We start from the raw sequence: 56,656 nt of genomic DNA, 5'->3' as shown, positions 1-56,656 counted from the left end.
GCCCAGCCAGACCTGCCGGTTCGATGCCGAGGCCTTCGGGTCCCGAGGCACCGAGACCGGCCACCTCGCCGGTTTCGGTTACGACGGGTTGGGTCCCGTTCACGCTGTCGAACTCACCCTCGGTGTGATCTTCGGCGAGCGCGCGTTCTTCCTGTTCCCACGGGTCGCGCGCACTGTCGGCGACTTCACGCGCGACAGGGGCCGGCTGGTGGCCGTTGTGCCCGGGTGAGGGCGGGAGGTCCTCGTCGAAAGTGGCCCAGCTGGGCGTTTCCTCGGTGGGCCGCAGCGCGGACAGTGCCCCGTCGCCTTTGATCGCCAGTTCGGTGACGTGTTGTTGCACGCGCATGGAGAACTGCAGCACGTGCGAGACGACGGTGACGGGCAGGCCCACCAGGTTTTTCGGGAGCTCGCGGGCACGCTCGGCGGCTGTCACAGCCAGGCCCGCGGCGACGCGGAGGGGGAGCGGGAGCGGCTTCATGCGTACAGCGTGCCGTACCGGTGCCGTCCTGCCCAACTGATCAAGCCGGATGGCGCGTCCGACGTGATGGTCCGCACAGGAGGCTTGGCCGTACCCTGGGGGTATGAGTGCAGCGAGCCCTGCCACCGAGCCCGCCAAACGACTATTGCTCGCCAAACCGCGCGGCTACTGCGCTGGGGTCGATCGCGCGGTGATCGCGGTCGAGAAGGCCCTGGAGTTGCATGGGCCGCCGGTCTACGTCCGCAAGGAGATCGTGCACAACCGGCATGTCGTGGAGACGCTGCGTGAACGCGGCGTGATCTTCGTCGACGAGACGTCCGAGGTGCCCGAAGGCGAGTTGGTGGTGTTCTCGGCGCACGGGGTTTCGCCTGCCGTGCATGCCGAAGCCGCGGAACGGAACCTGCGCACCATCGACGCCACCTGCCCGTTGGTGACCAAGGTGCACAAGGAAGTCAACCGCTTCGCCAAGGACGACTACGACATCCTGCTGATCGGGCACCACGGGCACGAAGAGGTCGAGGGCACTTCGGGCGAGGCGCCGGACCACGTGCAGCTCGTCGACACACCTGACGACGCCGCGAGTGTTCAGGTGCGTGACCCGTCGAAGGTCGTGTGGTTGTCGCAGACGACGCTGAGCGTGGACGAGACGATGGAGCGCGTCGACCAGCTGCGCGAACGTTTCCCCGGTCTGGCGGATCCGCCCAGCGACGATATTTGTTACGCCACGTCGAATCGTCAGATCGCGGTCAAGGCCATGGCCGCCGAGTGCGATCTGGTGCTGGTCGTGGGCTCGCGTAACTCGTCGAACTCGAAGCGGCTTGTCGAGGTCGCTTTGCAGGCGGGCGCGCGCGATGCACATCTGATCGACTTCGCCCGCGAGGTCGACGAATCCTGGCTCGACGGCGTCACCACGGTCGGCGTCACGAGCGGCGCCTCTGTGCCGGACGTGCTCGTCATGGACCTGCTCGCCTGGCTGGCCGAGCGCGGTTGGGGCCAGGTCGAGGAAGTCACTACCGCGAACGAAAAGATCGCGTTCGCCCTGCCGCGGGAACTGCGCCAAGCCACAAAGTAGCCAGGCTCGCCCCCGCGCACCGAGCAGTGCGCACGCGCGCCCAGGCCGGGCCTCACATGCAGTGCGCGGCTCCGGTGCGCAAATCGGTGCCTCGCCGGGCGTCCGGCAAGCTGTGTGCACCGTGTGGCTGTAGGGCTGCTGCTCCTACTGGCCACGCTGGAGGAACGCGGGGTTGTCCTTCCCGCCGCAAGCCCAGGGCGAGACACGTCGTACCTGGACAGCGTCAACCGCCAGTTCTGATGGTGTGGCGTCGGCCGCCAGTCCGCCCCTGACGCGGCGTCAGCGCAAGCCGTACCGCAGCGGCGCGGCGCGAGCCCGACCGCAGCGCAAGCCCCACCGCGGCGCGGCGCCGGCCGTCAGTCCTGCCGCAGCGCGGCGCAAGCTTTACCGCTGGGTGGCGCGGGGCAAGCCGTACTGAGGCGTGGCCTGGCGCTGGCCCTACGCCATCGCGCCGTCGGCCATCAGTCCTCGTCGTCCCACGGACGGCGAGTGCGCGGCGGCGGCCCAAGGCGTCGACCGGGAGCGCGGCGAGGCGGCTCGCCCGTGCCGCGCGGTTCGCCGCTGCCACGTGGATTCGACCGCCGTGGGCGTTCTCCGGGCGCGTCACGGTTCTCACCGCCGCGGCGCCGATCGTCGTCCGGCGCCGCGCCGCGTGGCTGGCGTCCACGCCGCGCCGCGCCCGGCGGTGGCGTGCGCCCACTACGCGCACCCGGCTCACCGTCACGACGATCACCGCGCGCCCCTGGCTCGCGGTCGCGGCGATCACCGCGCGGCTCACCCGAGCCACCACGTCCGGCCGGTTCGCCGCGCCGAGGCGAGTCTTGCACGCGTCGCCGAGGCGTCAGCGGCAACGACGGATGCTGCTCACCCTCGCCAGCCCGCGGCGACCCGCTCCTCTCGATGGGACGGCGCGCGCGAGTGGCGCTGCTCTCGCGCCCCGCACTCTCACGTGCCGGCCTGCTGGCTCGGCCAGACGCGCCGTCACGATTGCGTGAACCGGACGGTCGCTTGGCATCCCCGTCGTCCGCGGCGGCCTTTGCCGGCGCGTCCGGGTTGCGCTCGCGGTACAGCCGGGCGATGCCGATGGCCAACGTGCACACGGTGGCCACCGCCATGACCGGAAAACCGTTGATCAGCGGCGTGCCCACGGCGAGCGCCTTGGCGAGCGTGTCGCTGTTCGCCGGTACCCCGGAAATCAGCAGCACAACCAAAGGCACCGTGATCGCCAGCGCGAGGGGTGGTTGCACCATCGGTCCGAATAGGCTTCGCCTTTTCACCGCGCAGATGGCGCCCACCGCACCGATGAAGTAGCAGATCCGGAAGACCCAGCCGAGGCCGTTCTGCGACTGCATGTCGATGATCGCACCCACCAGCGAAAGGCCGAACGCCAGCAGCACGGCCCCCCACCAAGGCAGACCGCGTCTCGCGCCGACGATGGGAAGCTCGTCCCAGGGCACGGCTACCTCGTCGGCATCGGGTTCGCGCTGCCGATCGCGAATGGCGGTCACAGGGCAACACGGTAACCCGTACGAGACCCGAACCGCCCGCCGCTCCGGAGGGTTGACCCTTCGGCTAGCTCACAATGGACCATTCAGCCCACGCTGACCAGCGGATTTACAGGTACCAACCTTGTTGGCAATCTGCTTGTTACGCACTCGCAAGGTCATTGGTCTGGACCCGGCGCCTGCGCTCAGCTCGCGGCCAGTTCGTCCCCCTTTCGTATGGTCGGCATGGTGGTGGGGCTTCCGGACGCTTCGGTCAGTGGTGTGACCGAAGTCCGGAATCCCTCCAGCGCGTCCAACTCGCGCCGGCGGGCGGACAGGAAACGCTGTAGGTGCGTGCTGGACAGGTTGAGCGCCTCCACAGCGTTTCCCGCCGCCCGGTGTGCGGCGGTGGCTCCAGCCCGGATCCGTTCGATGTCCTCGACGACCGCCCGGTCGCTCGCCGCGAACAATGCCGCCGAAGCCACCACCGCAAAACCCGTCGGGCCACACATGAAGACCCGCCGGTCCAGCATCCACCGCAGCAGCTCGGGATCGGTGTCGAGTGCGGCGACGACCGCCGCGTCGGAGGGAACGAACATGACCGTGCCGTAGATACCGTCCGCCCAGCGCTGGTAACCCTTGCCCGCCAGTTCCGCGGCCCGCGAGCGCAGATTGCGGACGTGTACCCGGAGCGCGTCGAGCCGCTCGTCGGCATCGTCGGTATCGACCGCCTCGGCCCAGCACGCCATGCTCGCCTTGGCGTCCACCGGGATGGTGCGATCGCCACCGACCCGGAGCACCATGTCCGGTTTCGCCGCGCCGCCGCCCGCCAGGTCGGTCTGCAGGGTGAAGTGCAGCCCCTCCCGCAGACCCAGCGCCCGCGCGGTTTCCACCAGAACCTGTTCCCCCAGCTCGCCCCTGCCGCTGATCGAGGCGAACGCCACCTCGTACCGGCGCAGGGCCGCCTGCTGCTGATCCACCCGCGCGCGCTCGGCCTGGACCTGCCGTGCGGCGGCGTCGGCACGGCGCATGCTGTCCGTGTAGAGCCGCCAGAGCAGGACGATCGCCCCCAGTAGTGCCAAGGCGATGACGACGGCCGCCGTGCTGATCACGGTGGATGCCACGTTCGCCCTCCTTTCTCCGATCTCGGTCTTGCCCTCGCATCATGGCGGAGCCCACCGACAAAAACGGGAGCCGCCGAAAGTCGAACACACGTTCGGGTGAACCGCTGCGGCATGTCTCCGGGTTTTTGTCGGAGGTCGGCTCTAGCTTGGCCCACGTGAGATTCCTGCACACCTCTGACTGGCATGTCGGACGGACCTTCCACGGCGTGGATCTGATCGCCGAGCAGGCCGCCGTGCTCGGCCACCTCGCGGAGCTCGTCGCCGCCGAGGCGATCGATGTCGTGCTCGTCTCCGGGGACATCTATGACCGTGCGGTGCCCTCGGCGGAAGCCGTACAGGTCGCAAACCGCGCCATGGCAAGGATTCGAGCGGCGGGTGCGCAGCTCGTGCTCACTTCGGGCAACCACGATTCGGCGCCACGGCTCGGTGTGTTCAGTGAGTTCGCCGCCGCGGGCGGGCTGCACCTGCGCACCACAGTCGACCGGATCGATCACCCCGTGCTGCTCGACGACGAGCACGGGCCGGTCGCCATCTACGGCATCCCATACCTCGAGCCGGAGCCGGCCCGCCACGCGCTCGGAGTGCCGGATGCCAGGGGACACAACGGAGTTCTGACCGAGGCGATGCGCCGCGTCCGGGAGGATTTGGCCGCGCGCGAGCCTGGTATCCGCTCGGTCGTACTCGCGCACGCGTTCGTGACAGGCGGGCAGGGCACCGATTCCGAACGCACGATCGCGGTCGGCGGCGTTGAACAGGTGGGCAGTGATGTCTTCGACGGCGTCGACTACGTCGCGCTGGGCCATCTGCACGGAGCCCAGGCGCTCGCGGATCACCTACGGTATTCGGGAAGTCCGCTGGCCTACTCGTTTTCCGAGTCGCGACAACGGAAATCCGTATGGCTGGTGGACCTCGACGAGGGTGGTCTGGCCGAGGTTCGCCGGCATGAGCTGCCGGTGCCGCGCCGGCTGGCGAAACTTGTCGGACGCATCGACTGGTTGCTGAGCGCGGAAGAGCACGCTGACGTCGCCGACTGCTATCTTTCGGTGACACTCACTGATTCTGTGCGCCCGGATGACGCGATGCGCCGGCTGCGCGACCGGTTCCCCTATGCCGTGCATCTGGAATGGCAGCCGGAGAACGGAAGGACGGCGGCCACGCTGCGCTACGCGGAGGCAGTTCGTGGCCGGCCGGACACCGAGATCGTTCGCAGCTTTCTCGACGACTGTCGTGGCGCGCCGCCGAACGACCGTGAGGAGAAATTGTTGCGCCGGGCTTTGGAAACCGCGGGCAGGGGTGAGGAATGAGGCTCCATCGACTGGAAGTTGCCGCGTTCGGCCCGTACCGGAAACGCGAGATCGTCGACTTCGATGCGCTCGGCGCCGATGGTCTGTTCCTTTTGCATGGCGACACGGGTGCGGGTAAGACGACGCTCCTTGATGCCGTTGCGTTCGCCTTGTTCGGCCTCGTTCCCGGTGCTCGAGGTGAGGTCAGACGGCTGCGATGTGCCTTCGCCGAGCCGGACGAAGTGACCGAAGTCGTACTCGAACTGTCCGTGCAGGGACAACGGATGCGGCTCGTGCGCCGCCCCGAGTATCAACGGCCGAAACGTCGTGGCGACGGCACCACCAAGCAAAACGCGAAGGCGTCACTCACCTGGATCGGTGGTGTCCCGGAAGGGTATCCGGCCGAAGGGTTGATCCGGATCGATGAGGTCAGCCGGACGGTGGAAGGTCTGCTCGGGATGAGCGCACCGCAGTTCTTCCAGGTTGTTCTGTTGCCGCAAGGAGAGTTCGCCAGGTTTCTTCGTGCGGAGACGGATGAGCGGGAGAAGCTGCTGGAGAAGTTGTTCGGTACCAAGCGGTTCGCGGATGTCGAAGCGTGGTTCCGGGATCAACGTGCCGACAAGCGCCGCGGGTTGGACCAGCGTCGGCAGGAGGTGCGCGAGTGGGTAGCGCGGTTCGGTCAAGTCGCTGGAGAGGATGCGCCTGAACAGGACCTCGCCGGCTGGACGGCCGCAGTGCGCGAGAAGGCCGAGCAGGCTGTGGCGGAGGCAAAGTCGGACGAGGAGCGAGCACGGTCTGATTCGGATGGTGCCGAGAAGCTGCTTGCCGAGCGGCGGACGGCGGCGGAGAGGGTGCATCGTCTACGTTCGGCGCATCGTCGTCTGTCCCTTGTGGAGGATCAGCGGGACGAGCGGCGCGCGTGGGCAGCGGAGATCGCGGGAGCTCGGCGCGCCACAACCGTGCTGGGAGCGGTGACGCAAGCCGAGCGATGGGCCGTTCGATTCGAGGAAGCTGTTGCTACGGAACGGCTCCGCGTACGTGAACTGGTCGCCACAGGTCAGGCCGACGCCGACGCGGAAGTCGCCGAGCTTCGCCGTCACGCGGCGAAGTTGCGCGAAGAAGGTGGGGCGCTCGCCGGCCTGGTCGCCGAAGCCGAGCAGCAAACCCGTGACCGGAGGGAAATCGAGGCACTTGTCGATAAGGCCGAGGAGGCAAGGGCAGACGTCCTTGTATTGACGGAGAAGCTGGACGGAATTCCGCAGCGGCTGGAGGAGCTCCGCCGGGAACTGGACGCCGCCAATGCCGCGGCCGTGCAGCTCGATGCTGCGCGCGTGCGGCATGCGGAGTTGGAAGTCGCGGTCGACGACGCGGCCGGACTACCCGGTGCGATGCGGACGGTGGCCGAGACGCAGGAACGCGTCCGGATCGCGACGGACGAGCACCAGGACGCGCGGGAACATCGATTACGACTGCGTGAGCTGCGGCTCGAGGGGATGGCAGCCGAGCTCGCAGCAGGCCTCACCGACGGTCAAGCCTGCCCGGTGTGTGGTGCGGCCGAACATCCAGCGCCTGCCCGTCCCGCCGACGGGTCGGTGGACCGCGAGCAAGAGGCGGAGGCTGAGCGGGCTGAGCGGCGCGCCGAACATGCCCGCAGCACGGCCGAGGCGGCGAGGCACGCGGCCGAAACCACACTTGCGGCGTTGCGTGAGCGTTTGCGCGGCCGTACCGGCGAAGACCTTGACGAAGAGCTGCGACTGGCCCAGCGGCAACTGGAGGATCTCGAACGCCGCGCCAGACAACGAGCGAAGTTGTCGAGCGAAGCCCGCGCCGCCGAGGCGGAGGCCAAGTCGTTGACGGACAAGCTGCGCGCTGTCGAGCAAATCGCGACGGCGGCCGATGCGCGTCGGCGGACGCTGCTGGATCGGGTCGACGAACGGGCACGCCGGCTCGACGAAGCGCGCGGCGAATATCCGGACGTCGCCGCGCGCCGCGCACAACTGAGCCGAGTTGTGCGGGCGCTCGACGCGCTCGTCGAAGCAAGAACGGAGCGGGTGACCGCCCACCAACAACTCGCGCAGCGTCGCGAAGAACTCCAGGAAAGCTTGGCGAATGCGGAGTTCGGCACGGCCGACGAGGTGCGCGCGGCCGCTCGCCCTGACGAAACGGTGGCGCGGCTGGAAAAGCGGCTCTCGCAAGCCGCGGCCGAGGAGGCCGCCGCGCGGGCCGTACTGGCGGAACCCGAGCTAGCAGGCGTGTCGCCCGATGACGATGTCGACGTCGAGTCGGCGACGACGGCCGTGCGCGCCGCCCGCGAGGCTGCCGAGACCGCGGTTGCGCGGTTGCGTGCGGCTGACCAGCGTGCGACGGATTTGGAGACCCTGGCTGTCCAGCTGTCTGCGGCGATCGACGCGATCAGGCCACTGGAAGAAGAGTTCGCCGAACTCGACGCGCTGACCGACGTGATCAACGGACGGGGCCAGAACGCGCGCCGGATGTCCTTGCGGTCATACGTCCTGGCGGCCCGGTTGGAGGAGCTCGCGCTCGCGGCGACCACGCGATTGCAGGCGATGAGCCAGGGCCGGTATTCCTTCGTGCATTCGGACCGGGCGGGTGCACGCGGCACCAAGGGCGGTTTGGCATTGGACGTGCTGGACGACTACTCAGGCACCGTCCGGCCAGCGAAGACCTTGTCCGGCGGTGAGTCGTTTCTTGCTTCCCTTGCGCTGGCGCTGGGTTTGGCTGACGTGGTCGCCGCGGAGACGGGCGGCGCACTGTTGGACACCCTGTTCGTCGACGAGGGTTTCGGCACGCTGGACGCCGAAACCCTCGACGTCGTCATGGACATCCTCGACGGGCTCCGTGCCGGGGGACGAGTCGTCGGCCTCGTTTCCCATGTCGAGGAGTTGCGCCAGCGCATCCCCACCCGGTTGCGGGTTCGCAAGGCGCGCACCGGATCGACCCTGGAGGTGCAGATGTGAGCTGACCGTTTTGAAGTGGCGCGAGGGGTGATGGCTGACCCCGCTCGGTTCCGCGCTTCGAAACACCCCTAACTCAGATTCGGCGATTCGTGGTCGAGCAGCCACCGTTTGGTCTCGAGACCCCACCTGAACCCGCCAAGCGTGCCACCGATGCGCAGCACTCGGTGACAGGGCACGAAAAGTGCTGTCGCATTGCGAGCGCAGGCGGATGCGGCCGCCCGGATGGCCGTCGGCCTGCCCGCGAGCTCGGCGTATTCGGTGTAGGTCACGGGCTTGCCCGCGGGAACGGTCCGCAGCACGTCCCATGCATGCTGCAGGAACTCGCCCGAGCGCTGACGGACCGGGATGTCGTCGATGACGTCCAGCTCGCCTTGGTGGTATCGGCGGACTGCGGTGCTGACCGCGCCCAGGTCGCGTTTCTCGCGTAGCTCACCCGGAACGAGCGCGCGCGAGATCTGCGGCGTGAGTGTGTCCAGATCGGCGGTCCAGCCGGACGCCAGGACGGCGCCGTCCGACGCGACGACCGCGGTGAAGGGGCCGATGGGTGTGTCCATTGTGGACCAGTAGGCGATGCTCATGGTTCCTCTTTCGACTGGGCTGACGGTTCGGATGGGTTTCGGGTGGATTCAGGCGCTGCGCCACAGGTACATCCCGGCGTAGCTCCGCCAGGGGCGCCAGGCCTCGGAACGTTCGCTGAGGTCGGCGATGCCCAGGGCCGCCGCTCCTTTGCGGACCACCAGGTCGTCCGACAGGAGCAAGTCGGGGGCACCGAGGACGCGCATCAGCACGTAGTCGGCGGTCCACGGGCCGACGCCAGGCAGGGCGAGCAGTTCCGCGCGAAGCTCGTCGGCGTCACGGCCGATGTGCACCTCGACGGCGCTGGTCGCCATGGCCTCGGCGGCAATGCAGATCGCCTCGATCCGGCGTTTCGGGCCGCGCAGGACCTCGCGCCCCTGTTCAGCGACGGCCTGGGGCGTGGGAAAGAGCGTGCCCCACGGGAGTTGCTCGCCGAGCGCTGCCGCGAGCCGGCCGGCTGCCGTCTTCGCCGCGGCGACGGACACCTGCTGGCCGAGCATGGCTCGCAGCAGGAGCTCTGGGCCGTCCACGGCGCCGGGCACCCGGATACCCGGCGCCGCGGCAACCGCCGGTGCCAGGGCGGCGTCGGCGGCCAGCACGCGCTGGACGGCTTCGGGATCGGCGTCGAGGTCGAGGAGGCGCCGGGTACGCGCGACCGCGCTGCCCAGGTCACGCACGTCCGCGAGGTGCAGCTCGCAACGGATGTGCCCGTCTTGCGGGGTGAGCGCGATGCTTCCGGGGCCGTGGGGTAACCGCAGGGTGCGGCCGTAGCCGGCGCCATCGGCCCATTCGACGCCGGGTACTGCCCGGGCGGCGAGAAAACCGAATATTCCGTTGTGGTCGAACGGCTTGCGATACGGCAGGCGCAGGCTCAGCCTGGTGCCGGTCGTGTCCTTGGCGTGCCCGTCGTCCGGACGTCCTCGTGCCGCTGTCGCGGAAGCGCGCAGCTGCGAGGGCGTGCGTGCGAAGACCTCACGGATGGTGTCATTGAACTGGCGGACGCTCGCGAACCCGGCCGCGAACGCCACATCGGCGAGCGGAAGCTCGGACAACTCGATGAGCAGTCGCGCCGAGTGGGCGCGGTGGGCACGGGCCAATGCCAGCGGGCCCGCGCCCAGCTCCGCCGTGAGCACGCGGCCCAGCTGACGTTCCGAGTAGCCGAGGCGGTGTGCCAGGCCGGGCACGCCTTCGCGTTCGACCGCGCCGTCGGCGATGAGTCGCATGGCGCGGGCGACGAGGTCGGCGCGGAGGTTCCACTCCGGTGAGCCTGGCACCGCGTCCGGCAGGCAGCGCCGGCAAGCGCGGAAACCGCCCGCCTGGGCGGCGGCCGAGGTCGGGTAGAAGCGCACGTTGGCGGCTTTCGGGGTGACCGCCGGGCAGGACGGGCGACAGTAGATGCCGGTGGTCTTGACGGCCACGATGAACTGCCCGTCGAAACGGGCGTCGCGCGATGCGACGGCGCGGTAGCAGCGCTCGGCGTCTCGCCACAGTGCCTGCCCGGCGGGGGTGGCTACGGCTGTCATGACTTCGATACTGCCAGCAGGTCAGGCCCTTGACTGGCGGAAATCCGACACAGCGATGATCCGGCTTGCCCGCGCTGAGCTCCGCCGGTTGGCGATCCGGCTGCGGCCGGCAGCCGGGCGGTGGGCGCGGCGCAACTAGACTGTCCGTCCGTGAGCCTCACCCTCGGCATTGTCGGACTGCCCAACGTCGGCAAGTCCACCCTGTTCAACGCACTCACCCGCAACGACGTGCTCGCCGCGAACTATCCGTTCGCCACGATCGAGCCGAACGTCGGGGTGGTGCCGTTGCCTGACGGGCGGCTGGACAAGCTCGCCGAGCTGTTCCACTCCGAGCGAGTCGTGCCGGCAACCGTGTCCTTTGTGGACATCGCGGGGATCGTGAAGGGGGCGTCCGAAGGCGCCGGTCTCGGGAACAAGTTCCTGGCGAACATCCGTGAGGCGAATGCGGTCTGTCAGGTCATCCGCGTGTTCGACGACCCCGACGTGGTGCACGTCGACGGCCGGGTGGACCCGTCGGCCGATATCGAGACGATCAATACCGAACTCATCTTGGCCGATCTGCAGACCCTGGAGAAAGCCTTGCCGCGCCTGGAAAAAGAGGCGCGCACCAAGAAGGAGAACCGACCCGCGCTGGAGGCGGCGCAGCAGGCCAAGGAAATCCTCGACAGCGGTCGCACGTTGTTCTCGGCGCAGAAGGAAATCGACGGCAGTCACCTGCGTGAGCTGAGCCTCCTGACCACGAAACCGTTCCTTTACGTCTTCAACGCCGACGAAGGCGTACTCACCGACGATGCCAAGCGGGAGGAGCTCGCCAAACTCGTCGCGCCCGCGGACGCTGTGTTCCTCGATGCGAAGATCGAAGCCGAGTTGCTGGAGCTCGACGACGAGGAGTCGGTTCGCGAACTGCTCGAGTCCGTCGGCCAGCCCGAGCCCGGTCTCTACGCGCTCGCTCGCGCCGGGTTCCACACGCTCGGTCTGCAGACCTACCTCACCGCGGGCCCGAAGGAGGCTCGCGCGTGGACGATCCCGAGGGGCGCGACAGCGCCCCAGGCCGCCGGCGTCATCCACACCGACTTCGAGCGCGGGTTCATCAAAGCCGAGGTGGTCTCCTACGACGACCTGATGGAGGCCGGGTCGATGGCCGCGGCCCGCGCCGCCGGCAAGGTCCGGATGGAAGGCAAGGACTACGTCATGGCCGACGGCGACGTGGTGGAGTTCCGCTTCAACGTGTGACAGCGGCCGCTCGCCCTGACGAACGTGGCGGCCACACTGGGACATGACCAACCGGCCTCTTACGTCATCCGAGCGTGCGGCTCTGGACGTTCTGCTCGCCACGGACTTTCCTGGCGCAGCCGAACTCCGCGCCCAAGCCCCGACCGCTCAGGTAACCGGCCGCTGCGAATGTGGGGGTCCGACCATCGACCTCACTGTCGACCAGGCGACCCTCACGGCTGAGGTGACAAGCCGCGTGCCCGTCGAAGCTGACGTAATGGAGGGGCCCGGCGGTGGCGCCGGCTTCCCGACTCACCAGACCACCCCGTCGCATGATGCCAGTGGCTGGGCCGGAGGCCGCCCGGCCGCTGCGCCGGACGGGAGCTACGGGATCAACACGTCACCGAGGCCTTGGCGCCCGCGATAAACGAGATGTGCACGTGATCGTAATGGTTCGCAGTCGGACTACCGCGATCTTCCAGCATTGACCAGCCGTTTCCGTCGTTATAGCGCTGGCGCCAGATCACGTATTTCACGCCCAACCGCGACTGGTTGGCCAGCACGTAATCCGCCAATTTGTTTCCCGTTGCGGTGTCCACCATGAAATCCAGGGCGAGCCCGTTCGGATGATCGCTTTCGCCGCCGCGGGCCGCGCGGCCGAAGATCGTGTCGACGCCGAACATGGCCTTCAAATAGTTGCCTGCCTGCGTCACCTGTGGCTGCGTTCCCGCCAGGACGGACGAGCATGGGCGTCCGGCAATGGTCGTCATCGCCGCCGGCTCCCTCGTCACAGGCAAAGTTTGCGTGGTGGCCCGGGGTGGTGTCGCCGAAGGCTTCGTGGTGAGCGACGGTTTCTTGCTGGTCGTCGACGGCTGGGTTGGTGTCGTCGTGGAGGGCGGCGTGGTGGAAGACGACGTCACAGGCGCCGGCACAGACATCGGGGCGGGAGCCTTCAACTCCGCCGCCAGACCCGGACCCTGCCGGCCCAACGGCCCGCTCGTGATCCAGATCGTGAACCCCATCAGAAAAGCCGCCGCTACCGTGATCACGATCGGAAGAATGCGTGATCGTCCCCTTGACCTATGTCGACCCACCATTGCCAAAACACCATTCTCGATACCGCTGGTAATTGTTCTGTTACCGGCTCGTTATTGGCTGAACCGACGTCACGCTACGAATCGGGCACGGCGAAGTCACTAGTCCGGTGAGGAGCGGCACAGATCAACACGCACAAAAAGGGCCTTCCTTAGGCCATTTGGCCCAAAGAAGGCTCCGGAGCGGAAAAGTCAGCCGGCGAAACCGGCGAACCCCAGCGCGATGACGATCAGCAAGGTGACGGCCGTCGAGATCGCGGCCACCCGCGCGCGCTGCATGGCCGACAGGGTGGAAATGTTCATGGTGGTCCCTGGGCTCGAAGGACGGGTTGCGCGCGTGAAACCGCCTTGATCTCGATACTTGTTACGACAGTGTGGTCAAAATCACTCCGTGGAACGCCGGCTTCGCGCGGTGTGCCAGAGCACGGCCCCGGCAGCGCCCACCATCAGCACGAAAGCCAGCCCACTGACGACGACCGCGCGTGTTTCGCTCGGCGCGCCCGCCTGCTGGGCATCCGCCGGACCGCGTTCCACCGCGGCGCCTTCCGTCGCCTGTGCGACACCCCCGACGCCGCCGAACAGCAGCGCGAACACCGCCGCCAAGCCGGCCAGTTTGATCATGATCTTCGACATGGTGCGTTCCCTCCTGTTGGGGCAACGCACGAACCCCCGCGGCATGTTGCCGCGGTTGCCGAGATCACAACGCGTCGACGACCCCGTCGATCTCGGTCGCCAGCGACACGTCCTTCTCCGTCAACCCACCCGCGGAATGGGTGCTGAGCCGGAACGTCAAAGTCCGCCAGCGGATGTCGATGTCCGGATGGTGATCGGCGCTCTCCGCGATCTCAGCGACCCGGTTCACCACCTGGATGGCCTGCGGGAAACTGGCCAGCTCCGCGGTGCGCTCCAGCGAATCGCCCTCGCGCTTCCAGTACGGCAGCTTCGTCAGCGCCGCCACGATCTCGTCGTCGTTCAGTAGCTTCGCCATCTCCCCATCGTGACGGGTACGCTGCACGGTTGCCACGGGAGTCCGGCACCGAGCCGGGCTGAGAGGCGGGCCGCCGGCCCGCGACCGTTCGCACCTGATCCGGATCATGCCGGCGCAGGGAGGCATCCCCAACTCCTCCTGCCGCCGGTGAGCACGAGGAGTCTCAATGATGTTGTCAAGCCGGATGCGTGACCGGTTGGACGGGGGTGAAGACCCGGTTGTCACGCAACAGTGCCCACAGCACGTCGACCCTGCGGCGGGCCAGGGCGGTGATGGCTTGGACGTGTTTGAGTCCTTGGCTGCGTTTCTTGAGGTAGAAGTCGCGATTGGGGCCCTCGCGGATGATGCTGGTTTGCGCGGACAGGTAGAACACCCGCCGCGGGCGAGGGCTGTAGCGTTTGGGGCGGTGCAGGTTGCCGGTGCGGCGGCCGGAGTCCCGCGGTACGGGCACGAGTCCGGCCGCGGAAGCCAGGTGGCCGGCGTCGGCGTAGGCAGCGAGGTCACCGGCGGCGATGACCAGTTCCGCGCCCAGGATTGGGCCGATGCCGGGCAGCGACTCGATGATCTCAGCCTGCGGGTGCGTATGGAACGTGTCGCGGATCTGGGTCTCGATCGTGGTGAGCCGTTGGTCCAGGGCGAGGATCTGGCGGGCCAGTTCAGCCACAATTCCGGCGGCGACCTGTTCGCCGGGCAGAGTGGTCTGCTGGGACCGCGCGGCGTCCAGTGCGGTGGCCGCGACGGTGTCCGCGCTTGGGACCTTGCGGTTGGCCAGCCAGGCTGTCAACCTCGTCTGGCCGATCCGGCGGAGCGCCGCTGGGGTTTGATAGCCGGTCAACAGCAGGAGAGCGCCTTTGCAGGCGGAGTAGTCGAATGCCCGTTCCAGGGTCGGGCTGATGCCGGTGAGCACATCACGCAATCGGTTGATCAACCGGACTCGGTCGGCGACCAGATCGGTGCCGTGCGCGGTCAGCAGGGCCAGGTCCGCGGGCACGTCGATGGCCTGGAAATCGTTGCGGACACGGGAAGTCTCGGCGATCACGGAGGCGTCGCGGGCGTCGGTCTTCGCCTCGCCCCGGTAGGCGCCGGACATCCGGTTGACCGTGCGGCCAGGCACATAGACCGCATGCTGACCGTGCGCCGCCAGCAACGCCAGCAGCAACGCCGAGGCCGTGCCGGCGATATCGATCGCCCAGGACACCGGCTCGCTCAGGCCAAGGATGTCGGCGAGCGCGTCCAGGATCGCTGCCTCGTCATTGGGGATCTTGCGCGACCAGACCGTCGCCCCGGTGTCATCGACCACCACAGCCCAGTGATGGGCCTTGCCCGCGTCAATCCCTGCCCAGACACGGGTCCGCTGCTCGCTCAACCACGCCTCCTCGAACCGAACCATCTTCCATCGGCCCGAGGAACACCCCGCCGTCATCTCCGTAAACAGCGACCAGCACGCGCATCTCAATCAGCAGCCAGGGGGCCCCGGAGAGCCGGACGGCCACTCCTCGCAAGCCACCAAGGGCAAGAACCGATTAGCCACATCCGGCCCTCCCGGGCCACCTGACAACTTACGGAGGACCGATGAGAGCCATGTGGAGCGCCGCGGTCGTACTGGCCGTGACCGCCGCACTGACCGCGGGCTGCACGCTCGTCGGCAGCCGCGACGAGAACTCCGCGGCCACGGTCACGCTGGTCACGCACGACTCGTGGACCGCGCCGCAGCAGGTGCTCGATGCGTTCCAGCAGCAGACCGGCATCAAGATCGAAGTGCTCAAGAAGGGTGACGCCGGTGCGCTCACCAACTCGCTGGTGCTGACGAAGGCCAACCCGCTCGGTGACGTGGCATACGGGGTCGACTCGACATTCGCCTCGCGGGCGCTCAGCGAGGGTGTCTTCGATTCCTACACCAGCCCGGAGGCCGATCGCGGGCCGCAGCGCTACCCGGCCGACAGCGAGCACCGACTGTCGGCCGTCGACCTCGGCGACGTGTGCCTCAACATCGACACGAACTGGTTCACGCAGAAGGGCATCCCGGCGCCCGAGAACTACGCCGATCTCACCGACCCGCGGTACAAGGACCTGCTCGTGGTGGAAAATCCCGCGACGTCCTCACCTGGCCTGGCGTTCCTCCTCGGCACCATCGCCAAGTACGGCGAGCAGGGCTGGCAGGACTACTGGCGGAAACTGAATGACAACGGCGTGAAGTCGGTCAGTGGCTGGGAGGAGGCCTACAGCCAGGACTTCTCCGGCTCGTCGGGCAAGGGCCCACGGCCGATCGTCGTCTCGTATGCGTCTTCGCCGGCCGCCGAGATCGGTGATGACGGAAAGCCTCGTACCAAGGCGCTGCTCGACACCTGCTATCGCCAGGTCGAGTACGCCGGGGTGCTCGCCGGCGCGAAGCAGCCCGACAAGGCGCACAAGGTGATCGATTTCCTGCTGTCGCAACAGTTCCAGACGACCGTCGCGGAGAACATGTACGTCTACCCGGCTCGCGAGGGCGTCGCGTTGCCGAAGGGGTGGGCGGAGGCGGCCCCGCTCCCGCCGAACCCGGCGACGCTGCCGGGTGACCAGGTGCAGGCCGGACGGGATCGGTGGATTGGCCAGTGGCGCTCGTTGCTCGGCCAGTAAGCCGCGCCGGCCTGGGCGCGCTGGCCCTCGTGCCGCTCGCGTTCCTGGTCGTCTTCTTCGCGTGGCCGGTGCTGGCCATCATCGGCCGGGGGTTCGCCGGCAACGGAGTCCTGATCGCGCTCGCACAGGGCGAGACGTGGCGGCTCGCGTGGTTCACCGTCGCGCAGGCCGCGGGTTCGACGGTCATCGCCGTGCTCGCCGGTATGCCGCTGGCGTTCGTGCTGGCGCGCTTGCGGCTGCCCGGCGTCGCGTTGCTGCGCACCTTGGTGCTAGTGCCGTTCGTGCTGCCGACGGTCGTGGTCGGGCTCGCGTTCCGCGCGCTGTGGCCGGACGGCGGCGTCGTGTCGATCGTGCTGGCCAACGCGTTCTTCAACGTCGCGGTGGTGGCACGGACCGTCGCGGGGCTTTGGTCGCATGTGGACTCACGCGCGGAGGACGCGGCCAGGACACTTGGCGCGTCACGCTGGCGGGCGTTCCGTTCGGTGACGTTGCCCGCACTGCTGCCCGCGGTCACCTCGGCGGCTGCCGTCGTGTTCCTGTTCTGTGCCACCAGTTTCGGTGTCGTGCTGGTCCTCGGTGGTGCGCGATTCCGCACGCTGGAGACCGAGATCTACCTGCGCACCGAGAACCTGCTCGATCTGACCGGGGCGGCGGCGCTGTCACTCGTGCAGATCGCGGCGGTGCTCGCCGTGCTGATGCTCGGCGCCGTGGCACGGCGCCGCCGGGAGACCGCGCTGAAACTGCGCGCCCGCAAGGAAACCGCGCGACGCCCGGTGAAGGGTGAGTGGTGGATTGTCGCCGCCGCGGTGGCCGTCGTGGGCATGTTGCTGACACCGATCGCCGGGCTCCTGATCCGCTCGGTGTCCACAACGGACGGTTGGAGCCTGGCCGGATACCGGGCGTTGTCCAGTACCGGCAACAACGGCACACTCCAGATCTCCGGGTGGGGAGCCGCGGTGAACTCGCTGCTGACCGCGACCGACGCCACTGTGCTCGCCCTGGTGATCGGGGTGACCGCCGCGGTGGTCGTCGTCACGCTTCGCCGCACGTCGGGCCGGATGTCGCATGGCCTGGCCGAAAGCCTTGACGCCGCACTGATGTTGCCGCTCGGTGTCTCCGCCGTCACCGTGGGATTCGGTTATCTCATCACGCTCGACGCGCTGCCCGGCGACCTGAGAACCTCGCCACTGCTCGTGCCGTTCGCGCAGGCACTGGTGATTATCCCGCTCATTGTGCGGATGGTGCTGCCGGTGCTGAGGTCCATCGACGAAAGGCTGCGGCAGGCGGCCGCGACCCTCGGTGCCGGACCGGTGCGGGTGTGGCGGGAGATCGACGTGCCGCTCACGATCCGGTCCGTCGTCGCGGCGGCGGGTTTCGGTTATGTCGTCGCGCTCGGCGAGTTCGGTGCGACGAGTTTCCTTGCCCGGCCACAAACCCCGACGCTGCCGGTCGCGATCGCCTCGCTGATCGCGCGGCCGGGTGTGGTGAACAACCAGATGGCCTACGCCGCGTGCGCACTGCTGATGGTGGTGACGATGGCAACCGTGATCGTGATCGACCGGTTCGGGGCCGGCCGGGTGGGGGAGTTCTGATGGCACTTTCCGTCCAGGGGCTCACCGTCCACTATGGAGCGTTCACTGCCGTCGCTGACGCCGACCTCGACATCGCCGACGGCGAAGTCCTGGCGCTACTCGGCCCGTCAGGCTCGGGAAAGTCGACGCTGCTTCGGGCGATCACCGGACTCGAACCACTCGCCACCGGCACGGTTCGCTGGGACGGCGAGGATCTGGCGAACATTCCGGTGCACGACCGGGGGTTCGGGCTGGTTTTCCAGGACGGGCAACTGTTCCCGCATCGTGACGTCGCCGGCAACATCGCCTTCGGGCTGCGCATGCGCCGGATACCCGCGAAACAGCGGGCCGACCGCGTCGCGGGGTTACTGGACCTGGTGGGCCTCCGTGGTTACGAGCGGCGCAGGGTGAGCGAGCTGTCCGGCGGCGAAGCGCAACGCGTGGCGCTCGCCAGGGCACTCGCCCCGGAACCACGGTTGCTGTTGCTGGACGAGCCACTGTCCGGTTTGGACGCCGGGCTGCGTGAGCAGCTGGCCGTAGAGCTCGCCGAACTGGTGCGCAGCGCGAAGATCACCACGCTGCTCGTCACGCATGATCAGGAGGAGGCGTTCACGTTCGCCGACCGGGTGGCCGTGCTGCGTGCGGGCCAGGTCCGGCAGATCGGTGCCGTGCGCGAGGTGTGGCGAAGGCCCTCGGACGACGAGACCGCTGCTTTCCTTGGCGTGACAACGTTCTTCGACGGTGAGGCGAAGGGCGGCATGGTCAAGTTCCCGCTCGGGGAATTGACCCGCGAAGAGCCCGACGGCCCGGTGCGGATCGGGCTTCGGCCGCAGGCCTTGCGTCCCGCGGCCACAGGCATCCCGGGTGAGATCGTGTCCAAAGTGCACCGTCGCGACCATGTTCGCCTGCGCGTGCACACCGAGGTGGGAACCGTGGAGGCGGTCGCGGCGGTGGACGCCGATCTCAACCCGGGTGACGAGATCCGGCTCGCTCTCGACGAGCAGGGTGTGGTCAGCCGTCCTTCGTCGTGATGCGGGCATACGCAAGCGAAAGCCCGATCGCGATGTAGCAAACGGCCCGGATGACACCTTCGGTGAGCCCGCTGGCCGGCATCGGATCCCGCAGCACGTCGACGAGCGAGTCCCAGGATTTCGGCAGCAGGAACGGATGCAGCCAGTCCACCGCGGACAGCAGGAGCAGTACCGTCGACACGATCGTGCCCGCGAGCACCGACACCACGACGAGCATCGGATGCTCGGTGCAGGCCGAGATCGCCAGCGCCACCGCGCCGATCGCCCACAGCTGCAGGGTCACCCAGCCGGCCGCGATCGCGATATGACCCAGCGCGGCGCCGAACGAAAGCGTGGTGCCGGACAGGGTGAACAGTGACCCGGTGCCGTTCATGACGAGCCCGGCGATCGTGCCGACCACCGACATCAGCACCACGGAGGTCAGGGTGAACGTGGCCACGCCGAGCGCTTTCACGGTCAGCAGGCGGCCACGGCTCACCGGCGCGAGCAGCCAGCCACGCAGGGTTCCGTGGGACAGCTCGCCCGCTATCGCGTCACCGGCGGACATCGCGGAAGTCAACGGCAGCAACAGGTTCAGCGTGACCGTCAGCACGGCTACCGGCAGCACCAGCGCATTCGCCGCGGCACCGGACAACAGACCGTCCCCGCCGCCACCCCCCGGGTTGTTCGACTGCCCGATCGACAGGCCGATCGCGACGACGACCGGGATCAGGGCGAGCAGCCCGAGCACGATGAGCGTGCGCGGGCGGCGGAAGATCCAGCGCAGTTCCGCCAGGTACAGGCGTGTCAGCGGGACGCTCGTCCGCGCGGGCGCCGCGGTCAGTGTGGCCGCCGTCATGCCTTCACCTCATCCACTTCGGACAGTCGGTCGCCTTCGGCGTCACGCTGGGTCAGGCGGGCGAACAGGTCCTCAAGGCCGGTGCGCTCGCGCTTCACCTCGTGCACCGCGACACCGGCGTGTACGAGCGCCTCGACCACCTGTGGTGCGCTCGTCGCGGTCAGGTCCGCGCGAACGCCCTCCGGGGTGAGCTTGCCCGGAATCCTGTTGCTCTGCAGGGCTTGCAGTGCCTTGTCGCCGTCCGGAGTGGACACCACAAGCCCTGGGCTGCCGGACTCGAGCAGCTCGTCGAGTTCGCCCTGCGCGACCACCGTCCCGTCGTGCAGCACGGCCACATGCGTGCAGGTGGCCTCGACCTCGGCGAGCAGGTGCGAGGAGACCAGCACGGTCACGCCCTCGGCGTGCAGCTCGCCGATGATGGTGCGGATTTCCCGGGTGCCTGCCGGGTCGAGGCCGTTGGTCGGCTCGTCGAGCACGACCATCCGCCGCGGCACGAGCAGCGCGCCGGCCAGGCCGAGCCGTTGCTTCATGCCCAGCGAATATCCCTTGTACCGGCGATGTGCCGCGATACCGAGGCCGACCCGTTCCAGCGCGTCCTCGACGGCCTTCGGAATGTCCGAAGTGGACAGACGTGGTTCGGCTGCCGCGAGTCGGCGCAGGTTTTCCCTGCCGGACAGGAAGGGGTGGAACCCTGGCCCTTCCACGAGCGCGCCGACGTCCGGCAGCGCATGCTGTGCGTTGTCGGGCATCCGCCTGCCCAGCAGTTCCACCTCGCCCTCGGTCGGGCGGACCAGGCCGAGCAGCATCCGGATCGTGGTGGTCTTCCCGGACCCGTTGGGGCCCAGCATGCCCAGCACCGCGCCCTCGGGCACGTCCAGATCGACCTGGTCCACCGCGACCGTGCTCCGGTACACCTTGCGCAACCCCCTGGTCCGCGCGGCCAGCGCCGGAGCCGGGGCGGACGCCGTGACGCCCGCCCCGTGCTCGGTGTCGAACGAGGTGGTCACTTCGCGCCCAGCGCGTCGGCCAGCACCTGCTCGGTGACGGCGCCGGCGGCGAACCGGCCGTCGTTGGTGATCAGCGCGCTGCCGGCCTTGGTGGTGATCAGGTAGCCGCTGCCGTACGGCCCGGTGACCGGCTTGCCGAACTGGCTCAGCAGAGCCTTCGGGTCTACGTTGCGACCCTGCTGGCCCTGCTTGGGGGCGAGCGCGTCGGACGGGACCGTGCCGGTGACGACTGAGTCCCAGCCGTCCCCGACCACCTTGACGTCACCGGTGTTCTCGGGACGTTGCTGCTGCGGTCCGGCCTGCTTCTCGGTGACCTTCGCCCCCTGCGGCGGGGTGAACTGGAACTCGCTCGCCGGCTGCGAGGTGAACTCGATGTCGCTGAACGCGACCTGCAGCGCGGGGTCGGCCGTGCCGTAGGTCATCACCGCCAGCCGCAGCGGAACACGCTTCTCGGCGTCGACCGCGATCCGGACCTCACGCAGCACCGTGTGCTCGGTCGGCTTCGGCGTCAGCACCAGCTCGTAGGCGGCACGGCCCGCGACCCGTGCGGTCCCGTCGACGCTCACCGTGCTGGTCTCGCGGACCTTCGCCACCAGCTGGGTCGCCGCGGCGGCCGGGTCGCTCGGCACACCCTCGGGCTGCCGCGCTTGCGGCTGCAGCGTGGACTTGTTCGCGGTGTTGTCCTTCGAGCTGTAGGTCCACACGGTGGTTCCGTTGTGCACCACCGTGGTGTCGGCGTTGCCCTGCTGGATGGTCAGCTTGCTGTTGCCGTTGCCGTCGTTGTAGACGTGCGCAGCGTCGATGTTCAGGTTGATCCCGCCCGGCAGCGAGGTGACCGGCAGCCCCAGGTTGTTGTTCACGGCCACGGTGCCGTCGAGTGCGGGCGTCTTGGTGGTCAGCACCGACTGCACGAGCTCCTCGGCGCTGATCGACGGCAGCTGCGGTGCTTCCCCCGCGCTCGCCGGCATCGCCAGCCACGCCAGGCCCGCGATCCCCACCGCTGAGCCCGTGACCGCCGCCGTGAGCGCTTTCGTCTTCGGTTGCATCGAAATACTCCCTGTGTCGGCGAGCACCAGTGTGCTCGTTCCCCGCCGAGAACGCTCCTCTGGCCGGCCTGAGATGGCCCTGAGACGCTGAGAGACCGCTGAGAACAGGCGCGCGGCCAGCGAAAACCGTGCATTCTGGGCAACGTGAAGCCTCGGGTACTGGTGGTGGACGACGAGCCGGGCGTGCGCAAAGCACTGCACCGCGGTCTCCGTGCGGAGGGGATGGACGTGATGACCGCCGCCGACGGCCCGGCCGGCCTTCGGCTGGCGCAGACCGGGTCGTTCGACGTGCTGCTGCTGGACATCATGCTGCCCGGTCTCTCCGGTTACCGGGTGTTGCAGCAGCTGCGCGCCGAGCGCATTCAGACCCCGGTGCTGATGATTTCGGCGAAGGACGGCGAGGTGGATCAGGCCGACGGACTGGATCTCGGCGCGGACGGGTACCTCGTCAAGCCGTTCTCGTTCGTCGTGCTCGTCGCACAGGTGCGTGCGGTTTTGCGGCGCGCCCAGGGCGAAACGACGCGGGGGCCATTGCGGCTGGGCGGGCTCGTGGTGGACAGGGCGGCCCGCGAGGTGCGCTGGCACGACGGTCCGGTGGCGCTGAGTCCGCGTGAGTTCGGGGTGCTGGAAGTGCTGGTCAGCCGGGCAGGTTCGGTCGTCACGAAGGACGAGCTGCTGCGGGCGGTGTGGGGGGACGAGCAGGCGGCCACCCGCAATGTCGTGGAGGTTTACGTCGGGTATGTCCGGCGCAAGCTCGACGCGGTCGGTGCCGGTTCGCTCGTGCGGACCGTGCGCGGGCATGGCTATCTCGCGTCCGACGCGCAGCTCGACGAGGTTCTCCCGGGGTGATCTCACGCTGGCCGATGTGGCTCCGCATCACCGTGCCCGCCGCGATCGTCACCGCGGCGGTACTGGTCGGACTCGCGGTGCTCGCCGGGCGCGGGCTGGGTCCGCTGCGGTTGTCCTCGGTCGACCACGAACTCGGTGAGGCACTCGCGCCCGCGTCCGCCGCGGTCTCGGCGGGCCGCCCGCCCGCACCCGTGGACGGGGTGATCCTGCGCGTGCTGGACACCGCCGGCGGTCCGGTGGACGGCGGCCCGCCGGTGCGGGACCTCGGCGCGGGCGCGATCCGTGCGCTCGAATCCGGCACGTCTGTCCACAATGGAACGATGTTCTGGCGTGGTGCCGTGGTGACCGCCCCGGACGGCTCGCTGCGGCTGGTCGCGGCGGGCACCGGGCTGGTGGGGCTGAACTCGGCGGTGCAGTTCGGTTCGAGGTGGCTGCTGTGGGCGGCGTTGATCGGCGTGGTGCTAGCCGCGGTGGCGACCTGGCTCATCGTGCGGACGGCGCTGCGGCCCGTCGAGCGGATGCGCCGGTCGTTGCGGGCACTGCCGCCCGGTGAGCGGCTGGCCGTTCCCGAGGCGCACGACGAGCTGCGCGCGCTGGCTGCCGACTTCAACGCTTTGCTTGCGCGGCAAGAGGAAGTGAGTCAGCGGCTGCGGCGGTTCACCGGCGACGCGGCGCACGAGCTGCGCTCACCGGTCGCGTCGATCCGGGTGCAGGCCGAGGTCGCCGTCGCGAACCCGGATCCCGAACTGGCACAGGAAACCCTGGCCGACGTCCTCGAAGAGGCGGAACGGCTTTCGGCGCTGCTGGACCAATTGCTGTCGCTGGCGCGGTCCGACGCGGGGGAGGTGCCGCCGGCGGAACCGGTCGAGCTGGTGACCGAAGCACGCGCGGCCGTCAAGCGGATGCCGCCCGGTTCGGTGGCGGCCAGGGTCAACGGTGTGGTCGGCTCGGCGTGGGCGCACGCGGCTCACCCGGAAGTCGAACTCGTGCTGAACAACTTGCTGCGCAACGCATGCCGGTACGCGCGGTCGCAGATCGTGGTGTCCGTGCTGGCCGGGCGGGCGACAGTGCGCGTGGTCGTCGACGACGACGGACCGGGGGTGCCGCCGGAACACCGCGACCGCGTCTTCGACCGGTTCTACCGGATCGCCGACGACCGATCCCGCACTTCGGGTGGCAGCGGCCTCGGGCTCGCGATGGTCGCCGAGGCGGTCCGGCGGCGGGGTGGCCGGGTCACCGTGAGCGAGTCGCCGGAGGGCGGTGCCCGCTTCCAGGTGACCTGGCGGCGGGCCGGTAACGTCTCCGCTTCGTGAAGGCGCGAGTGGTCGTCGGGGCAGCCATAGTGCGGGGCGATGCGTTGCTCGTGCAGCAGCGGGCGTACCCGCCCGAGGTGGCGGGGCGGTGGGAACTTCCCGGCGGGCGCGTCGAGCCCGGGGAGACCGAACCCGAGGCGTTGCGCCGGGAATGCGTCGAGGAACTGGGCGTCGAGGTGCTCGTCGGCGCCCGCGTCGGTGGTGACGTCGCGCTGCGGGCGCATCTCGTGCTCCGGGTGTACGCGGCGTCGCTGGCCGATCCGGCCGCGAAGCCGAAAGCCTTGGAACACAAGGGACTTCGGTGGGTCACGGCGTCCGCATTGGACCGGCTGCCGTGGCTGCCCGCGGATCTGGAGCTGCTGCCGGCCCTGCGGGGTCTCCTGTCGAGTGTACACTAGAACCTTGCGAGGGTACACCACTCAGGAGGCTGGCGATGACTACGCACGGCACGAAGGAATACCGCCAGGAAATGGCGGCCATTCACGACGAGGTCGTGCGCACTGGTGAACCGACCATCATCACGAAGGACGGCAAGCCCTACGTGAAGATCGTGCCCGTGACAGACGAGGCGATTCTTCATCGCTTGGAAAAGCAAGGCCGCGTCATCATGCCGAAGGCTCGCCGCATTCCCGTTGAGCCGATCGATGCCGGCGGCGGCGACTCGACGGAGATCATCGCGGGCAACCGCCGGTGATCCTTGTCGCTGATGCCTCATTCGCGACAAAGGTGCTGTTGGAGGAAGAAGGCACCGACATCGCGCTGAGCTGGTGGAACGAGGAGTCGGCGATCTGGTGTGCGCCGAGCATCGTCGAGGTCGAGGTCGAGGCCGTACTTGCGGTGCGTCAGCGCAGGGACCCCAAGGTATTCGGGAGGCATCGGCACAAGCTCGCCTCCACGACCTGGGCGAACATGCTCGACGGGTTCGTGCTGCACACCATCGACCGGGAGGTGGCCCACCTTGCGAGCCGGCTCATCCGGGATCACGGCCCACTGCGCGGCGCCGACGCTTGCTACCTCGCCGTGGCTGCCCAGTTGCTCGAGGAAGGGCCCGGCACGGAGGTCGTTCTCGGCTCGTTCGATCAGCAGCAGCGTCGAGCGGCCTCCGCGGCGGGCATCCCGTTGACCGCCCTCAGCCCGCCCCGATCAACCGAAGGGCCGAGCTGAGGCGGTGTTCGCCGCGCTCGCGGGCACGGATCGCGCCGGCCTTGCGGATCCGCTCCAGCTCCGCCGGGTCCGCCAGCAGGGACAGCGAGCGCTCGCGGATCGGCCGGAGCGTCTCGATGACCGCGTCCGCGACGGCCTCCTTCAAGGCGCCGTACGACGTGTACACCGTCGCCGCCTCCTGTGGCGGCATTCCGGTGCAGGCGCCGAGAATCTCCAGCAGGTTCGACACTCCGGGCCGGTCGTCCGGTGAATACGCCGGCGCCGGATGGGTGTCCGTCACCGCGCGGCGGATCTTGCGGCGGATGAGGTCCGGCTCGTCGAGCACGAACACCACACCCGCGGAGTCGCGATTGGACTTCGACATCTTCCGTGCCGGCTCCGCGAGATCACGGACGCGCGCGCCCGCCCATGGCAGCACCGGACGCGGGATCGTGAACACCTCGCCGTAGGTCAAGTTGAACCGCCGCGCCAACGCGCGTGCCAATTCCACGTGCTGGCGCTGATCTTCGCCGACCGGTACCTCGTCCGCGCCCAGTAACAGGATGTCCGCGGCCATCAGCACCGGATACGTCAGCAGGCTCAGCCGCGCACCGGATTTCGCCTTCTCCTTGAACTGGATCATTCGGGCGGCCTCGCCATAACTGCACGTGCATTCCAGTACCCAAGTCAGCGCGCCGAGCTCCCGGGCAAGATCGGATTGGACGAAAACGCGTTCCGGCGCAATTCCGGCGGCGATCAGTATGGCGATCATCTCGCTCGCCCGGCTTCGTAGTGCGGGCGGATTGTGCGGGGTCGTCATCGCGTGCAGATCCGCGACGAAATACAGGTCCTCGGGCCTGCCCTCGGCGGCCCAGCGGGCGATCGCGCCAAGGTGGTTGCCCAGCTGGACGTGGCCTGACGGGGTGATCCCGGAGAGTCTCATGTGCGTTCCTCGTCGTTCGCGGCGCCCGCGCGGGAGACCTTGGCACACAAGGAAGGCCGCCCACTCGGGACGGCCTGGGGGTGTGTCAGTGCACAGCGATCAGCCGCCCGGTGGCGGCCACCACAGTCCGGCAAAGCTGTGCATGGCAACACTTTACCGCACTGCACAACCTTCTTTACCCGTGCATAACCGATGTGATCGACCAGTCGGCGATTGTGACCGCCGGTATGCCGAAACGGGTCTACCTTCAAATCATGTTCGTTGTGCTGCTGACCTATAAAGCGCCCGTCGAAGAAGTCGACTATCTGCTTCCGGATCACGCCAAGTGGGTGGAAAGGCATATCCAGGCCGGGGAGTTCCTGGTGGCCGGCCGACAGAATCCACGCACCGGTGGGGTGATCATCACGCGGCCGATGTCGCGGACGAGACTGAACGCGATCCTGTGCATGGACCCCTTCTTCGTTCAGCACCTGGCGACACACCAGGTGATCGAGTTCTCCCCGACGCGCACCGCGCCGGAGTTGCGACTGCTGAACGAGTTGCTGCCGCAATCCGCTTGAGGCACAAGGGAAATCAGGCGTCGTCGAGAGCCGCGGCCTGATCACGCAGGGCCGCCACGATCGCCTGTGCCTGCGCGGAGGGGCGCGGCCGGGTCACCGCGACGGTCGCGCGGCCGGGCCAGTGGTCGTCGGTGACGGCCACGGCTCGCACGCCTGCCGGCAGGACTGGCCGGGCCAGGCTGGGCATCACCGTGATGCCAAGGCCGGCCGCGACCAGACCGAGGCGTGTCGGCCAACTGCGCGCGGTGTGGGCGATGTGGGGGTCCGCCAGGGTGGGCCACGCGCCGAACTGCGGTTCCCCGGTCGCGCCGTCCCCCGCGATCCAACGCTCCTGCGCAAGGTCGGCTACGGTGACGCGCTCCGCGAAGCGGTGTGCGTCCGGGACAATCACCAGAAGATCACCTTTCCGCACTGTGGTCTGCCGGAGTTCGCTCAGGTCGTAGTCCGGCAGACCATGGCCGACGCCGATGACCGCGACGTCCAGCCGGCCCGCCCGTAGCCGGCGGAGGAGGGCGGGTGTCGAGGCTTCCGCCAGGACGATGGCGAGTCCGGGATGGCCGGAGATCACCTGCGCCATCGCTCGCGGGACCAGTGCCATGGCGGCGGTGGGATAGGCGCCGATCGTGAGGCGCCCCGCGAGCCGGTCGCGCAGGCCGGCGAGCTCCAGTTCGGTCGCCGCCAGGTCGGCGAGGATCTCGGTCGCGTGCCGGACGAGCACCTGGCCTGCCGGGGTGAGCGCCACGCCTCGCCGGCTGCGGTCGAAGATCGGCGCTCCGGCCGCGGTCTCCATCGCCGCGACCTGGCGTGAGATGGCCGATTGCGTGTAGCCGAGTAGCTCGGCGGCTCGGGTGAACGAACCCGCTGCGGCGACCTGCTGCACGACCCGGAGCCCGGTCAGGGTGAACTCGGCCATGGCGAGCAGGCTACATGCGTGCTCGTCATGGAAGTGGTGCCGGACCATCATTGGACCGCATGGCTGAGCGAGGGCAGGCTGGTCGTATGACAGCACAATTCACTCGGGACCAACTCGTGGCGCGCCTGATCCGAGCCGGTGAGCTGGAGGTATCCGGAGAGGACCTCGCCGAGGCGGCGACGTATTTCGATGTGGAGAAGTTCCGCTTCCACGGGCCGGACGGCTTCGAATCCGACTACGCCGGGCTCTCCGCTTACTTCGGTTCGCTGCGCGACGCTTTCGACAACCGTTCGATCCGGCGCGGCATCGTGGTGGCCGAAGGCGACACGCTGGCCTGCCAGACGTGGATCGAAGGCACGTTCGTCCGCGAGTTCACCCAGTCACCGGCCGGTCCGCTGCCGCCCAACGGGGAGCGCATCGTGTTCGACCTGATTAACATTTTCCGTTTCGACAACGAGGGACGCCTCATCGAGGAGTGGGTACGCACGGACAACCGCAGTCTGTTGCGCCGGCTTGGTGCCGAAGGAAACTGACCGTGAAGTCTTTCAGGCGGCGGCCTTCGCCCTCTTCAGTGCAAGGACGGGACATTTCTTGCACCGGCTCGAAGACCGGCAGCATTTCTTCTTCACCTTGCCGGCCTTGATGAGCCGCCGCACGACGGCCTGCGGGTCCTTGCTCACCGGTTTAGGTTAGGCGAACCTAATCGGTTGGTGAGCGTGGCGCTGGTCACAGAGAGGCCAAAGGTATCCTGGGTTGGACTGTCCGTGGCCAGAGCCGGCTCCGGCGTCTCCCTCAGACCTCTTCACACCAGGAGCCCTCGCGTGCCCGCAGCAACCGCCGAGAAGGTCCGCACGGACCTCCGCAACGTAGCAATCGTGGCGCACGTCGACCACGGCAAGACCACGTTGGTCGACGCCATGCTCCGCCAGTCCGGCGCCTTCGCCGAGCGAGCGGAGCTCGTCGACCGCGTCATGGACTCCGGTGAGCTCGAGCGCGAAAAGGGCATCACCATCCTGGCCAAGAACACCGCGATCCACCGGCAGACCCCGGACGGTGCGGTCACCATCAACGTCATCGACACCCCTGGCCACGCCGACTTCGGCGGTGAGGTCGAGCGTGGCCTGGCGATGGTCGACGGTGTCGTGCTCCTGGTCGACGCCAGCGAGGGGCCGCTGCCGCAGACCCGGTTCGTGCTGCGCAAGACGCTCGAAGCCGGCCTGCCGGTGGTGCTGGTGGTCAACAAGGTCGACCGCCCCGACGCCCGGATCGCCGAGGTCGTCGAGGAAACCCACGACCTGCTGCTGGACCTGGCCGGGGACATCGAGGACGCCGATTTGGACGCGGTCCTCGACCTGCCGGTCGTGTACGCGTCGGCGCGGGCGGGTCGTGCCAGTCTGGAACAGCCCGGTGACGGTGAGCTGCCCGCGAGCGAGAACCTCGACCCGCTGTTCGACACGCTGCTGCAGCACGTTCCGCCGCCCGCCGCGGACGTCGACGGCCCACTGCGCGCGTTGGTGACCAACCTCGACGCGTCGAACTTCCTCGGCCGCATCGCGCTCATCCGCATCCACTCTGGCCGGTTGCGCAAGGGCCAGACCGTGGCCTGGCTGCGCGAAGACGGCTCCACCCAGTCGGTCCGCATCTCCGAACTGCTGATCACCGAGGCGCTCGAACGCGTGCCGGCGCAGGAGGCAGCGGCGGGTGATCTTGTTGCCATCGCGGGAATTCCGGATATCACGATCGGCGACACGCTCGCCGACGCCGACAATCCCGAGGCGCTGCCCAGGATCACCGTCGACGAGCCCGCGATCTCGATGACCATCGGCGTGAACACCTCGCCGCTGGCCGGGCGCAACGGCGGCGACAAGGTCACCGCGCGCCTGGTGCGGGCGCGGCTCGACCAGGAGCTCGTCGGCAACGTCAGCATCAAGGTGCTGCCCACCGAGCGGCCGGACACCTGGGAGGTCCAGGGTCGTGGCGAGCTGGCGCTGGCGATCCTCGTCGAGCAGATGCGCCGCGAAGGTTTCGAACTGACCGTCGGCAAGCCGCAGGTGGTCACCCGCACCATCGACGGCAAGTTGCACGAGCCGTTCGAACGGCTGACGGTCGACTCGCCCGAGGAGTATCTCGGCTCGATCACGCAGCTCATGGCGGCTCGCAAGGGACGCATGGAACACATGGGCGGCAACGGAACCGGCCGGGTCCGGCTCGAGTACGTGCTGCCCGCGCGTGGCCTGATCGGCTTCCGCACCGACTTCCTCACCGAGACCCGTGGCACCGGTATCGCGAACCACGTGTTCGAGGGCTACTTCCCGTGGGCGGGCGAGATCCGCACCCGGCACACGGGCTCACTGGTGGCCGACCGCTCCGGCCCGATCACCGCGTACGCGATGATCCAGCTCGCCGACCGCGGCACGTTCTTCGTCGAGCCGGGCGCGGAGGTGTACGAGGGCATGGTGGTCGGGGAAAACCCGCGCGCCGAGGACCTCGACATCAACATCACCAAGGAGAAGAAGCTCACCAACATGCGCTCGTCCACCGGTGACGAGCTCGAACGGCTTGCCCGTCCGCGCAAGCTGGGCCTGGAAGAGGCCCTGGAGTTCTGTGCCGTCGACGAATGTGTCGAGGTGGCGCCGGACGTCGTCCGGGTACGCAAGGTGACACTCGACAGCAGCCAGCGCGCCAAGGAGCGGTCGCGGGCCAGGAGCCTGAGCCGATAGCTGCCCGGGGAGCCTGCCTTCCGGTCCGGGCGGGCAGGCTCCCGAGTGAAGAGGAACCCCATCCGGGTGGCGCACGTCCACCCGATACGGTGCCCGTTGAGCGTGGTAACCAGCGGCGCAAAAGCCAGTAGAGCGGCTACCGGCCTTGTGGCAGCATCGTGGGCTCAGCGCCTGGGGAGGCAGTGTGCGGACAAGCAGAGCAGCGGCACTGACGCTGGTGCTCGCTGCCGTGCTCACCGCGTGCACCTCGACACCACCGCCACCCATCGCGCCCTCGCCCGTCGCGTCCACGACCTCCGCGCCACCCAGCCCGTCACAGATCGTGGTCGGCGTGGACGACATCGTGGGCGGCTACAACCCGCATAACCTGGCCGACCAGTCGACGATCACCAAGGCGCTTTCGCAACTGCTGTTGCCTTCGGTGTTCCGCCAGACCGATGACGGGCAGTACGAGCTCGACACCACGTTGATGCGATCGGCGACGGTGACTTCGGAGGCGCCGTTCACGGTCACCTACGAGATCCGGCCGGACGCTTCATGGTCCGATGGCGCCCCGATCGCGGTCGAGGATTTCGTCTATCTGGCCGACGCGATGCGCAATCAGCCCGGTGTCGTCGAGCCCGCCGGGTACCGGCTCATCTCCAACATCCAGCCGAGCGAGGGCGGCAAGGGCGTCCAGGTGACGTTCTCCCAGCCCTACCCCGGCTGGCGCACGTTGTTCTCCGACCTGTTGCCACAGCACCTGTTGAAGGACGCGCCCGGTGGCTGGCAAGGGGCGTTGCAGGGCAGTTTCCCGGCCTACGGCGGACCGTTTTCGATCAAGCAGCTCGACACCGCGCGCGGTGAGGTCATCCTCGAGCGCAACGACCGGTACTGGGACAAGCCGGCCGCCATCGACCAGATCGTGCTGCGGCGGTCCGACGCGGCGGGGCTGGCAGCCGCTTTGCGCAGCGGCAACGAGCAATTCGTGATGTCGCGGACCGACGCGACCGGCGTGAAGTTGTTGCAGGACATCGGTCCCGGGCTGCAGCTGCACACGGTGGCGAGCCCGCGGCTGGCGGATGTGTTGCTGCGCCCGGTGAACAGCGCGCTGGTCGACGACAACGTGCGCGCCGCGATCGCCGGCCTGATCGACCGGAACAAGCTCATCGACGAAGGCACCGCCGGTGGCCCGTCGGCCGGGTTGCGTGCCGACGCCCAGGTGCTCGCGCCCTCCGTGCCGGGATACGCCGCCACGATCCCCGCCAACGTGTCCGCGCCCGACCCGGCGAACGCGGCCTCGTTGTTGCAGCGCGCCGGGTACACCCAGGAAGCCGGTAGCTGGCGCAAGAACGGCAAGCCACTCTCGCTCGTCATCGCCTCGCCAGGGCAGCTGGAGCCCTACGCGCGGATCGCGAAGGAACTCGCGCGGCAGCTCACCGCGGCCGGGGTGCAGGTCACCACCATCAACCCGGAGCCACGGAACCTGTTCTCGAATCTGCTGGCGATGCCGGTCAGCGCGACCGGGCAGCCGACCGGGGACGGTTCCGGCAGCGTGGCCGTGGACATCGCCATCACGCCGATGCCGGCGGGCGGCGACCCGGCGACCGTGCTCGCCTCGACTTTCGGCTGCCGCCCCGGCGAGCACGCGGTAACTACGACAGCGCCCGTGGTCCCGGCCAATCCCGCGGCGGTTTGCGATTCCGCGGTGCAGCCGACAATCGACGAGGCACTGTCGGGGCAGAAGAAATTGGCGGACGCACTAGCCGAACTCGAGCCCAAATTGTGGGCGCAACATACGGTGATTCCGCTGTTCCAGCTCGCGGACACGCTCGCGATCGGAAGTGGTATTTCCGGTGTCACACCAGGTCCGCCCATGGCTGGGCCGTTTGGGTCAGCCGTAAATTGGACGCGTGGCGGCAAGTAACCAACGAGTGTCCGCATGTTAGACGGAAGTCACCCTTTGGTCACAATCGTTCTCATAATCGTGACTCTTTGTGCACAACTTTCTACCGTTCCACGGCAGTGCGCCGATGCGCGCCTTAGGTGTGACATAAGCTCCCGCTTAACGCGCAGGAGCGGTGTGGGCGTATCGCCCAGTGCTAGGAGGGCACACGTACATGAGGACATGGAAAGCAGCTTCGGCCGTCACCGTGGCCGCGGCTGCCGCGCTCGTGCTGAGCGCCTGCAGTGGCGGCAGCGGAAGTGGTGGCACGGACCAGAACGGTTCGAGCTCCGACATCAAGAGCATGGCGGTCGGCAAGGCGGAAAACGCCAGTGCCGGCACCTACAAACTGGGCAACGTTCCGAGCTGGCCCGGGCCGGTCACGGTGGGCATCGATGACGCCTACTCGGCCTACAACAACCAGACTCCGGACAGCAACACCTCGTACAACAACTACGTCATCACCGCCGTCCTCGCCGGTTCGAACGTGCTCGACGGCAACAACAAAGTGTTGCTGAACAACGATGTGCTCGACTCCTGGGACGTGACCTCCACGAGCCCGTACACCGTCACCTACAAGCTCAAGCCGGGCATCAAGTGGTCCGACGGCGCGCCGTGGAGCTGCAAGGACTACTACCTCGGCTGGCTGTCCGGTAGCGGCAAGGTCAAGGACTTCAACGCCGCGTCCACCTCGGGTTACGACCTGATCAGCGACGCCAAATGCGTCGATGACCAGACCTTTGTCGCCACGTTCACCCAGCCCTATGTCGACTACAAGGGCCTCTTCGACAGCGCGCAGCTGCTCCCGGCGCACGTCCTCGAACAGCAGACCGGCATCCCGGACATCACGAAGCTGACGCCGACCAGCGACCCGGCCCTGCTCAAGAAGGCCGGTGACTTCTGGACCAATGGCTGGAAGGGCTTCAACGCCTCGATCATGCCGGCTTCGGGCCCGTACATGATCTCCGCGTTCGACGAGAACCAGGGCGCGGTCACCCTCAAGAAGAACCCGAACTGGGCCGGCGGCAAGGGCGGCCCGGACACGGTCATCGTGAAGAAGTTCTCCGACACCAAGGCCATGGCCACGGCGTTGCAGAACGGTGAGATCCAGGTCGTCGCCTCGACCCAGCCGGACGCCACCGCCGCGACCACGCTCAAGGGCCTGTCGGCGCAGGGTGTGACCTACGGTTCGGCGCCGCAGCTGACCTACGAGCACCTGGACATGAACTACAAGAACGCCATCCTCAAGGATCTGGCCGCGCGCAAGGCGCTTTTCCAGGTGATCAACCGCACCGAGGTCACCGACAAGCTGCTCAAGGAAGTGCAGGCGGATGTCGCGCCGGACAACAGCTTGATCTACACCCCGGCGGAGTCCGGTTACGAGGATGCCGGCTACGGCACGACCGCGGGCACCGGTGCCGCCGACGCGAAGAAGACGCTGGAAGCCGACGGCTGGACGCTGGGCGCGGATGGTATCTACCAGAAGAATGGTCAGCGTTTCTCTTTGACGATCTCGCACAACAACAACACCCGGCGCGACCAGACGGTGGAGATCATCCAGTCGCAGGCCAAGGCCGCGGGTATCGAGATCAAGAACGACAACGACCCCACGTTCCTCAGCGGTGGCCGGGTCAGCACGGGTAACTGGGACGTCGCCCTGTTCGGCTGGTCGCAGCCGCCGTTCAAGTCGCAGTCGCAGCCGCTGTACTCGACCGGTGGTGCCCAGAACTGGCAGGCCTACAGCGACCCGAAGGTCGACGACCTGTTCAAGCAGGCCGTTGTCGCCACGGACGAAGCGGGCGCGACGCAGCTGTACAAGCAGGTCGACAAGCAGATCGCGAGCGACTACGCGTCCCTGCCGCTGTTCGCCACCCCGTCGATGTGGGCTTTCCAGGGCATCGACAAGGTGTACATGCAGTCCTACAACGGCGCGCTGTGGAACGTCGGTGAGTGGGAGCAGAAGAAGTGATCTTCCGCTCGGCGTGACCCTGGTGGAGTCCGGGGGCTGGGGCATGATCTCCCTGGCCCCCGGACTCCCTCCGGAAGTAGCTGTCGACCGTTGGGAGACCCCCACTACGGTGGACACGGGCACGGCTGCATACTTCCGGCCAGGCCCGGATGAGGAGCAATCTCGTTGAATCTGGTCATCTACATTCTTCGCCGGCTGGCGATCTCGATCCCGGTGTTGTTCGTCGGGACCTTCCTGGTGTTCGTCATGATCTCGGCAGCCGGGGATCCGCTGGCCGAGCTGCGGGGCCGCCCGAACATCAACCCCGACGCGATCGCGCAGACCGCGCAGCAGCTTGGTCTGGACCTGCCGATCATCCCTCGGTACTTCCACTGGCTGGGGCACTTCCTGACCGGTGACTGGGGTGTGTCGGTCGCACAGGGCAACGCCATGCAGCCGGTGTTCCCGAAGGTCATGGGCGCCTTCGACGTCACCATCAAGCTGGTGATCGGTGCGGAGATCCTCGCGTTGATCGTCGGTGTCGCGGTGGGCGTGCTGGCGGCGGTCAAGCAGTACTCGATCGTCGACTACATCGCCACCACATTGGCTTTCTTCCTGTTCTCGATGCCGATCTTCTGTGTTGCGGTGGTCTTGAAGACCTACGCGATCCAGGTCAACGGCTGGGTGCGTGATCTCGGGCTGACCGACTGGCTGGGTAATCCGTGGCTGCGCACGACAAGCCCGGAAAACCTCCACTCGACCGGGTTCGGGGATTTCCTGGCGAAATACTCGGGTGCGTATCTGCTGCCCACGTTGTCGATCATGGCGATCAGTTTCGCCGCGTACAGCCGGTTCCAGCGCGCTTCGATGCTGGAAACGCTGAGCCAGGATTACGTGCGGACCGCACGGGCCAAGGGTATTTCGGGCTCACGCGTGATTTTCCGGCATGCCTTCCGGAACGCGCTGATCCCCGTCGCCACCCTGTTCTCGGTGAACTTCGCTCAGGTGCTGACCGGCGCGATCATCACGGAGACCGTGTTCAACTGGCACGGGATGGGCACACTGCTCGTCGATTCGGTGAACCGCCTTGACCCCAGTACGTTGATGGGCTGGCTGGTGGTCGTCGCCGTGATGGTGGTGGTCGCCAACCTCATCGCCGACCTGCTCTACGGCATCATGGACCCGAGGATTCGCGTTGGCTGACATGAACTCCCTGATTGCCGGCGAGGCGGCCTCGGCCGCTCAACGCGAAGGCACCCTGCCCCCTGAGGCACTTCCACAGCCGGTCAGCCAGGGGCGGCTGGTGTTGCGGAAGTTCCTGCGGCACAAGCTCGCCATGGTGTCGACTGTGGTGCTCGCGCTCCTCGTATTGCTCGCGGTGATCATGCCGATTTTTTGGGCGCACAAGTACGAGGACGCGAGCTTTCCGTCGTTCGCGAAGCCCAGTGGTGAGTTCCCGCTCGGCACCACCCAGGTCGGCAAGGACATGGTGTCGCAGATCCTGCGCGGCACCCAGTTCTCGCTGCTGATCGCGGTCGTGGTGTCCATTGTGGGCACATTTGTCGGCGTGGTGTTCGGCTCGGTCGCCGGCTACCTGCGTGGTTTCGCGGACTCAGGGCTGTCGCGGCTCACCGACTTGTTCCTGATCGTCCCGCAGATCGCGGCCGCCGCGATCATGGCGAAGGTCTTCGGGCACGGCAGCTGGTTCGTCGTCGCGCTGGTCCTGGCCCTGTTCGCGTGGATGCCGATCGCCCGGATCACCCGGGCCGAAGCGATGGCACTCTCGCAACGAGAATTCATCGAAGCGGCGCGTGCCGCGGGTGCCGGGACCCCGCGGATCATCTTCCGGCACCTGGTGCCCAACATGGTCGGCAGCATCACGGTGAACGCGACACTGGCGGTGGCACAGGCGGTGCTGGTCGAAGCCGCACTGAGCTTCATCGGCCTCGGTGTCCAACCGCCGGACACCTCACTGGGCCGGATCATCCTGGAGAACTACGCCCAGGTGCAGGGCCGCCCGTGGCTGTTCTTCGGGCCGTTCATCGTCCTGGTGCTGATCTCACTGTCGATCAACTTCATCGGTGACGGTTTGCGTGACGCCTTCGACCCACGGCAACGCCGGATGAAGGCCTGAAGGAATACCGCGCGAGTTGCACGTTCCCGTCGCGCGAGTTGCGCGCTGCGCTCGTCCGAGTTGTACGTTCCGTGCGCACGCAACGCGCGACTCGCGCGCACGCAACGCGCGACTCGCGCGCACGCAACGCGCGACTCGCGCGCACGCAACGCGCGACTCGCGCGCACGCAACGTGCGACTCGCGCGCATGGAACGCGCAACTCGCGGGGTCAGTCTGTTGTTACTGGGGCTAGTTTGCCGGCTTCCCAGGCTGCTCGGCGTTCGGCTTGCAGGACTGGGTCCGCCACCGGCGCTGCGGACAACAGCCGCCTTGTGTATTCCTGCTCCGGGTTGTGCAGCACCTTGTCACGATCGCCGACCTCGACAAGTTTGCCGTGTTGCATCACCGCGACCCGGTCGGCCAGCAGGTCGACCACAGCCAGATCGTGGCTGATGAACAGGCACGCGAAACCCAGAGTTTGCTGCAACCCCAGGAACAGATCCAGCACCCGCGCCTGCACCGAGACATCGAGCGCCGACGTCGGCTCGTCCGCGATCAGCAGTTGCGGGTCCAGGGACAGTGCACGGGCGATCGAGACGCGCTGGCGCTGACCGCCGGAGAGTTCGTGTGGGTATCGGTTGCGATAGTGCCCCGAAAGCTCAACCTTGTCCAAAAGGGACACTACGCGATCGTTGAGTTCTTTACCGCCGAACATCTTGTGTAGCACCATCGGCTCCGCGATCGATTCGCCGATGGTCATTTTCGGGTCCAGGGTGGAGGCCGGGTCCTGGAACACGATGGAGAAGTACCGCCGCAGTGGGCGCAGTTCCTTTGTGGACAGTTTGGTGATGTCCCGCCCCGCGACGGAAACCGTGCCTTGCGTGGGCTTCAACAGCCGGATCGCGCAACGGCCGACGGTCGACTTGCCGGAACCCGACTCGCCCACGAGACCGAGGATTTCGCCCTTGTTGATGTGCAGCGAAACCCCGTCCACCGCACGGTTCTTGGCCTGCCCGCGCCGGCCGGGGTACTCCAGCACCAGATCCTTGATCTCCAGCGCAGGCGCACCGGTCTCGATCTGCGACTCCAGTTCGGCGTCGGCGATGCGGATCTCCTCGGCGACCTTCGCCGCCTCTTCGGCATCCATCTCCAGCGGTGCGTCGTCCAGCAGGCGACGACCGGCCGGGCGCTGCCCGAGCACCGGCACCGCAGCCAGCAGGCGCCTTGTGTAGTCCTCCTTGGGCGAGGCGAACAGCTCGTGCACCGGAGCCTGTTCCACGATCTCGCCCTGGTACATCACCACGACCCGGTCGGCCAGGTCGGCGACGACACCCATGTCGTGCGTGATCAGCACGATCGCGGTGTTCAGCGTGTCCCGCAGCTTGCGCAGCAGGCCAAGGATCTCCGCCTGCACCGTCACGTCGAGCGCGGTCGTGGGCTCGTCGGCGATGATCACCTTGGGATCGCAGGCAATGGCCATCGCGATCACCACCCGCTGCCGCAGACCACCGGAAAGCTGGTGCGGGTACTGCTTGAACCGCTCGGCCGGATCCGGGATACCGACCATGTCGAGCAGTTCGCTCGCCCGCCGGTCCGCCGCCTCGCGGGAGATGTCCTGATGCGCCCGCAGTGCCTCGCGGATCTGCCAGCCCACCGTGTACACGGGGTTCAGCGCGCTCATCGGCTCCTGGAAGATCATCGCGATGTCATTGCCGCGGACCCGCCGCATGTCCTTGTCCCGCAGGCCCACCAGTTCGCGGTCATCCAGCCGCAGGTCGCCTTCGATCTTGCTGGTCTTGGGCAGCAGGCCGAGCACCGACATCGAGGTCACGGACTTGCCTGAACCAGACTCACCGACGACTGCGACGATCTCTCCGGGATTGACGTCGAAGCCGATTCCCTTGACCGCTTCGACGATGCCGTCCTCGGTCGCGAACGTGATCTTGAGATCGGCGATGGACAGGACGGAGCCCGAGGCGCCCAGCCTCGCCGTCGTCGTTTCTGTGCTCACCAATGGCCCTTCATGGGGGAAACGTTCCGCGCTGTTCAGCGCAACTTCGCGCGAGGATATCCGAGGATGCACCAACAAGGGTCTGGTCAGGGTAAATATTCTGCATATGTGAGCCGCAAATTGATGCTGGTCCATGCCCATCCCGACGACGAAACCATCACCACGGGCGGCACCATGGCCCGCTACGTAGCCGAGGGCGCCGACGTGGTCCTGGTGACCTGCACACTCGGCGAGGAAGGCGAAGTCATCCCACCGGAACTGACCGGCCTGGGTTCGTGGGCCGCCGACCAGCTCGGTGGTTACCGCTCGGGTGAACTGTCCGCGGCCCTACGGGAACTCGGCGTCACCCGGCACCGGTATCTCGGGGGCATCGGGGGCTGGCGTGATTCCGGAATGGCAGGTACCGCCGCGGCGAAACATCCCCGCGCCTTCGCGGCGGGCCCGCTGCACGAACAGGCGCAGCAACTGCGCGCGATCGTCGAGGAAGTACGGCCCGATGTGCTCGTGACGTACAACTCCTTCGGCGGCTACGGCCATCCCGACCACATCCGGGCTCACGAGATCACCATGGCTGCCGCGGACACGGCCAAGCGCGTCTTCCACATCGCCGCCGGGGGCGGTGCGGTGCTCCCGCCGGAGGCGCCGGCCACCGAGATCACCACCACGATCGACATCCGCTCGCACCTCGACGCGAAGATCGCGGCCCTGCGCGCCCATGCGACACAGGTCACCGTCGACCCGCCGGAGTTCGCCCTGTCCAATGGGGTGGCCCAGCCGATCGGCGAGGCCGAGTACTTCACCCTGGTGCGCGGCCCCCGTGCGGGTGCCGAGACTGACCTGTTCGGAGGACTGGCATGACGACACCACCAGCCGCTGCCGTCCGCCGTCGCGGCCTGCTCGTGTTGCTGCTCGTCGACACGATCCTGTTGGCCACACTGGAACTTTTCTTCCTGCCGCTGCGAATCGGTGGCACGGTGCCGGTCCCGTTCACCGTCGTGGTCGCGATCGTGACCACCCCGCTGCTGGTGGTGCAGGCGGCGAAACTCGTGCACCCGAGGGCGGCGTTTGCCCCGCTGGCGCTGTGGGTACTGACGATTGTCGTGCTGGGCCTGATGGGGCCAGGCGGTGATCTTGTACTGGTCCAGGACTGGCGTGCCCTGCTGCTGATCGCGGGTGGGGCGCTGCCTGCGGCGCTGGCACTCGGCGGGTCACTTGCCGCCCCGGGAAGGAAATAATGACGTGGCCGAAGCCATCTCCGACCGGCAGGTTGTGGCGGCGCTGCGCCCGTTCGTGCGCGCGGCACGGCCCGTGGTCGGCGCGATGCGCACGCCGGGCAGGCTGGAGGGCCTGGCCAATGTGAAGGTGCCAGGGTCGGCGGCGTGGGCGGCGATGTCAACCGAGCAGCGCACCGACTGGTGGATCAACCGCGTCGGGCGGCTGACGGCGCTGGTGACCGCGATCCCGGGCATCGGCGGCGCGCTGGCCGACCGGTTGCCGATCCAGGAAACGCTCGGCGCGAGTGCGCAGGGGCTGCTGCTGTGTGCGATCGCGGACGAGCACGGCATCGACGAGGTCGGCGAGCGGGTGCGGTTGCTGGGCTGGGTGCTGTTCCAGCGCGACCTCGATCCGGCGCTGGCGGCCGGAATGGATCGGGAACGCACCGAAGACGCCGAAACGGCGGAGCTCGCCGGCGAGTTCGGTGAACAGCGGGGCCGCAAGATCACGCTCAAAAGCGTGGCGGGAACGTTGTGGCGAATGGGCCGCTCACTGCTGGCCGTGTCCGGCGAACTGGAGAAGCGCCCGCGCGGTCGTTTCTACCAGCGCGCCATCGGCATGCTCCCGATCGTCGGTATGGCAGGCGACTACTGGGCGGAGCGCGCCGGCCTCAAACGCGTAGCGAAGCGAGCCGATCGATGGCTCAGTGCCGCCAGAACATGAAGGTGAGCTGGCCGAGGTAGGCGGCCTGACGGCTGCCGCCGATGGCTTCGTAGATGTAGCTCGACAGGTCCTGGAATGCGTTGCCGACGGTCGGTACCGCGAACAGCAAGGCGAACAGCACGAGCGGCGCCCACGGCCGGACCTTCGCGGCGAATTCGCGCGTCTGCGGTGCCAGGTACGGCTCGATCGCGCCGAACCCGTCCAGTCCCGGTATCGGCAGGATGTTCAGCACGAACGCGAACACCTGGAGCAGGGCCAGATAGGACAAGCCGATCGCGAGCCCGACGGCCATCGGGATGTAGGCCACCGCGAGCGTCAGCAGCAGGCCGAACACCAGGTTGCTCAACGGTCCCGCCAGCGACACCCAGGTTGCTACAGCCCGCGAGCGCAGCGCCCACCGGTTGATCCACACCGCGCCACCGGGCAGTGGGATGCCGCCGATCGCGAGCAGAATCAGTGGCAGCACAAGGGAAAGCACCGGATCCGTGTAGTGCCGGACATCCAGGTTCAGGTAGCCCTTGCCCGCGACGGAATGATCACCACCCCGGTAGGCGATGAAGGCGTGCCCGAACTCGTGCAGGGTGAGCGACACCGCCCATCCCGCCACCACGAGGATGAACACGCCCGCGATCAACATCGGATCGCGCGTGGTCTCCGCGTGGCTGAAAGCCGCAAGCAACCCGCCGACGATGGCGAGCGCCAGGATGCCGAAAAACACCGGGCTGGGTCTGACCGCTGATCGCTGCACAAAGACAGTCTGTCGTATCCGTCCGGATCGCTGTCGGCGTGTCCCCTTGCGCGACTGGGCATCAGGGTCCCCCAAACTCGGTACTCGGCTTGACCTGGCCGCATTACACGGGTGTAATCACATTGCTGTCATTCGACGCAGGAAGGGGGCGTCGGGTGCGGCTTCAACACCGCCAGCCTGGGGAGTGCGTGGAAGCAGAGGAGGCGGAAGTGCGGTTGGAAGCAGATGGAAGGGAATGGGGGCAGGTCGTGGAGTGGGGAGCGGGCCCGGACAGCGAACTGGGCGAGCTCGCCGACATCTTCGATCCCGCCGAGCCGCCCGAGTGGCAGGACCGCGCGCTGTGCGCGCAAACCGACCCAGAGGCGTTTTTCCCGGAGAAGGGCGGATCTACCCGCGAGGCCAAGCGGATCTGTCAGGGCTGTGAAGTGAAGGGCGAGTGCCTCGAGTACGCCCTGGCCCACGACGAACGCTTCGGCATCTGGGGTGGACTGTCCGAAAGGGAGCGTCGCAAGCTCAAGAAACGCGCCGTCTGAAAGTAGTTTCCCGCGGGCACCCGTTAAGGTGGCGCCTCACGGGAAACTCGGACAGCGGCGGGAGAAGTGTTGGCAGGGGACCGGTCCGGGCACACGGTCGCCTGGAGATTCGCACCGCCCGTAAGCGTTTTCCTTGTGCTCACAGCATTTGGGCTCGGCAGCAACGCGTCCAGGCTGGGTCTTGACCTCGCCGGCGGACGGCTGTTGCCTGTCGGTTCGCTGGGCGAGTTGTGGTCCACTTATCTCGCTGGCTGGCACCAGACTGGTGGCGGCACGGCGAGTGCGGCACCGGCGTCCCTCGCCGTTCTCGGTGTGCTGGGCGCGATCTTCACCCCGGTCGGTGGCCCGCCGGCCCTCGTCGCAGTGTTGCTCATCGGTGACGCGCCGCTCGCGGGGCTTTCCGCTTACGCCGCAACCTCTCGGCTGCCCGTGTCCCGATGGGCTCGCGCCGTCGCTGCCGTCGCGTACGCGTTGCTGCCCGCCGCCACCGCATCGGTCGCGCAGGGGCGTCTCGACGTGGTCGCGGTGCACATCGTCTTGCCACTGGTGATCTCCGGCGTCGCCCGGTTGCTGGGAGGCACCGGTGCCGGCTGGTTGCCCGCGTCGTCGATCTGCGCGGTCGGCGTCGCGGTGCTGGGGGCGTTTTCCCCGCTGGCACAAGGACTTGCGGTGCTCGGACTGGTCATCGGGTTCGTGGTTTTGCCGCCAGGCAACAGTTTGCTCAAGCAGATCGCCTCGGTCGTGATCGTCGTCGTGTTGCCGCTCGTGCTGTTGCTGCCGTGGCCGACCGTGTTGGTCAACCAGCCGGCGCTGTTCCTGCACGGGCTGAGTGGCCCGGCGCCCGCGCCCGCCGCCGCGGATCTCGTCGGCCTCGACCCGGTCCATGTCTGGCCGATGGGGTTGGCGCTTCTCGTGGCGGCGGTCGTCGCGGTGGTGATCCGGCCGCGAGCGTTGCTGAGTCCCGGTCTCGGGGTGCTCGCGCTCGGCGTGTGCGGGCTGGCCGTGGTGTTGCTCGTGCCGGTGAAGCCGCTGCAGGGCGGTGCGGCCTCGGTGGGCTTCACGGGAGTACCGCTCCTGGTGATCAGCGCCGGGTTACTGTGGATCATCCTCAGCGCGGTCCCGGACGGTGCTGTACTGCCGAAACTCGCCATGGCGGGCGCGGTGATCCTGCTCGTCGCGCTCGCGAGCGGTGCGGTGCTGGCGGCGGGCCGAGGCGGGCCGCTGCATACCGGCGGTGGTGACCAGCTCGCCAAGGCGCAGGCGGACGAGCTCGCGCGCACGGGCCGGTCGGTGCTGGTGGTCGGCACGGCCGACGTGCCGACGCGGCAGACCGGCGGGCGCCTGCCCCAGTTCGGCGACGACCAGCTGGTGCTCACCGCGGGCACCCCCGACCGCCTGACCGCCTGGCAAAGCGCGCTGCGGCAGCCGTCATCGGGCGCCACCAGGGCGGCGCTGTCGGCGGCGGCCGCGTCCGGCGCGCTGTTCGTGGTGCTGCCGGCAGGACAGGACCCTGGCCCGATCGTGACGCTGGCCCCCGACCTGGCCGTCGCCGTCCAGCCGACCGTCGATGGCCGGGCGGTACTGCGGCTGCTCGCGCCGTCCGGTCAAGTCGTGCTCGTACCGCCGGGCATCGCGAAGCAGGCCGTCACGTCCTCGGCTCCCGACAGCTGGTCCGGGGTCACCCCGGTCGACGCGGCACTGCCCGACGTCCGGGTGCGTGTCTCGGACGGCATTGCCGGGCGGCTGCTGGTGCTGTCGGCCGAGCAGGAAGCGGGCTGGCGGGCGACCGTCGACGGAAAGGCGCAACCGATCGTGCCCGCGTGGGGACACCAGGTGGCGGTCGCACTGCCGGAGACCTCGTCGGAGGTCAGCATCGAGCACCCCTCGACGCTGCGGGACGTGCTGCTGCTCGTCCAGGTCGCCGCGGTGCTGTTCGCCGTGCTGACCTCGGTGCCCGGCTCTACTCGCCCTCGATGACGTCCGGTTCGACCCCGAGGTAGCCGGCGATCTGCTCGACCAGCACGTCGTGCACCAGTTCGGCCAGCTCGCCCGGGTCCTTGGCCCGTGCCTCCAGCGGCCGCCGGTAGAGCACGATGCGCGCCCGCGTGGGCAGGCCGGTGCGGTCCATCCCGGCCGGGACCAGGCGTGACAGTGGCACCGGACCGTCCTGCAGCACCCCGTCGGCCTGCGCGGGCTGACCGGGGCCGCGCACCTCCGGCACGTCGTCGACCGCGACGTCGAGCTTCGTCAGCTGATCACGCCAGCGCGCCTCGATCGGCTCGAGCGAGTCGAGGACGAGCTGGTCGAACTTCTCCGCCCGGCTCGACGCGGCCGGGAGCGATGCCGGGTACAACGGCCCGCGCAGGCCACGACCATGGCGGTCGCGACGGACGCGCCGATGCTGCCGGGAGCTGCGAGCGGTGGACACAGACGAAGGTTACCGCCCTCCATCCGGTGTGCCTGCGCACAGTTCCCAGCGCGAGGCAGTATGGTCCGTGTTCGTGTCGAGCGTACGAAAGTGTTCGCGGACCGGGTGTCTCCAGCCCGCTGTCGCCACGCTGACCTACGCCTACAGCGATTCGACCGCGGTGGTCGGTCCCCTCGCGACGGCGTCGGAGCCGCATTCCTACGACCTGTGTGAAGAGCACGCGCTCCGGCTGACCGCACCCAAGGGGTGGGAAGTCGTGCGGCACGAGGGCTCCTTCGCCGAACCCGACCGTTCCGACGACGAGCTGACCGCGCTCGCCGAAGCGGTCAGGGAAGCAGGTCGCCAGGACCGCCCTGCCCAGCCCCCGGAGCCTGATACTCCATCCGGCCGCCGCGGGCACCTTCGCGTGTTGCCCGATCCAATCTCCTAGCTGTTCCCGGTACGCTTTCCGGCATCGAATCCGTCCGAACTGCCGGGAGAAGCGCGTGTCAGACCTGTCGGCCATCGTCAAGGCCTACGACATCCGGGGAGTGGTCGGCGACCAGCTGAACGCCGAGCTCGTGCGTGACTTCGGCGCGGCGTTCGCGTTGCTGATCAAACCCGAGTCCCCGGCGGTCGTCATCGGCCACGACATGCGCGAATCATCGCCGGCCCTGGCGAGGGCGTTCGCCGACGGGGTGACTTCGCAGGGCCTGGACGTCGTGTCGATCGGCCTCGCCAGCACCGACCAGCTTTACTACGCCTCCGGCGCGCTCAACCTCGCCGGTGCGCAGTTCACCGCCAGCCACAACCCCGCCAAGTACAACGGGATCAAGATGTGCCGGCCCGGTGCCGCGCCCGTCGGCCAGGACTCCGGGCTCGCCGAGATCCGGGACACCGTCGAGCAGGGCGTGCCCGCGTTCGAGGGGCAGCCCGGCACCGTCACCGAGCGCGACGTGCTCGCCGACTACGCCGCCTACCTGCGCGGGCTCGTCGACCTGTCGGACAGCCGCCCGCTGAAAATCGTGGTGGACGCCGGGAACGGCATGGGCGGGCACACCGTGCCGACCGTGTTCGAGGGGCTGCCGATCGAGATCGTGCCGATGTACTTCGAGCTCGACGGCAGCTTCCCCAATCACGAGGCCAACCCGCTGGACCCGAAGAACATCGTCGACCTGCAGGCGAAGGTGCGGGAGGTCGGCGCGGACGCGGGCCTGGCCTTCGACGGGGACGCCGACCGCTGCTTCGTCGTCGACGAGCACGGCGACCCGGTCGCGCCCAGCGCGATCACGGCTCTGGTCGCCACCCGTGAGCTGGCCAAGGAACCGGGCGGGACGATCATCCACAACCTGATCACGTCGCACGCGGTCCCGGAGATCGTGACCGAGCACGGCGGGAAACCGGTGCGCACTCGCGTCGGGCACTCCTTCATCAAGCAGGAGATGGCCCGTACCGGCGCGATCTTCGGCGGCGAGCACTCGGCCCACTACTACTTCCGCGACTTCTGGCGTGCCGATACCGGCATGCTCGCGGCGTTGCATGTGCTGGCCGCGCTCGGCGAGCAAGATCGTGCGCTGTCGGAGCTGACCCGCGAGTACCAGCGGTACTCCGCGTCCGGCGAGGTCAACTCGACGGTCGACGATCAGGTCGCCCGCCAGCTCGCGGTGAAGGACGCGTTCGCAAGCCGCTCGGGCGTGACGATCGACGAGCTGGACGGGCTGACCGTGCAGCTGCCCGACGGTGCGTGGTTCAACCTGCGCCCGTCCAACACCGAGCCCTTGCTGCGCCTCAACGTCGAGGCGCCGACCGACGACGCGGTGCGCGCCCTCACCGACGAAGTGCTCGCGATCGTTCGTGGTTGACCGCGTCGGCGCGTGGTAAGGAGAAAGTATGGCTTTCACGCTTGATGCCCAGTTACTGGAGATTCTCGCGTGCCCGTCGCCGGATCACGCACCGCTGCGTGCCGGCACCGACAGCGACCCCGCCGCGGACGCCCTGACGTGTACCTCGTGCGGCCGGATCTTCCCGGTGCGCGACGGTATTCCGGTGCTGTTGCTCGACGAGGCGACCGAACCCGACACCAGTGGTGCCAGTGTCAGCAGTGCTTGACGACACGCTCCTGGACGACCCCGCACGGCTGGCGGAGGTCGACTCGGCGGGGCTGCTGCGGGCCGCGGCGATGGCGGGCGCCCAGGTCCGCTCCACCACCGAAGCCGCCGCCGAAGCGGACCTCGCCGACCGGCTCGACATCGGCCGCCCGCGGGCGCTGGTATTCGTCGTACGGCCCGGTGTCGGCCGTGCGGTGACGAAGCTACTGGTGGCGTTGCTGGCCCCGTCCTGCCCGGTGCCGGTGGTCGTGAGCGAGGCCGTACCCAGCTGGATCGGCGCACTTGACGTCGTTTTCGCGCACACCGACGACCCGGCGGACCGGGAGCTGGCCGCGGGTATCGAGCGGGCCAGCCGCTACGGCGCCACGGTGGTGCTTTCGGCACCGGACGAGGGGCCGGTGGCCGCGTCGGTCGCGGGCAAGGGGGTGGTGCTCGCGCCCCGCGTTCCGGTGCCGCCCCAGCTGACGTTCGCCCGTGGTCTTGCCGCCGGTCTGCTCACGGCGAATGCGCTCGGTCTGCTGGTCGCCGACGTCGAAACGCTCGCCGACCAGCTCGACGGGGAGGCCGAGCGTGGTCATCTCGGCCGTGACTCGTTCTCGAACCCGGCGAAGGCGCTGGCACTGAGCCTCGCCGACCGGGTACCGATGCTGTGGGGGCTCGACCCGTTGGCGGTCGCCGTCGCCGAGCACGGTGCGTACGCGCTCGGTGCCTATGCGGGCGTGGTGTGCGACGCGGCCGACTATCGGCAGGCGCTCGCCCGTCCCGCGTTGCGGCGGGTCGTGCTCGCCGGTTCCGGTGAGCGGGACATCTTCGCCGACCCCGATTTCGACGACGCCGGCCCGAAACCACGTGTCCTGCTGCTGGCCGTGCACGGTGGGCCCACCGCGGACGCGGCCAGGCACGAGGCCTCGCATACCCTTCCAGGTGCCGGAATCATCGCACCAGGCGATGAAATCGCCGGTGACGAGCCGGTGCGTGCGGGAGTGCTCGCGTTACGGTTCGAGCTTGCGGCGGTCTATCTCGGACTCGCGGCGGGCACTATGGGGGGAGCCGGGCAGTACGCGCCGGCCACGGCGTGAGCTGAACGAGAACCGCCATCGAGGCGGCGAGGAGTTGAGAACACAGTGGAGCTGCTCCGCAATGCCGTGCGGCCCTACGCGTGGGGGTCCCGGACGACGATTCCGGAGTTGCTGGGGCGCGAGGTCCCGGCACCTCATCCGGAGGCGGAGCTGTGGATGGGTGCGCATCCTGGTGACCCCTCGCGGATCGTCGAGCCCGACGGCACGGAACGCAGCCTGCTGGACCTGATCGAGGCCGACCCGCAGGTGCACCTGGGGCCGGATTGCGCGCAGCGATGGAACAACCGGTTGCCGTTCCTGCTCAAGATCCTCGCGGTCGAGGAGCCGCTGTCGATGCAGGCGCACCCGTCGGCCGAGCAGTCCGCGGAGGGCCACGCGCGTGAGGAGGCCGCCGGCATTCCGCGCGACGCGCCCAACCGCAACTATCCCGACCCGACCGCGAAGCCCGAGCTGGTGTGCGCGCTGACGGAGTTCCACGCGCTCGCCGGTTTCCGCGAACCGCACCGCACGATCCAGCTGTTGCGTGCGGTCGAAACCCCGGGCCTGGCGAAGTACACCGAGCTGCTGGCCGTGCAGCCGGACTCGGACGGCATGCGCGCGCTGTTCACGACGTGGATCACGTTGCCGCAGGCCAGTCTCGACGAGCTGCTGCCCGAGGTGCTCGACGCGTGCGTGCTGCACGTGAAGGACCACGGCGAGTTCGATACCGAGTGCCGCACGATTCTGGAACTGGGTGAGGCGCATCCGCGGGATGCCGGGGTGCTGGCGGCGCTGCTGTTGAACCGGCTGACGCTGCGTGCGGGCGAGGCGATCTACCTGCCTGCCGGGAACCTGCACCTGTACCTGCACGGCACGGCGGTGGAGATCCTCGCGAACTCCGACAACATCCTGCGCTGCGGATTGACCCCGAAGCACGTGGACGTGCCGGAGCTGCTGCGCGTGGTCGATTTCAGCTGCTGCGACATGCCGGTCATGCCGGGCGAGCCGAGCGGTTGCGGCGACGTGTACCGGACTGACGCGCCCGAGTTCGAGCTGTCACGCCGCGACTGGGCGGCGGGCGAGCGGGACGATCTCCGGGTGGTGACCGGGGCGCCGCAGATCTTGCTGTGCACTGCCGGCCGGGTCCTCGTCCGCGCCGATGACGGGGCCGAGCTGGAGTTGCGCCGAGGAGAGTCGATCTGGCTGCCCGCGTCCGACCCGGCGGTGCACGTCCGCCCTCTCGGCGACGGCCGCACGCAACTGTTCCGCGCGACCTCGGGCCGCTAGTTCGCCGGGGTGATCACGCGGGGCCGGATGTGCTCGTACACGACGCTGGTGCGCACGTCCGCGACTTCGGGCCGTTGGGTGAGCCGGTCGATGACGAACGCGTACAGCGCGTCGTTGTCCGGAACCGCGACGTGGACGAGGAAATCCTCGCCGCCGGATACGACGAACACCCCGACGGTTTCCGGCAGCAGCGCGACCCATTCCCGGAAGGCCTCGATGACCTGGCGTTTCGGCGGGTGCACGCGAAGCGCGATGAGCGCCTGCACGGGGCGGCCGATCTTCGCGTAGTCGACGTCGAGCCGGTATCCGCTGATGACGCCGCGGTCCCGCAGCGAGCGCACGCGCTCCAGCGACGTGGACGGCGACACGCCCGTCGCGGCGGCCAGCTCGCGGTTCGTCCGCCGTGCGTCGCGCTGCAATTCCCGCAGTAGTGCCTGATCTAATTCGTCCAGCTCGGCCACGGGAGCCATTCTGCCGAACGAAGTTCGGCGACGGTAGCACCGTTGGCAATCTCTGGCTAGCTTGAGCGGCTGTGACCGAAGAACATCAGGAACTCAGGGCCGTTCTCGCGGCCGACGTTCGGGAAGGCGTCGGCACTCGGGCGGCGAAGCTGAAATGGGTCATCGTCGCCGACGAGTCGCTCGGCGCCGGGCTGATCGCGAACGCGGCGACCTGTCTGGGCGCGGCCGTCGCGTCGGCGCTGCCGGAGGTGGTCGGCGCCGGAGCGGTCGACGCGTCCGGCCAAGCCCATCCCGGCCTGCCGTGGAGCGGCTGCTCGATCCTCGCGGCGGATGCGGCGAAGGTGCGCGAGATCCGCACGAAGGCGGTGGCCAAGGACGGGCTGTTCATCGCGGACATGTCCAAGCATGCCCAGGTGAGCCGGAACTACGAGGAGTACCGCGCCGCTGTCGCGGCCAGCGACGAGGACGAGCTGAGCTACTACGCGGTGAGCCTCGTCGGCCCGCGCAACAAGATCGACAAGCTGGTCGGCGGTCTCCCGCTGCTGCGCTGAGGGCTCCGTGTGCCGGCCAGCCGGTAGCCCGGGAGGAATGCGGCCCCTTTAGGCTGCACTCCGACAAATGGGGCGAGTTCAGGGAGTCAGCGTGTCGGCAGGTGGCGGAACGAAGGCGATTCTCGCGGCGCTGGCCGCCAATGCCGGGATCGCCGTGGCGAAATTCGTCGGCTTCCTGTTCACCGGGTCGTCGTCGATGCTCGCCGAGTCGGTGCACTCGCTGGCCGACACGTCCAATCAGGGTCTGTTGCTTCTCGGCCAGCGCTCGTCGCGGCGCCGGGCTACGCGTGAGCATCCGTTCGGTTTCGGGCGGGACCGGTACTTCTACTCGTTCGTCGTGGCGCTCATGCTGTTCACGCTGGGCTCGGCGTTCGCGCTCTACGAAGGCATCCACAAGGTCCAGCATCCGGAGCCGCTGAGCGCGCCGCTCGTCGCCGTGCTGATCCTGGTCGTCGCGATCGGGCTGGAGGCCTACAGTTTCGTCACGGCGATGGGCGAATCCCGCAAGATCAAGGGTGACGTCACGTGGTGGGGCTTCATCCGCCAGTCACGCACTCCCGAGTTGCCGGTCGTGCTGCTGGAGGACACCGGCGCGCTGTTCGGTCTCCTGTTCGCGCTGATCGGGGTCGGGCTGTCGGAGGTGACCGGTGACCCGGTGTGGGACGGCATCGGCACGATCATGATCGGCACGCTGCTGGGGGTCATCGCGATCATCCTGATCGTGGAGATGAAGAGCCTGCTGATCGGCGAGGGCGCCACCGACGCGCAACTCGAGGCCATCGTCGCCGAGCTGACCGGTGGTGACGTCGAGCGCGTGATCCACATCCGCACCCAGTACCTCGGTCCCGATGAGCTGCTCGTCGCCGCCAAGCTGGCGCTGGCACCGAACCTCGAGCTGAGCCGCGTCGCCTTTGCCATCGACGAAGCCGAAGCGCGCGTGCGGGCGAAGGTGCCGGTCGCGCGGCTGATCTACCTCGAGCCCGATCTGGACCGCCAGATCGCTTGATTCGCACCGTTCTCCCCATGGGGTTATCGTGATTCACCGGACCTACCTCGGGAGCCGGGAGGAGCGAGACCTTGCCAGGCAACGGATTGCGGCGGACGAAATCCATCGAACAGTCCATTAAGGACACTGACGAACCGGAAACCCGGTTACGGCGCAACCTTTCCGCCTGGGATCTGACGGTCTTCGGGGTCGCGGTCGTGATCGGCGCCGGGATTTTCACGCTCACCGCGCGCACCGCGGGTGACTATGCCGGCCCGTCGGTTTCGCTGGCGTTCGTACTCGCCGCTGTCGCATGTGGACTCGCGGCCTTGTGTTACGCGGAATTCGCTTCCACCGTGCCGGTCGCAGGCAGCGCGTATACGTTCTCCTACGCCACTTTCGGCGAGTTCATGGCGTGGGTCATCGGCTGGGACCTGGTGCTGGAACTGGCTGTCGGCGGCGCCGCGGTCGCCAAGGGCTGGTCGGTCTACCTGGAAACCGTGCTGGGCTACCTTTTCGGCGCCGGCGCGAAAACCACGTTCTCGATCGGAAGCGTCGGCGTCGACTGGGGTGCGCTGGCGCTCGTCGCCGCGCTGACTACGGTCTTGGCGGTCGGGACGAAGCTGTCCTCCCGGGTGTCGATGGTGATCACCGCGATCAAGGTGCTCATCGTGTTGTTCGTCATCGTGCTCGGTGGCGTCTACATCAAGGGCGCGAACTACCACCCGTTCATCCCGCCCGCCGCCGATTCGGGTTCCGGCGAGACCGGTGTGAACCAATCGCTGTTCTCACTCGCCGCCGGTGGCGCCAGCAGTTCGTTCGGTGCGTTCGGCTTGCTGGCCGGTGCTTCTCTCGTCTTCTTCGCGTTCATCGGGTTCGACATCGTCGCCACCACGGCGGAGGAAACCCGGAACCCGCAACGTTCTGTGCCGCGCGGCATCTTCGGTTCGCTCGCGATCGTGACCGTGTTGTACGTGGCCGTGTCGCTGGTCGTCGTCGGCATGGTGCCCTACGGCGACCTCGCGACCAAGGCCGGCGACGGCAGCCACAAGACGCTGGCCACCGCGTTTGCCGTGAACGGGGTGGACTGGGCGGCGAACGTGATCTCCGTCGGTGCGCTCGCCGGCCTGACCACCGTCGTGATGGTGCTGATGCTCGGCCAGGTCCGGATCCTGTTCGCGATGTCGCGCGATGGCCTGCTGCCGCGCGGGCTCGCGCGCACGGGTCCGCGCGGCACGCCGTCGCGCGCGACGCTGCTGGTCGGCGCGCTCGTCGCGATCGCGGCCACGTTCTTCCCGGCGGACAAGCTGGAGGAGATGGTCAACGTCGGCACCCTGTTCGCCTTCGTGCTGGTCTCGGCGGGGGTGCTGATCCTTCGCCGCACACACCCGGACCTGCCGCGCGCGTTCAAGGTGCCCGGTGTGCCGGTGATCCCGCTACTGGCGATCCTCGCCTGCCTGTGGCTGATGCTGAACCTGACGGTGCTCACCTGGCTGCGGTTCGCGGCCTGGATGGTGGTCGGCGTGGTGATCTACTTCGCCTACAGCCGCCGGAATTCCTTACTGGGCAAGCGAAACGCGAAAGTTACCGTGCCAGGTTGAACCGGGGAAGATCGGGGAACAACGGCACCTGTTCCCCGAACGGCCGACGCGATGGGCGGTCTGGGAATTCGAGCCCCGCGGCCATCGCGACCGCGCGGTCCCATTCCGGATCGACCTCGTAGTCGCTGTGCCCGAGCACACCGGCGGCCCAGCGCCGGGTGCCGGACGTGTTGCGGATCGGGTCGGGCAGCCAGTGATCCCCGCCGAGGACGAGGGCGCCGCTCGGGCCGGACTGCGCGGGCCCCAGCGCGCCGACCTCGCCGGTGGGCAGGAAACCGACGCCGAGGAGCTTGCCGTCGACCACCTTCTGCCGCCACGACGTGACCCCGCCGCCGAAGATGTCGGTGCCGCGGGCCAGGCCCCGCCACCGTCCGCCGAGCTCACCGAACAACGTGGTCAGCGCGTCCAGCGAGAGCACCGCTGGGAACGCGCGCTGATAGCCCCACTGCAGCGGCGAACCCGCGGTGAGCAGGCCGACGCGTTCGCGGTCGTCCTCCGGCAGATCGTGCATCAGCCGCGAGGCTGCGATGAGCGCGAGAAGGCTGCCGATGTTGTGCCCGCCGAGCACGACCCGCGTGCTCGGTTCGGCCAGATGTTCCTTCGCGCGTGCGGTCAGTTCGGGCACGACCTTGAGCGCATAACTCGGTGGCACGGCCGGATGCACCACCCGCGGCCAGAAGCACACCAGATCCGCGAGCGCGCCGAGATGCCGGTTCCGGCCGGGTTTCGTAGCGGCGGTATAGACCACCCGCAGCAGCCCGGCTGCCATCGCGCCGAGCGCGAAAACCCCGAGCGCGGACAGTGGATTGAACCAGCCCGGCAGGTAATGGAAAACGTAGTGCGCCACCAGAAGCGCGGCCGCGCCGGCGGACATGCCGAACACGACACCGGACACCAGCTGGTGCAGATGCCGCCGCTCCCACGACGAGCGGGCCCAGGCCGCGGCCGCCGCCTTCTCGTCGCCGTGAGTGTCCTGTAGCAGTTCCACGATCTCCGGCACACCGCGCCGACGGCGGCGCAGTGGCACGCCGACCGCGAACCCCAGCGCCGCCAGCAAAGCGGCAAGCGCCAGCCCAGCGCCCCACAACACGGTCACCGGCGTGTAGCTGACGGGCAGTTGCAGTGCGGACGCACCGGCGAGCCGGCGCAGCGCGATCGCGAGCCCGGCCCCGAAACCGCCGCCCAGCAGAACCGCGAGTGCCAGCACCGGCGCGGCCGCCCAACCCCCGAGCCATGGCCGCAGCCGCTTCGGCTGTGCACGCCAGATCCGCCCGCCCAGCACTGCGGCCGGGATGAGCAGGACGGCGAACAGGACGGAGACCACCAGCAACGCGGCGCCGAGCGCCTGCACCGTGTCATCCGACCCGGCGGGCAGCACGGGCCGGAACGCGGCGACCGAGGCGAAGACCAGCGTCGCGAACGCGAGCACGCTGCGCCGGGCCCACCGTTGCAGCGAGCGCACCCCGGCCGCGGCCGTCAACAGGGTGGCCAGCACGAGTGCGAGCGCGCAGATCCACGCGGTCAACTCGGGCACCCGGTCCGGCGCGTGCAACGGGCCGCCGAGCGCGAGTAGCGTCGCCGTCGCCAGCGCGGCGACCGCGTGCACGCTGCGCAGGTCCGGCGCACTCGTCCCGTCGCGCAGAATGTCGCCGGGCAGAGCGCCCCGCCGCGCCGGTACGTCTTCCGCGGTGACCTTCCATTTCGTGCCGGAGACCCGGTACAGCACGAAGACCACCACGGCCAGCGGCACCAGCCCGGCGATCGTGCGCAGCACGGTCAGCTCGCGCAGCCGCTCCGGTACGACGGACAGGCAGGCCGAACCGGGTGCGAGACATTGCGTCGCGAACAGGTCGAGCGCGATCACCGAGAGCTGCCCGACCAGCAGCATCGTCAGCAGCAACCCGGCGACGCGCAGCAGGCTCCGGCACACCGCCCCGAACGCGGCGGCGGTGCGGCTGCCCTCCGGCGCGGGCGGCAGCATCCAGAACGCCACATTCGCCAGAGAGAAAGGGAAAAGCAGCGCCCAAGTCGCCTTCGCGGCGCCGCCTGAGGTCATCGCGCCCCACAGGTAACCCTCGAGAGTCCGCGGAACTGAGCGGCCGAGCGCCTGTAGCACCGGCCCCGGCGCAGGCCGGCGCAGCCGGTCGGACGGCCGGACCACGCGGCCGACCCCGTCACCGGCGACCTCGACCGTGCTCACCGCGTCCAGCAATGCCTCACCGGTGGTACCGGTGACGCCGGGCACCCGCAGTTCGACGATCCGGGTTTCCGGGCCGGGAATCGGCACGTGGCTGTCTCCTTCACGAAGGTGTAACGGAATGAACCGACAACGGTACTGTTCAGGTGTCACCAACTCTTGGAGGAAATGCCCGATGACCCCCGAAAGCGTTGCCAAATGGCACGACACCCGTAATGGGGTGGAGTTCGCGGTCGCGGATCTGGAGCTGGCCGAGTTCGGCCGCAAGGAGATCCGGCTGGCCGAGCATGAGATGCCGGGGCTGATGGCATTGCGCCGTGAGTACGCGGAAGTGTTTCCGCTGCGCGGCGCCAGGGTCTCCGGATCGCTGCACATGACGGTCCAGACCGCGGTACTGATCGAGACGTTGGTCGCGCTCGGCGCGGAGGTCCGCTGGGCCTCGTGCAACATCTTCTCCACGCAGGACCACGCGGCGGCCGCGGTCGTCGTCGGCCCGCACGGCTCGGTGGAGGAGCCGAAGGGCGTGCCGGTGTTCGCGTGGAAGGGCGAGTCGCTCGAGGAGTACTGGTGGTGCACCGAGCGGATGCTCACCTGGGACGGTGAGGGCCCGAACATGATCCTCGACGACGGTGGCGACGCGACGATGCTCGTGCATCGCGGGACCGAGTTCGAGGCCGCCGGTGTGGTGCCGCCGGCGGACGACAACGATCCGGACGAGTGGAAGGTCTTCCTCGGCCTGTTGCGCGACTCGCTGGCCGCCGACGCGGGCAAGTGGACGCGTGTCGGCGCCGGCATCCGTGGCGTGACGGAGGAGACCACGACCGGTGTGCTGCGGCTGTACCAGCTGGCGGCGCAAGGGAAACTGCTGTTCCCGGCGATCAACGTGAACGACTCGGTGACGAAGTCGAAGTTCGACAACCGGTACGGCATCCGGCATTCGCTCATCGACGGCATCAACCGCGGCACCGACGTGCTCATCGGTGGCAAGGTGGCGGTCGTCTGCGGTTACGGCGACGTCGGCAAGGGCGCGGCGGAGTCGCTGGCAGGGCAGGGTGCGCGGGTGATCATCACCGAGATCGACCCGATCTGCGCGTTGCAGGCGACGATGGACGGCTACCAGGTCAAGACGCTGGAGTCCGCGCTGCCGGAGGCGGACATCGTGATCACCACGACCGGCAACAAGGACGTGGTGATGGCCGAGCACATGGCGCGGATGAAGCATCAGACCATCGTCGGCAACATCGGCCATTTCGACAATGAGATCGATATCGCGGGCCTGACCCGGTACCCGGGAATCCGGCGGGTGAACATCAAGCCTCAGGTCGACGAGTGGGTCTTCCCGGATGGGCACAGCATTCTCGTGCTGTCCGAAGGCCGGTTGCTGAACCTGGGCAATGCGACCGGACATCCGTCGTTCGTGATGTCCAACAGCTTCTCCAACCAGGTCATCGCGCAGGTCGAGCTGTTCACCAAGCGCGAGGAATACGACAACGAGGTCTACCGGCTGCCGAAGAAGCTCGACGAGAAGGTCGCCCGGATCCACCTGCAGGCCCTCGGCGGCGAGCTGACGAAGCTGACGAAGGAACAGGCGGAGTACATCGACGTCGATGTCGAAGGCCCGTACAAGTCGGAGCACTACCGCTACTGAAACCGCACGTCATACCGCGTCGAGCCGCGCTATCATCTTGACATCTCGCGCTATCATGGGAGTCGTGAAACAGATGATTGCGCGGCTCGACGACGACCTTCATGCGCGCATCAAAGCGAAGGCCGAAGCCGAGGGGCGCAGCATGAACGAGTTCGTCACCGCGACGCTCAAGGCTGCCGTCGACAAGGAAGAAACCCGCGAAGAGTGGCACAGGCGCATGCTCGCGGAGGGCAAGATCATCGTCTTCGAGCCGGAAAGCCCCGCGCCCGGACGCGATGAGCTCGAGGAGATGTCGCGCGGCTGGGGCACCGCGGTCAGCGAGGCGCTGGAGTGGTCGCGAGGTGAGTGGTGATCGCCCTTTACGCGGACACGAGCGCCGTCGCCGGTGCGTACCTCGCGGACGAGCCCGATCATCGCGCGCTGCGCGAGCTTCTGTTCGAGAACGGGCACCTCGTGTTGACCAGCGAACTGACCCGGCTCGAGTTCGCGAGCGCGATCGCCACGGCGAAGCGGCAAGGCCGGATACCCGGCGCGCCCGAGTTCCTGGCCCAGTTCGACGAGGACACCGAGCAGGGCTTGCTCAACCTGATCCCGTTGGCTCCCCATCAGATCATGCCCACCGCACGCCACGTGGTGCTCGGCGATAAACCGGTTCGCACACTTGACGCGATCCACCTTGCCGTCGCGATGCGTGACGCCGTGAGCCTCGTCGGCGGCGCGCCGGTCGCCATGGTCACCCGTGATCAGCGGCAGGCCGACGCAGCCAAGGCGC

General features: G+C 68.3%; 56 protein-coding genes and 1 riboswitch (1 of these 57 cut by a window edge). Of the genes, 35 read left to right on the top strand and 21 right to left on the bottom strand.

All coding sequences use genetic code 11. The features are described 5' to 3' along the window. Nucleotides 1-478, bottom strand: the 5' portion of a protein-coding gene (locus GKO32_RS09450) for a lipid droplet-associated protein (protein ID WP_154756409.1). 194 nt of this gene lie to the left of the window's left edge; 478 of the gene's 672 nt are visible here — the first part of the coding sequence; the start codon lies at nt 476-478; the stop codon falls past the left edge of the window. 103 nt (nt 479-581) lie between these two features. Between GKO32_RS09450 and GKO32_RS09445 the strand changes: the two genes are divergently transcribed. Next, on the top strand, nt 582-1,550 hold the full coding sequence (locus GKO32_RS09445; protein ID WP_154756408.1) for a 4-hydroxy-3-methylbut-2-enyl diphosphate reductase: 969 nt from the start codon (nt 582-584) through the stop codon (nt 1,548-1,550). 461 nt (nt 1,551-2,011) lie between these two features. Here GKO32_RS09445 and GKO32_RS09440 read toward each other — a convergent pair whose 3' ends face one another. Continuing rightward, nucleotides 2,012-3,058: a DUF6542 domain-containing protein gene (locus GKO32_RS09440; RefSeq protein WP_312867732.1), complete on the bottom strand. Its 1,047-nt coding sequence runs from the start codon at nt 3,056-3,058 to the stop codon at nt 2,012-2,014. A 182-nt stretch (nt 3,059-3,240) separates the two neighbouring features. After that, on the bottom strand, nt 3,241-4,158 hold the full coding sequence (gene rmuC, locus GKO32_RS09435; RefSeq protein WP_312867731.1) for a DNA recombination protein RmuC: 918 nt from the start codon (nt 4,156-4,158) through the stop codon (nt 3,241-3,243). A gap of 155 nt (nt 4,159-4,313) precedes the next feature. On the opposite strand from rmuC, the gene GKO32_RS09430 reads away from it, so the two are divergent. Together GKO32_RS09430 and GKO32_RS09425 are read left to right on the top strand one after the other, a co-directional pair. Next, a complete protein-coding gene (locus GKO32_RS09430; protein WP_312867730.1) occupies nt 4,314-5,462 on the top strand; it encodes an exonuclease SbcCD subunit D in 1,149 nt (382 codons plus the stop codon). Then, entirely contained in the window at nt 5,459-8,419 is a 2,961-nt protein-coding gene (locus GKO32_RS09425) for an AAA family ATPase (RefSeq protein ID WP_154756406.1), read from the top strand. The genes GKO32_RS09430 and GKO32_RS09425 overlap by 4 nt, the downstream gene beginning before the upstream one ends. A gap of 68 nt (nt 8,420-8,487) precedes the next feature. Here GKO32_RS09425 and GKO32_RS09420 read toward each other — a convergent pair whose 3' ends face one another. Together GKO32_RS09420 and GKO32_RS09415 are read right to left on the bottom strand one after the other, a co-directional pair. Then, a complete protein-coding gene (locus GKO32_RS09420) occupies nt 8,488-8,997 on the bottom strand; it encodes a methylated-DNA--[protein]-cysteine S-methyltransferase (protein ID WP_154756405.1) in 510 nt (169 codons plus the stop codon). Between the two features lie 48 nt (nt 8,998-9,045). Continuing rightward, on the bottom strand, nt 9,046-10,518 hold the full coding sequence (locus tag GKO32_RS09415; protein WP_154756404.1) for a DNA-3-methyladenine glycosylase 2 family protein: 1,473 nt from the start codon (nt 10,516-10,518) through the stop codon (nt 9,046-9,048). Between the two features lie 150 nt (nt 10,519-10,668). Here GKO32_RS09415 and ychF point away from each other — a divergent pair, with 150 nt between their 5' ends. Next, nucleotides 10,669-11,751 carry a redox-regulated ATPase YchF gene (gene ychF, locus GKO32_RS09410; protein ID WP_312867729.1) on the top strand — a complete coding sequence of 361 codons (1,083 nt, stop codon included), beginning with the start codon at nt 10,669-10,671 and terminating at the stop codon, nt 11,749-11,751. Nucleotides 11,752-11,815: 64 nt separating this feature from the next. On the opposite strand, the gene GKO32_RS09405 is transcribed toward ychF, so the two are convergent. From GKO32_RS09405 to GKO32_RS09385, 5 genes are all read right to left on the bottom strand, one after another. Beyond that, nucleotides 11,816-12,046: a hypothetical protein gene (locus GKO32_RS09405; RefSeq protein ID WP_154756403.1), complete on the bottom strand. Its 231-nt coding sequence runs from the start codon at nt 12,044-12,046 to the stop codon at nt 11,816-11,818. A gap of 76 nt (nt 12,047-12,122) precedes the next feature. Further along, a complete protein-coding gene (locus GKO32_RS09400) occupies nt 12,123-12,779 on the bottom strand; it encodes a VldE C-terminal domain-containing protein (RefSeq protein ID WP_312867728.1) in 657 nt (218 codons plus the stop codon). 429 nt (nt 12,780-13,208) lie between these two features. After that, nucleotides 13,209-13,457: a hypothetical protein gene (locus GKO32_RS09395; protein WP_154756402.1), complete on the bottom strand. Its 249-nt coding sequence runs from the start codon at nt 13,455-13,457 to the stop codon at nt 13,209-13,211. Between the two features lie 64 nt (nt 13,458-13,521). Beyond that, nucleotides 13,522-13,812 carry a 4a-hydroxytetrahydrobiopterin dehydratase gene (locus GKO32_RS09390; protein WP_154756401.1) on the bottom strand — a complete coding sequence of 97 codons (291 nt, stop codon included), beginning with the start codon at nt 13,810-13,812 and terminating at the stop codon, nt 13,522-13,524. 24 nt (nt 13,813-13,836) lie between these two features. Continuing rightward, nucleotides 13,837-13,950: riboswitch (TPP riboswitch) on the top strand. 37 nt (nt 13,951-13,987) lie between these two features. Continuing rightward, the gene (locus GKO32_RS09385) at nt 13,988-15,202 is read right to left on the bottom strand and encodes an IS110 family RNA-guided transposase (RefSeq protein ID WP_166459455.1); all 1,215 of its coding nucleotides are present in this window, start codon (nt 15,200-15,202) and stop codon (nt 13,988-13,990) included. Between the two features lie 191 nt (nt 15,203-15,393). Between GKO32_RS09385 and GKO32_RS09380 the strand changes: the two genes are divergently transcribed. The 3 genes from GKO32_RS09380 to GKO32_RS09370 are packed head-to-tail and all read left to right on the top strand — an operon-like array spanning nt 15,394 to nt 19,033. After that, the gene (locus tag GKO32_RS09380; RefSeq protein ID WP_154756491.1) at nt 15,394-16,431 is read left to right on the top strand and encodes a thiamine ABC transporter substrate-binding protein; all 1,038 of its coding nucleotides are present in this window, start codon (nt 15,394-15,396) and stop codon (nt 16,429-16,431) included. Continuing rightward, entirely contained in the window at nt 16,407-18,023 is a 1,617-nt protein-coding gene (locus GKO32_RS09375; RefSeq protein ID WP_312867727.1) for an ABC transporter permease, read from the top strand. Before GKO32_RS09380 ends, GKO32_RS09375 begins: the two co-directional genes overlap by 25 nt. Beyond that, on the top strand, nt 18,023-19,033 hold the full coding sequence (locus GKO32_RS09370) for an ABC transporter ATP-binding protein (RefSeq protein WP_154756399.1): 1,011 nt from the start codon (nt 18,023-18,025) through the stop codon (nt 19,031-19,033). Before GKO32_RS09375 ends, GKO32_RS09370 begins: the two co-directional genes overlap by 1 nt. On the opposite strand, the gene GKO32_RS09365 is transcribed toward GKO32_RS09370, so the two are convergent. From GKO32_RS09365 to GKO32_RS09355, 3 genes are read right to left on the bottom strand one after another with little or no spacing between them, the layout of a single operon-like run. Continuing rightward, entirely contained in the window at nt 19,014-19,871 is an 858-nt protein-coding gene (locus tag GKO32_RS09365; RefSeq protein WP_154756398.1) for an ABC transporter permease, read from the bottom strand. The two genes, GKO32_RS09370 and GKO32_RS09365, sit on opposite strands and share 20 nt — an antisense overlap. Beyond that, nucleotides 19,868-20,878: an ABC transporter ATP-binding protein gene (locus GKO32_RS09360; RefSeq protein ID WP_312867726.1), complete on the bottom strand. Its 1,011-nt coding sequence runs from the start codon at nt 20,876-20,878 to the stop codon at nt 19,868-19,870. The genes GKO32_RS09365 and GKO32_RS09360 overlap by 4 nt, the downstream gene beginning before the upstream one ends. Beyond that, nucleotides 20,875-21,924, bottom strand: a complete 1,050-nt coding sequence (locus GKO32_RS09355) for a LolA family protein (RefSeq protein ID WP_154756397.1) — start codon at nt 21,922-21,924, stop codon at nt 20,875-20,877. Before GKO32_RS09355 ends, GKO32_RS09360 begins: the two co-directional genes overlap by 4 nt. 144 nt (nt 21,925-22,068) lie before the next feature. Here GKO32_RS09355 and GKO32_RS09350 point away from each other — a divergent pair, with 144 nt between their 5' ends. From GKO32_RS09350 to GKO32_RS09330, 5 genes are read left to right on the top strand one after another with little or no spacing between them, the layout of a single operon-like run. Then, on the top strand, nt 22,069-22,773 hold the full coding sequence (locus GKO32_RS09350; protein WP_312867725.1) for a response regulator transcription factor: 705 nt from the start codon (nt 22,069-22,071) through the stop codon (nt 22,771-22,773). 14 nt (nt 22,774-22,787) lie between these two features. Further along, on the top strand, nt 22,788-24,086 hold the full coding sequence (locus GKO32_RS09345; protein ID WP_154756489.1) for a sensor histidine kinase: 1,299 nt from the start codon (nt 22,788-22,790) through the stop codon (nt 24,084-24,086). Beyond that, nucleotides 24,083-24,484 (top strand): (deoxy)nucleoside triphosphate pyrophosphohydrolase, encoded by a 402-nt coding sequence (locus tag GKO32_RS09340; RefSeq protein ID WP_312867724.1) that lies wholly within the window; start codon nt 24,083-24,085, stop codon nt 24,482-24,484. The genes GKO32_RS09345 and GKO32_RS09340 overlap by 4 nt, the downstream gene beginning before the upstream one ends. Nucleotides 24,485-24,519: 35 nt before the next feature. Continuing rightward, nucleotides 24,520-24,780, top strand: coding sequence for a type II toxin-antitoxin system prevent-host-death family antitoxin (locus GKO32_RS09335; RefSeq protein WP_154756395.1), 261 nt, complete (start codon nt 24,520-24,522; stop codon nt 24,778-24,780). Continuing rightward, nucleotides 24,777-25,250 carry a type II toxin-antitoxin system VapC family toxin gene (locus GKO32_RS09330; protein ID WP_154756394.1) on the top strand — a complete coding sequence of 158 codons (474 nt, stop codon included), beginning with the start codon at nt 24,777-24,779 and terminating at the stop codon, nt 25,248-25,250. The genes GKO32_RS09335 and GKO32_RS09330 overlap by 4 nt, the downstream gene beginning before the upstream one ends. Here the strand turns inward: GKO32_RS09330 and trpS are convergent. Next, nucleotides 25,216-26,172, bottom strand: a complete 957-nt coding sequence (gene trpS / locus GKO32_RS09325) for a tryptophan--tRNA ligase (protein ID WP_154756393.1) — start codon at nt 26,170-26,172, stop codon at nt 25,216-25,218. The two genes, GKO32_RS09330 and trpS, sit on opposite strands and share 35 nt — an antisense overlap. A gap of 254 nt (nt 26,173-26,426) precedes the next feature. On the opposite strand from trpS, the gene GKO32_RS09320 reads away from it, so the two are divergent. Further along, complete coding sequence (locus GKO32_RS09320; protein ID WP_154756487.1) at nt 26,427-26,732, top strand: YciI family protein; 306 nt, start codon at nt 26,427-26,429, stop codon at nt 26,730-26,732. Nucleotides 26,733-26,745: 13 nt separating this feature from the next. On the opposite strand, the gene GKO32_RS09315 is transcribed toward GKO32_RS09320, so the two are convergent. Next, entirely contained in the window at nt 26,746-27,645 is a 900-nt protein-coding gene (locus GKO32_RS09315; RefSeq protein ID WP_154756392.1) for a LysR family transcriptional regulator, read from the bottom strand. Between the two features lie 86 nt (nt 27,646-27,731). On the opposite strand from GKO32_RS09315, the gene GKO32_RS09310 reads away from it, so the two are divergent. Beyond that, complete coding sequence (locus GKO32_RS09310; protein ID WP_208024336.1) at nt 27,732-28,178, top strand: ester cyclase; 447 nt, start codon at nt 27,732-27,734, stop codon at nt 28,176-28,178. A gap of 12 nt (nt 28,179-28,190) precedes the next feature. Here GKO32_RS09310 and GKO32_RS39700 read toward each other — a convergent pair whose 3' ends face one another. Continuing rightward, nucleotides 28,191-28,325, bottom strand: a complete 135-nt coding sequence (locus GKO32_RS39700) for a hypothetical protein (protein WP_281353796.1) — start codon at nt 28,323-28,325, stop codon at nt 28,191-28,193. A 141-nt stretch (nt 28,326-28,466) separates the two neighbouring features. Here GKO32_RS39700 and typA point away from each other — a divergent pair, with 141 nt between their 5' ends. The 5 genes from typA to GKO32_RS09285 all read left to right on the top strand — a co-directional run bounded on the left by typA (nt 28,467) and on the right by GKO32_RS09285 (nt 36,371). Further along, nucleotides 28,467-30,365, top strand: a complete 1,899-nt coding sequence (typA, locus tag GKO32_RS09305; RefSeq protein ID WP_312867723.1) for a translational GTPase TypA — start codon at nt 28,467-28,469, stop codon at nt 30,363-30,365. Between the two features lie 184 nt (nt 30,366-30,549). Then, complete coding sequence (locus tag GKO32_RS09300; protein WP_312867722.1) at nt 30,550-32,271, top strand: ABC transporter family substrate-binding protein; 1,722 nt, start codon at nt 30,550-30,552, stop codon at nt 32,269-32,271. A 193-nt stretch (nt 32,272-32,464) separates the two neighbouring features. Continuing rightward, nucleotides 32,465-34,258 carry an ABC transporter family substrate-binding protein gene (locus GKO32_RS09295; RefSeq protein ID WP_154756390.1) on the top strand — a complete coding sequence of 598 codons (1,794 nt, stop codon included), beginning with the start codon at nt 32,465-32,467 and terminating at the stop codon, nt 34,256-34,258. A gap of 165 nt (nt 34,259-34,423) precedes the next feature. Beyond that, nucleotides 34,424-35,440: an ABC transporter permease gene (locus tag GKO32_RS09290; protein WP_154756389.1), complete on the top strand. Its 1,017-nt coding sequence runs from the start codon at nt 34,424-34,426 to the stop codon at nt 35,438-35,440. Between the two features lies 1 nt (nt 35,441). Then, the gene (locus GKO32_RS09285; RefSeq protein ID WP_154756388.1) at nt 35,442-36,371 is read left to right on the top strand and encodes an ABC transporter permease; all 930 of its coding nucleotides are present in this window, start codon (nt 35,442-35,444) and stop codon (nt 36,369-36,371) included. A gap of 209 nt (nt 36,372-36,580) precedes the next feature. Here the strand turns inward: GKO32_RS09285 and GKO32_RS09280 are convergent, their stop codons facing one another. Continuing rightward, nucleotides 36,581-38,503 carry an ABC transporter ATP-binding protein gene (locus GKO32_RS09280; protein ID WP_246243388.1) on the bottom strand — a complete coding sequence of 641 codons (1,923 nt, stop codon included), beginning with the start codon at nt 38,501-38,503 and terminating at the stop codon, nt 36,581-36,583. Between GKO32_RS09280 and mshB the strand changes: the two genes are divergently transcribed. Genes mshB through GKO32_RS09265 form a run of 3 tightly spaced genes read left to right on the top strand, consistent with a single transcriptional unit; the run spans nt 38,486 to nt 40,300 of the window. Then, entirely contained in the window at nt 38,486-39,220 is a 735-nt protein-coding gene (mshB, locus tag GKO32_RS09275) for an N-acetyl-1-D-myo-inositol-2-amino-2-deoxy-alpha-D-glucopyranoside deacetylase (protein WP_246243395.1), read from the top strand. The genes GKO32_RS09280 and mshB overlap by 18 nt on opposite strands. Beyond that, nucleotides 39,217-39,597, top strand: a complete 381-nt coding sequence (locus tag GKO32_RS09270) for a hypothetical protein (RefSeq protein WP_154756386.1) — start codon at nt 39,217-39,219, stop codon at nt 39,595-39,597. The genes mshB and GKO32_RS09270 overlap by 4 nt, the downstream gene beginning before the upstream one ends. A gap of 4 nt (nt 39,598-39,601) precedes the next feature. Continuing rightward, a complete protein-coding gene (locus GKO32_RS09265) occupies nt 39,602-40,300 on the top strand; it encodes a hypothetical protein (protein ID WP_312867721.1) in 699 nt (232 codons plus the stop codon). Here the strand turns inward: GKO32_RS09265 and GKO32_RS09260 are convergent. Next, on the bottom strand, nt 40,281-41,048 hold the full coding sequence (locus GKO32_RS09260) for a site-2 protease family protein (RefSeq protein WP_312867720.1): 768 nt from the start codon (nt 41,046-41,048) through the stop codon (nt 40,281-40,283). The genes GKO32_RS09265 and GKO32_RS09260 overlap by 20 nt on opposite strands. 248 nt (nt 41,049-41,296) lie before the next feature. Between GKO32_RS09260 and GKO32_RS09255 the strand changes: the two genes are divergently transcribed. Both GKO32_RS09255 and GKO32_RS09250 read left to right on the top strand, forming a co-directional pair. Further along, nucleotides 41,297-41,581, top strand: a complete 285-nt coding sequence (locus GKO32_RS09255; RefSeq protein ID WP_376765940.1) for a WhiB family transcriptional regulator — start codon at nt 41,297-41,299, stop codon at nt 41,579-41,581. Between the two features lie 135 nt (nt 41,582-41,716). Beyond that, complete coding sequence (locus tag GKO32_RS09250; RefSeq protein ID WP_312867719.1) at nt 41,717-43,558, top strand: hypothetical protein; 1,842 nt, start codon at nt 41,717-41,719, stop codon at nt 43,556-43,558. Here the strand turns inward: GKO32_RS09250 and GKO32_RS09245 are convergent. Further along, nucleotides 43,542-44,009, bottom strand: a complete 468-nt coding sequence (locus tag GKO32_RS09245) for a metallopeptidase family protein (protein WP_312867718.1) — start codon at nt 44,007-44,009, stop codon at nt 43,542-43,544. The two genes, GKO32_RS09250 and GKO32_RS09245, sit on opposite strands and share 17 nt — an antisense overlap. 73 nt (nt 44,010-44,082) lie before the next feature. Between GKO32_RS09245 and GKO32_RS09240 the strand changes: the two genes are divergently transcribed. The 5 genes from GKO32_RS09240 to manA are packed head-to-tail and all read left to right on the top strand — an operon-like array spanning nt 44,083 to nt 48,441. Next, nucleotides 44,083-44,439, top strand: a complete 357-nt coding sequence (locus GKO32_RS09240; RefSeq protein WP_312867717.1) for a DUF3499 domain-containing protein — start codon at nt 44,083-44,085, stop codon at nt 44,437-44,439. A gap of 55 nt (nt 44,440-44,494) precedes the next feature. Beyond that, a complete protein-coding gene (locus tag GKO32_RS09235) occupies nt 44,495-45,850 on the top strand; it encodes a phosphomannomutase/phosphoglucomutase (RefSeq protein WP_312867716.1) in 1,356 nt (451 codons plus the stop codon). Nucleotides 45,851-45,878: 28 nt separating this feature from the next. After that, nucleotides 45,879-46,097, top strand: a complete 219-nt coding sequence (locus tag GKO32_RS09230) for a Trm112 family protein (protein WP_154756382.1) — start codon at nt 45,879-45,881, stop codon at nt 46,095-46,097. Next, entirely contained in the window at nt 46,081-47,175 is a 1,095-nt protein-coding gene (locus GKO32_RS09225) for a hypothetical protein (protein WP_376765939.1), read from the top strand. Before GKO32_RS09230 ends, GKO32_RS09225 begins: the two co-directional genes overlap by 17 nt. A gap of 45 nt (nt 47,176-47,220) precedes the next feature. Continuing rightward, nucleotides 47,221-48,441, top strand: a complete 1,221-nt coding sequence (gene manA, locus GKO32_RS09220; RefSeq protein ID WP_312867715.1) for a mannose-6-phosphate isomerase, class I — start codon at nt 47,221-47,223, stop codon at nt 48,439-48,441. Here the strand turns inward: manA and GKO32_RS09215 are convergent. Beyond that, nucleotides 48,438-48,893, bottom strand: a complete 456-nt coding sequence (locus GKO32_RS09215) for an Lrp/AsnC family transcriptional regulator (RefSeq protein ID WP_166459463.1) — start codon at nt 48,891-48,893, stop codon at nt 48,438-48,440. The two genes, manA and GKO32_RS09215, sit on opposite strands and share 4 nt — an antisense overlap. Before the next feature lie 80 nt (nt 48,894-48,973). Between GKO32_RS09215 and GKO32_RS09210 the strand changes: the two genes are divergently transcribed. The 3 genes from GKO32_RS09210 (at nt 48,974) to GKO32_RS09200 (ending at nt 52,039) form a co-directional block, all read left to right on the top strand. Next, nucleotides 48,974-49,453 carry a DUF2000 domain-containing protein gene (locus GKO32_RS09210; protein ID WP_312867714.1) on the top strand — a complete coding sequence of 160 codons (480 nt, stop codon included), beginning with the start codon at nt 48,974-48,976 and terminating at the stop codon, nt 49,451-49,453. Nucleotides 49,454-49,544: 91 nt separating this feature from the next. After that, nucleotides 49,545-50,459: a cation diffusion facilitator family transporter gene (locus tag GKO32_RS09205; protein ID WP_312867713.1), complete on the top strand. Its 915-nt coding sequence runs from the start codon at nt 49,545-49,547 to the stop codon at nt 50,457-50,459. A 71-nt stretch (nt 50,460-50,530) separates the two neighbouring features. Beyond that, nucleotides 50,531-52,039 (top strand): amino acid permease, encoded by a 1,509-nt coding sequence (locus GKO32_RS09200; protein WP_154756379.1) that lies wholly within the window; start codon nt 50,531-50,533, stop codon nt 52,037-52,039. On the opposite strand, the gene GKO32_RS09195 is transcribed toward GKO32_RS09200, so the two are convergent. Then, nucleotides 52,023-54,320: a hypothetical protein gene (locus GKO32_RS09195; protein ID WP_312867753.1), complete on the bottom strand. Its 2,298-nt coding sequence runs from the start codon at nt 54,318-54,320 to the stop codon at nt 52,023-52,025. The genes GKO32_RS09200 and GKO32_RS09195 overlap by 17 nt on opposite strands. A 91-nt stretch (nt 54,321-54,411) precedes the next feature. Here GKO32_RS09195 and ahcY point away from each other — a divergent pair, with 91 nt between their 5' ends. The 3 genes from ahcY to GKO32_RS09180 form a co-directional block, all read left to right on the top strand. After that, nucleotides 54,412-55,884, top strand: coding sequence for an adenosylhomocysteinase (ahcY, locus tag GKO32_RS09190; RefSeq protein ID WP_154756378.1), 1,473 nt, complete (start codon nt 54,412-54,414; stop codon nt 55,882-55,884). 55 nt (nt 55,885-55,939) lie between these two features. Further along, nucleotides 55,940-56,236 (top strand): FitA-like ribbon-helix-helix domain-containing protein, encoded by a 297-nt coding sequence (locus tag GKO32_RS09185; protein ID WP_312867712.1) that lies wholly within the window; start codon nt 55,940-55,942, stop codon nt 56,234-56,236. After that, nucleotides 56,233-56,656, top strand: a 424-nt coding sequence (locus GKO32_RS09180) for a type II toxin-antitoxin system VapC family toxin (RefSeq protein WP_312867711.1), incomplete at its 3' end; no start/stop codon positions are given. The genes GKO32_RS09185 and GKO32_RS09180, both read left to right, overlap by 4 nt.

The organism is Amycolatopsis pithecellobii (assembly GCF_009707865.1).
GTDB classification, from domain to species: Bacteria; Actinomycetota; Actinomycetes; order Mycobacteriales; family Pseudonocardiaceae; genus Amycolatopsis_E; species Amycolatopsis_E pithecellobii.
Note: the sequence above shows the minus strand (reverse complement) of the source record. Positions and strands in the feature narration are given on the sequence as shown.

Bases quoted from the DNA above. Each gene is read 5' to 3' on its own strand.
- GKO32_RS09415 (WP_154756404.1), bottom strand. From the start codon at position 10,518: ATGACAGCCGTAGCCACCCCCGCCGGGCAGGCACTGTGGCGAGACGCC.
- GKO32_RS09395 (WP_154756402.1), bottom strand. From the start codon at position 13,457: ATGTCGAAGATCATGATCAAACTGGCCGGCTTGGCGGCGGTGTTCGCG.
- GKO32_RS09390 (WP_154756401.1), bottom strand. From the start codon at position 13,812: ATGGCGAAGCTACTGAACGACGACGAGATCGTGGCGGCGCTGACGAAG.
- ahcY (WP_154756378.1), top strand. From the start codon at position 54,412: ATGACCCCCGAAAGCGTTGCCAAATGGCACGACACCCGTAATGGGGTG.
- GKO32_RS09280 (WP_246243388.1), bottom strand. From the start codon at position 38,503: ATGGGCATGGACCAGCATCAATTTGCGGCTCACATATGCAGAATATTT.
- GKO32_RS09185 (WP_312867712.1), top strand. From the start codon at position 55,940: ATGGGAGTCGTGAAACAGATGATTGCGCGGCTCGACGACGACCTTCAT.
- GKO32_RS09420 (WP_154756405.1), bottom strand. From the start codon at position 8,997: ATGAGCATCGCCTACTGGTCCACAATGGACACACCCATCGGCCCCTTC.
- trpS (WP_154756393.1), bottom strand. From the start codon at position 26,172: ATGAGACTCTCCGGGATCACCCCGTCAGGCCACGTCCAGCTGGGCAAC.
- GKO32_RS09315 (WP_154756392.1), bottom strand. From the start codon at position 27,645: ATGGCCGAGTTCACCCTGACCGGGCTCCGGGTCGTGCAGCAGGTCGCC.
- GKO32_RS09295 (WP_154756390.1), top strand. From the start codon at position 32,465: ATGAGGACATGGAAAGCAGCTTCGGCCGTCACCGTGGCCGCGGCTGCC.
- GKO32_RS09310 (WP_208024336.1), top strand. From the start codon at position 27,732: ATGACAGCACAATTCACTCGGGACCAACTCGTGGCGCGCCTGATCCGA.
- GKO32_RS09230 (WP_154756382.1), top strand. From the start codon at position 45,879: ATGGCTTTCACGCTTGATGCCCAGTTACTGGAGATTCTCGCGTGCCCG.
- GKO32_RS09380 (WP_154756491.1), top strand. From the start codon at position 15,394: ATGTGGAGCGCCGCGGTCGTACTGGCCGTGACCGCCGCACTGACCGCG.
- GKO32_RS09355 (WP_154756397.1), bottom strand. From the start codon at position 21,924: ATGCAACCGAAGACGAAAGCGCTCACGGCGGCGGTCACGGGCTCAGCG.
- GKO32_RS09285 (WP_154756388.1), top strand. From the start codon at position 35,442: ATGAACTCCCTGATTGCCGGCGAGGCGGCCTCGGCCGCTCAACGCGAA.
- GKO32_RS09385 (WP_166459455.1), bottom strand. From the start codon at position 15,202: ATGGTTCGGTTCGAGGAGGCGTGGTTGAGCGAGCAGCGGACCCGTGTC.
- GKO32_RS09370 (WP_154756399.1), top strand. From the start codon at position 18,023: ATGGCACTTTCCGTCCAGGGGCTCACCGTCCACTATGGAGCGTTCACT.
- mshB (WP_246243395.1), top strand. From the start codon at position 38,486: ATGCTGGTCCATGCCCATCCCGACGACGAAACCATCACCACGGGCGGC.
- GKO32_RS09270 (WP_154756386.1), top strand. From the start codon at position 39,217: ATGACGACACCACCAGCCGCTGCCGTCCGCCGTCGCGGCCTGCTCGTG.
- GKO32_RS09345 (WP_154756489.1), top strand. From the start codon at position 22,788: ATGTGGCTCCGCATCACCGTGCCCGCCGCGATCGTCACCGCGGCGGTA.
- GKO32_RS09425 (WP_154756406.1), top strand. From the start codon at position 5,459: ATGAGGCTCCATCGACTGGAAGTTGCCGCGTTCGGCCCGTACCGGAAA.
- GKO32_RS09335 (WP_154756395.1), top strand. From the start codon at position 24,520: ATGACTACGCACGGCACGAAGGAATACCGCCAGGAAATGGCGGCCATT.
- GKO32_RS09320 (WP_154756487.1), top strand. From the start codon at position 26,427: ATGTTCGTTGTGCTGCTGACCTATAAAGCGCCCGTCGAAGAAGTCGAC.
- GKO32_RS09365 (WP_154756398.1), bottom strand. From the start codon at position 19,871: ATGACGGCGGCCACACTGACCGCGGCGCCCGCGCGGACGAGCGTCCCG.
- GKO32_RS09445 (WP_154756408.1), top strand. From the start codon at position 582: ATGAGTGCAGCGAGCCCTGCCACCGAGCCCGCCAAACGACTATTGCTC.